The sequence below is a fragment of the Duganella aceris genome, from assembly GCF_011090165.1.
GTDB lineage: Bacteria > Pseudomonadota > Gammaproteobacteria > Burkholderiales > Burkholderiaceae_D > Rugamonas > Rugamonas aceris.
Window position 1 is genome coordinate 1 of record NZ_JAADJT010000013.1, and the last position, 57,671, is coordinate 57,671.

Here is a 57,671-nt window from a genome sequence, read left to right on the forward strand (position 1 = left end):
GATTATGATTGGCCATGAGAGCAGTGGGTTGGGTTTTGGGTTTGGTCGCACAAACACAATAACTCTTCCTTACTGCTCTCTTGCGTTTACAACAGGTTCATCCCGCTAATCCGCGATGAACCATTTTTTAGCCGCCTTAATGATGGCTGCGGCGCCGCGACGCGCGGCAGCCGGATCGCTTTGCGCCAGGAAGTAATGGAGCCTGTCGACATCCGCCAACGCTTCCGGATGCCAAATCAGCGCGGGCATTCGCTCCGATTCCCTGCGGCCAGGTCGGATAGCCAGGCATCGGCACGCTCCTGCGATACGCCCGGCATGCCATCGCGGTAGCTTTGTAGTCGTCGTCGGTCGAGTTCCAGCGACAACGCTTCCTTGCAAATCTCCGCCAGGTAATCGTCAAGCGACAAGCCTTTGCGGCTTGCTGCTTCGATGACCTCCGCTTCCAGCTCGTCGGATAAGGTGACGGTGATCATCGATGCCTCCTCAGATGCGGCGCACCACCACGCAGCCGATCGAGTAGCCGGCGCCGAAGGAGCAGATCACGCCCAGCTGGCCCGGGGCCATGTCGTCCGAATACTTGTGGAAGGCGATCACCGAGCCGGCCGACGAGGTGTTGGCATATTCGTCCAGGATCACCGGCGCTTCGCCCGGCTCGGCGTCGCGGCCCAGCACCATGCGGCTGATCAGCAGATTCATGTTCAGGTTGGCCTGGTGCAGCCAGTAGCGGCTCACCTGCGGCACTTCCAGCCCGGCGCCGGCGATGGTGGTCTTGATCATCTCGGCGGCCATCGGGCACACGTCCTTGAACACCTTGCGGCCCTGCTGGCGGAACAGCTTGTCCGGCTGGCCGACGCCGTTTTCATCGAAGCGGTTCAGGAAGCCGAAGTTGTTGCGGATGTTGTTGGAGAAGCTGGTCTTCAGCTTGGTCTCGACGATTTCCCAGCGGTGCGCGCCCTTGGCGCTGTCGGCCGCTTCGACGATGATCGCGGTGCAGGCGTCGCCGAAGATGAAGTGGCTGTCGCGGTCGCGCCAGTTCAGGTGGCCGCTGGTGATTTCCGGATTGAGCACCAGCACCGCGCGCGCCTGGCCGCTTTGCACCGCCGCCACCGCCTGCTGGATGCCGAAGGTGGCCGAGGAGCAGGCCACGTTCATGTCGAAGCCGTAGCCGTCGATGCCCAGCGCGCCCTGCACCTCGACCGCCATCGCCGGATAGCCGCGCTGCATGTTGGAGCAGGCCACCAGCACCATGTCGATGTCGGCGGCGGTGCGGCCGGCGCGGTCCATCGCCTGCTGCGCGGCGGCGACGCAAATCTCCGCCTGCAGCGACAGTTCTTCGTCGGCGCGCTCGGGAATGCGCGACACCATGCGCGCCGGATCGAGGATGCCGCTTTTTTCCATCACGTAGCGCGACTTGATGCCGGACGCTTTTTCGATGAAGGCCACGCTCGACAGCTCCAGCGCCGTGACCGTGCCTTCCGCGATGGCGGCGGCGTTGTCGGCGTTGAACTGTTCGGCGTAGGCGTTGAAGCACTCGACCAATTCTTCGTTGGAAATCGATTGCGCTGGCGTGTAGAGGCCGGTACCGCTGATGACGGCTTGTTTCATAGTTAAACTTTCGCGTTAGGCAATGGCTTGCGCCATAATGAGGCAAATTCTACACAATGCGTGTGCGTTAGGCGAAAATAAAAGCGGCGCCCCTGGGGCGCCGCCGATACGCTACAACAAATCCGCTTATTTCTTGGCCAAGTCTTTTTTCAACGCGGTGTCCACCTGCACCACCGTGGTCTCCGGCTTGGCCAGCTGCACCGGCAAGCCCTTCAGATGGTTCAGCGCCTGCGACAGCTGGAAGTCTTCGCCGCTGCCGTATTCCAGCGGCTTGCGGTTCTTCTCCATCGCCACGATGCGCAGCTGTTCCTCCAGCTCGTCGCGCTTGTTCTTGCTGGCCTCCTGGTCGCGGTCGTTGGACAGGTGCTTGGCCAGGTCGGCCTCGCGGGTGCGCAGCGCGTTCAGGCCGTCGCCGTCGGCGTTTTCATCGACCGGCACGTCCGGCGTGATGCCCTTGGCCTGGATCGAGCGGCCGTTCGGCGTGTAATAGCGCGCCGTGGTCAGCTTGACCGCCGTGTCGGCCGTCAACTGGCGGATGGTCTGTACCGAGCCTTTGCCGAAGGTCTGGGTGCCGATGATGTCGGCGCGCTTGTAATCCTGCAGCGCGCCGGCGACGATCTCCGACGCCGAGGCCGAACCGGTATTCACCAGCACCACCATCTTCACCTGCTTGACGGCGGCCGGCAGCCGCGCCAGCGCGTCGCTGTCGCTGCGCAGCGCGTAGTATTCGGGACGGCCGTAGAAGATCTGCTTCTGGTCCGGCAGCTGGCCGTTGGTCGAGACGATGGCCGCGTCCTTCGGCAGGAAGGCGGCGGCGACGCCGATCGCGCCCTGCAGCACGCCGCCCGGGTCGTTGCGCAGGTCCAGCACCAGGCCCTTGATGTTCGGGTCCTGTTTGTACAACTCAACGATTTTGGCCGCCATGTCGTCGACGGTCGGCTCCTGGAACTGCGAGATGCGCAGCCAGGCGTAGCCCGGCTCGACCAGCTTGCCCTTGACGCTCTTCTGGTGGATTTCCTCGCGGGTGATGTTGAACACCAGCGGCTCGGCCTCGCCCTTGCGCAGCACCGTCAAACTGACCTTGCTGTGCGGCTCGCCGCGCATCTTCTTGACCGATTCGTCCAGACTCATGCCCTTGACCGGCGAGTTGTCGAGCCGGCTGATCAGGTCGCCCGACTTGATGCCGGCGCGCCAGGCCGGGGAATCCTCGATCGGCGCCACGATCTTGATGTAGCCGTCCTCGCTCTGGCCGATCTCGATGCCGAGACCGACGAACTTGCCTTGCGATCCTTCGCGCAGTTCGGCGTAGGCTTTCTTGTCCAGATAGGCGGAGTGCGGATCGAGCGAGGCCACCATGCCGGAAATGGCTTCCGTCAGCAGCTTCTTGTCCTCGACCGGCTCGACATAGTCGGACTTGATCAGTCCGAACACATCGGCCAGCTGGCGCAGCTCTTCCAGCGGCAGCGGCGGCTCCACCGGCTTTTGCGCCATGGCGGAGAATTGCAGCGAGACCGCGATGCCGGCCACAACGCCGAGCCCGATCAATCCGGAGTTCTTTAGTTTCTTGCCCATGTTTCCACCTGTCGAAGCGATATTGCACTTAGCCGCTGCGGCCCCGCAGCTTGCATGAGTTGAGTATAAACCTGATTTCCGGCAAACGTAGTAGCCGTCACGAAATGATTTATACCTTTACGAGGTTTTACAACGGTCGCCGTTGACTTCCAAAGCGCACCATACCCCGCTTGGCGAAAGGCCAAGTTTGCTGTTTTGTATGAAGTGTATGCGCAATGTTCACCGCAGTAAGTAATTGTAAGAAGTCGGATCAGGGCCGATTCCGCATCCTAAACTGAACTCGTATTTCTCTCTACCCTGAAGTGGTTTTTCGCCTGCGCCCCAAGCGCAGGCTTTTTTTTATCCACCGGAGCAACCATGCGATTTTTATCATTTCCTTCTTCGTCCGTCCTGCGCCGCGCCGGCGCGGCGCTGGCCTTGTCCGCCTTGCTGGCGCCCGCGTTCGCGCTGCCCGTGATGGAGATGCGCGCCGAGGACTTCATGCCGATGGCGGCCGAGCTGAAAAAATCGCTGAACCTCAACACCAATCAGCAAACGCTGTGGCAGCAGGTCGAAAGCAAGACGCGCAACCTGCTGCGCGAGCGCAAGGCCCGCCGCGAGCGCCTGCAGGCGGCGACCCAGGCCGGCACCCAGGGCGCCAACGTCGAGCTGCGCGACCTGGCCAAGGCGGTCGACGAGGAAAGCGGGCTGGAGGCCAACGAGGAAAAACTGATGCGCGAATGGTGGCTGACGGTCAACGATGCGCTGGATGAAACCCAGCGCCGCACCGTGGTGCAGCTGGTCGGCGAGCAATTGCTGCGGGTGCAGGACAACGGCGGCGGCGCGCCGCGTCCGGAACGCAAGGAAGAGGGCGGCGAGCATCGCGGCGGCGGCCGCAAGGGCGGTGGCATGGGCGGCGGCGGCATGGGCGTCGGCGTCGGCGCGGGCGGCGCCAGCATCAACCTGCCGGGCGGTTAAGGTCGTCGTTCCCGCGCAGGCGGGAACCCATGCTGAGCGTCCGATCATACGTTCTATGGATTCCCGCCTGCGCGGGAATGACTGGCGGTTCGTGTATCGTAAAGTAAAAATCGGCCCCGGGCCCCTGCCGCGGGCGGGGCTGGGGCTACAATCGACGCTGCACGCCACCCGACCCACGAGGACCCGTCTTGAAACGAACGCTGCTGACCACCCTGGCCCTGAGCCTGATCACCGCCTACGCCGGCGCCGCCGACACCGCGCCGGGTTCCGGCATCGACGTCCAATACATCGACGCCGGCGTGCGTCCGCAGGACGATTTCTTCGTCCACCTGAACGGCGGCTGGCTGAAGGGCACCGAGATCCCGGCCGATAAATCCAGCTGGGGCACCTTCGCCAAATTGCGCGACGACGTGCTGCCCGAACTGCGCGGCATCATCGAGGCGGCCGACGCCGACAAGGCGCGCAAGCCCGGCAGCGACGCGCAGAAGATCGGCGACCTGTACGCCAGTTTCATGGACGAGCAAAAACTGGAGGCGCTGGGCTTCAAGCCGCTGACCGGCGAGCTCAGCAGCATCCGCGCGATCAAGGACAAGAAAGCCTTCCCGATGCTGATGGCGCACCTGGACAAGATCGGCGTCGCCACGCCGTACAGCCTGTCGGTGCGGCCGGACGCGCGCGAGTCGAGCAAGTACGCGGTCTACATCGGCCAGAGCGGCCTGGGCCTGCCGGACCGCGACTACTACCTGAAAAAAGACGATGCCAAGATGGCCGCCGCGCTGGCCAAGTATGAAGTGCTGGTCGCGAAGATCCTCGGCCTGGCCGGCGACAAGAACCCTGGCGCCAACGCCAAGGCCATCGTCGCGCTGGAAACCGCGCTGGCCGAGGCGCAATGGACCAAGGTGCAGAACCGCGATCCGGTCAAGCGCTACAACAAGACCCCGATCAACAAGCTGGCCGAGCTGGCGCCCGGTTACGACTGGGGCCACGCGCTGGCCGTGGCCGGCGTCGGCGCCAAGACCGACTATGTCATCGTCAGCCAGCCGAGCTACCTGAGCGGCTTCAACGCGGTGCTGGACAAGACCGACCTGGCGACCTGGAAAGCCTACTTCGAATGGCAGGTGCTGCGCAGCGCCTCGCCGTACCTGTCGAAGGCCTTCGCCGACGCCCATTTCGATTTCTACAGCACCGTGCTGACCGGGGTCGCGGTCAAGCCGCCGCGCTGGAAGCGGGCGGTGGCGCTGGAGGAGCGCGCGCTGGGCGAAGTGCTGGGCAAGCTGTACGTGGCACAGTATTTCCCGCCGGAGCGCAAGGCGCGCATGGACGAGCTGGTCAAAAACCTGCTGGTCGCCTACAAGGACAGCATCGACCAGCTTGACTGGATGAGCCCGGAAACCAAGAAGGAAGCGCAAGCCAAGCTGGCCAAGTTCACGCCGAAGATCGGCTACCCGAACAAGTGGCGCGACTACAGCGCGCTGGCGATCCTTAAAAACGATTTGGTCGGCAACGTGCTGCGCGCCGAGAATTTCGCCTACCAGCGCATGGTCAACAAACTGGGCAAGCCGATCGACCGCGAAGAGTGGGGCATGACGCCGCAGACCATCAACGCCTACTACAACTCGACGATGAACGAGATCGTGTTCCCGGCCGCGATCCTGCAACCGCCGTTCTTCGACGCCACCGCCGACGACGCGGTCAACTACGGCGCCATCGGGGCGGTGATCGGCCATGAAATCAGCCACGGCTTCGACGACGGCGGCAGCCAGTCCGACGGCGACGGCAACCTGCGCGACTGGTGGACCAAGCAGGACCGCATCAACTTCAAGGCCAAGACCGACGCGCTGGTCAAGCAATACAGCGGCTACAGCCCGCTCCAGGGCTACAACGTCAACGGCGAGCTGACCCTGGGCGAGAACATCGCCGACAACTCCGGCGCCGCGATCGCGTTCAAGGCCTACAAGCTGTCGCTGGGCGGCAAGCCGGCGCCGGTGATCGACGGCCTGAGCGGCGAGCAGCGCTTCTTCATGGGCTGGGGCCAGGTGTGGCGCAGCAAGACCCGCGACGAGCAGCAGATCCTGTTGATCAAGACCGACCCGCATTCGCCGGGCCAGTTCCGCACCAACGGCACGCTGGTCAACCAGCCGGGCTTCTACGATGCCTTCGGCGTCAAGCCGGGCGACAAGATGTATGTTGCGCCGGAACAGCGCGTGATCATCTGGTAAGCGTTTAATTTGCATAAAAAGGCCACTCGCTGTGGCCTTTTTGCTATTGTTCTGAATCTTGGCTATACCAATCGGAGAGATAGACTTGAAAAAAGCACATCTGTTGAGCGCCCTTATGCTGGCGCTGCTGGCGTCATTGGCGCAGGCGCAGCAAAAGTCGGGCGTGGACGTGGCCAACGTCGACGCCTCGGTGCGGCCGCAGGATGATTTCTTCGTCAATCTGAACGGCAAGTGGCTGGCCAGGACCGAGATCCCGTCGGACAAATCCAGCTGGGGCTCGTTCGAGAAACTCGACGACGACACCAAGCCGCAGCTGCGCGCCATCATCGAGGCGGCCGCCGCCGACGGCAACAAGACCGCCGGCTCGGACGCGCAGCGCATCGGCGATTTCTTCGCCAGCTACATGGACGAGGCCAGGCTGGAAACGCTGCGCCTGACGCCGCTGAAAGCCGAGCTGGAGCGCATCGCCGCGCTGGGCGACAAGAAGGACATCCCGGCGTTGATGGCGCACTACCAGCGCGTCGGCGTGACGACGCCGTTCGGCTTCGTCATCCATCAGGACAACAAGGATTCGACCAAATACGTGGCCGACCTGGTGCAGGACGGCCTGAGCCTGCCCGACCGCGACTACTACCTGAAGAAGTCGGACAAGAAGATGGCCGACACCCTGGCCAGGTACCAGCAGCACGTCGGCAAGATGCTGGCGCTGGCCGGCAACGCCAACGCGGCGGCCGACGCCAAGGCCATCGTCGCGCTGGAAACCGAGATCGCGAAAATCCAGTGGACCAAGGTGCAGTTGCGCGATCCGGTCAAGGCCTACAACAAGGTGGCGCTGGACCAGCTGCCCAAGCTGGCGCCCGGCTACGGCTGGACCGACTGGCTGAAGGAGACCGGCATCGCCGGCAAGGTCGACTACGTGATCGTCAGCCAGCCGAGCTTCATCAGCGGCGCCGACAAGCTGCTGGCCAGGACGCCGTTGAGCACCTGGAAGGCTTACTTCCAATGGCAGGTGATCCACGCCAACGCCGCCTACCTGGCCAAGGACTTCGCGCTGGAGAACTTCGCCTTCTACGGCACCGTGCTCAGCGATATCAAGGAACAGCAGCCGCGCTGGAAGCGCGCGGTCAACGCCACCGACGGCGCGCTGGGCGAGAGCCTGGGCAAGCTGTACGTCGCGCAGCACTTTCCGGCCGAGCGCAAGGCGCGCATGGAGGCGCTGGTGGCGAATCTGCTGGCCGCGTTCAAGCAGAGCATCGAGACGCTGGACTGGATGAGTCCGGAAACCAAGGTGCAGGCGCAAGCCAAGCTGGCCAAGTTCACCGTCAAGATCGGCTATCCGAACAAGTGGCGCGACTACTCGCGGCTGGTGGTGGCCAAGGATGATCTGGTCGGCAATATCCACCGCTCGCGCGAGTTCGAATACAACAAGGAAGTCAGCAAGCTGGGCAAGCCGATCGACCGCGACGAGTGGGGCATGACGCCGCAAACCGTCAACGCCTACTACAACCCCGAGCTCAACGAGATCGTGTTCCCGGCGGTGATCCTGCAGCCGCCGTTCTTCGACGCCGACGCCGACGACGCGGTCAACTACGGCGGCATCGGCGCCGTCATCGGCCACGAGATCAGCCACGGCTTCGACGACCAGGGCGCGCAATACGACGGCGACGGCAACCTGCGCGACTGGTGGACCAAGGCCGACCACAAGAACTTCGCCGCCAAGACCAGGATGCTGGTCAAGCAGTACAACGGCTACAGCCCGGTCAAGGGCTACCACGTCAACGGCGAGCTGACGCTGGGCGAGAACATCGCCGACAACAGCGGCGCCGCGATCGCCTACAAGGCCTATCTGATTTCGCTGGGCGGCAAGCCGGCGCCGGTGATCGACGGGCTGAGCGGCGAACAGCGCTTCTACATGGGCTTCGGCCAGGTGTGGCGCAGCAAGATCCGCGACGCGCAGCAAATCGTTTATCTCAAATCCGATCCGCATTCGCCCGACCAGTTCCGCGCCAACGGCACGGTGCGCAACCAGCCCGGCTTCTACAGCGCCTTCGGCGTCAAGCCGGGCGACAAGATGTATCTGGCGCCAAAAGACCGCGTTATCATGTGGTAAAGCCCACCACCTTGAGTGGGCATTTTATGTTTTTTAACGAAGAGGGAAATCTCGTGAAACGTCATCTGTTAAGTGCATTGACCCTGAGCCTGATCGCAGGCTTGGCGGGCGCAGCCGACAACACCAAAAGTGTTGCCCCGGCCAGCGCGAAAGTAGCCAGCGGCAAACTGGCGTCCGGTGTCGCCGTCGAATACATCGATCCCGCCGTGCGCGCGCAGGACGATCTGTTCACCCACATGAACGGAAAATGGCTGGCCACCACCGAGATCCCGGCCGACAAAGCCAGCTGGGGCGCGTTCGCCAAGCTGCGCGACGACATCCAGCCGCAGCTGCGCGCCATCATCGAAGGCGCCGCCTCGAACAAGGCCGGCGGCGCGGAAGCCCAGCGCATCGGCGACCTGTACGCCAGTTTCATGGACGAAGCCAGGCTGGAACAGCTGGGCCTGACCCCGCTGAAGGCGGAAATGGCGAAGATCGCGGCCGTCGGCGACAAGAAGCAGCTGCCGGCGCTGATCTCGCACCTGAACCAGATCGGCGTCAGCGCGCCGTACAACTACGGCGTCCACCAGGACAACAAGGATTCGACCAAGTATGTGGCCGACCTGTACCAGGATGGCCTGGGCCTGCCGGACCGCGACTACTACCTGAAGGCCGACGACGCCAAGATGGCCGACGCGCTGGCCAAGTATGAACTGCACGTCGGCAAGATGCTGACGCTGGCCGGCGACGCGCACGGCGCCGTCACCGCGCACGCCATCGTCGAGTTCGAAAAAGAACTGGCCAAGCTGCAATGGACCAAGGTCGAGCTGCGCGATCCGGTCAAGGCCTACAACAAGGTCGACATCGCCAAGCTGGGCGAGGTGGCGCCGGGCTACGACTGGAACGCCTACCTGGCCGACGCCGGCGTCGCGGGCAAGGTCAGCTACGTGATCGTCAGCCAGCCGAGCTACCTGAAGGGCATGACCGCGCTGCTGGACAGCACGCCGCTGGAAACGCTGAAGGCTTACTTCAACTGGCAGCTGCTGCGCGCCAACGCGCCTTACCTGAGCAAGGCTTTCGTCGATGAGAACTTCGCCTTCTACGGTACCGTGCTGAGCGGCGTGACCGAGCAGCGTCCACGCTGGAAGCGCGGCGTCTCCGTCACCGAAGGCGCGCTGGGCGAAGCGGTCGGCAAGCTGTACGTCGACGCGCACTTCCCGGCCGAGCGCAAGGCGCGCATGGAGGCGCTGGTGAAAAACCTGCTGGCTTCGTACAAGACCAGCATCGACAAGCTCGACTGGATGAGCCCGGTCACCAAAAAGCAGGCGCAAGCCAAGCTGGCCAAGTTCACCACCAAGATCGGCTATCCGAACAAGTGGCGCGACTATTCCAAGCTGGACGTCAGCAAGGATGACCTGGTCGGCAACGTGATGCGTTCGCGCCAGTTCGACTACAACAAGGAATTGAACAAGCTGGGCAAGCCGATCGACCGCGACGAGTGGGGCATGACGCCGCAAACCGTCAATGCCTACTACAACCCGGAGATGAACGAGATCGTGTTCCCGGCCTCGATCCTGCAGGCACCGTTCTTCAACGCCGACGCGGATGACGCGGTCAACTACGGCGCCATCGGCGGCGTGATCGGTCACGAGATCAGCCACGGCTTCGACGACCAGGGCGCGCAGTACGACGGCGACGGCAACCTGCGCGACTGGTGGACCGCGTCGGACCACAAGAACTTCGCGGCCAAGACCAAGATGCTGGTGGAGCAGTACAACCAGTTCAGTCCGCTGCCGGGCTACCACGTCAACGGCGAGCTGACGCTGGGCGAGAACATCGCCGACAACAGCGGCGTCGCGATCGCGTACAAGGCATATAAGCTGTCGCTGAACGGCAAGAAGGCGCCGGTGATCGACGGGCTGACGGGCGACCAGCGCTTCTACATGGGCTTCGCGCAGGTGTGGCGCATGAAGATGCGTGAAGCGGCGCAGATCCAGCAGATCAAGACCGACCCGCATTCGCCGGGCCAGTTCCGCGCCAACGGCACGATGCGCAACCAGCCGGGCTTCTACGACGCCTTCGGCGTCAAGCCGGGCGACAAGATGTACCTGGCGCCAAAAGACCGCGTGATCATGTGGTAACAAGGTAATCAGACCGAAAGGCCGCAGCGATGCGGCCTTTTTTACATTTCAGGGTAAACTATTGGCTTCGAATATCAAGAAGTTGAATCCCATGCGCCTGCGCCATACCGCGTTGATCGTCCTGCCGTTGCTCGTGAGCGCCTGCGGCGACTCGTCGTACACGCCCGCCAACCTGTACATGGCGGCCACGCCGGACTGCAAGACCTGGCAGGAAGGCTCCCGCTTCGAGCTGCCGCGCGGGATCAGCATCGCCACCACGCCGCCGGTCACGCTGCCGGACGGCGGCGCCGAATTCACCTTCGTCTACGTGCTGCCGCGCGGCGAGCGCGCCGCGTTCACCACCCGCGACTACAACGTCACCGCCCCCAAAGGCGCGGTGCTGGCCAAGGCCGAGCTGGTCACTTTCTACCAGCGCACCACCACCTCGCGTCCGGAAATCGTCGAAGCGATTCCCAAAGTGCCCGACATGCTGATCGCCGGCGCCACCGGCGAGGAAACCATCTGGCGCGTGCGGCTGCGCGTCAAGACCAAGCTGCCAGAGCGTTTCGACCTGCGGCCGCCACCGTTCAAGATCGCCGTCACCGAATACCCGATGCGCACCTTCACCTACCGCTACTTCCCAGAGCGCAAAGCTTTCGGTCTGTGCAGCTAAACGGCGGCAGCTGAGCGGATTTCCGCATAAGCGGCGCTGGCCGCATGCGGATTTCCGCCCGAATTCCGGCGCCGAAATTCCGCACCTCCTTTAAAATCAAGAACTTGATCCGCGCCGCAGGCTTGGCACGGAAGCTGCAATGTCTCCACCAACTACAACCATAATGGAGACACGCAATGCCCAAATTCCGTCTGTTAACCCTGACCGCCGCCACCCTGATCGCCGCCACCGGCGCGCAAGCGCAGGAAGTGGTCCGACTCGGCAACCTCAAATTCGCCCACTACGGCGCCGTCTCGTACATCAAGGAAATCGCGCCGAAATGCGGCATCAAGGTTGAAGAACACGTCTTCGCCAAGGGCCCGGACGTGATGCAGGCCATCCTGGCCGGCGAGCTCGACGTCGGCGCCACCGCGTCTGAAGCCGCCATCTCCGGCCGCGCCAACGGCGCTCCGATCTACGTCGTGGCCGGCTTCGCCAAGGGCGGCGCCCGCCTGGTCGCCCGCCCTGACGGCAACATCAAGTCGGTCAAGGATTTGAAGGGCAAGAAAGTCGGCGTCACGCGCGGCGGCATCCACGAGGTGCTGCTGGCGGCCGAACTGGCGCAGGCCGGCCTGAGCTGGTCCGACCAGCCGGGCAAGGACGTGCAGCTGGTGTTCCTGGCCTTCGCCGACCTGAACCAGGCGCTGCTGGGCAAGAACATCGACGCCATCATGCAGAGCGAGCCGCAATCGTCGCAGGCGATCAACAAGGGCTTCGGCGTCGAAGTGATGAAGCCGTACGACACCCCGATCGGCGCGCCGGTGCGCACCATGGTGATGAGCGAGAAGTTCTACAAGGAACGCCGCGCCACCGCCGCCAAGTTCATGACCTGCTTCGTGCAGGCGACCAAACTGTTCATCGACAACCAGCCGGTGGCCGAGAAATACGTGCGTGAAGTGATCTTCAAGAACCAGATCACCAAGGACGATTTCGAAGACGCAATCAGCAACTCGCCATACACCTACGACATCAGCACCGAACACATCCAGGTCACCACCGACGTCATGCTCAAGACCGGCGTCGGCAAGATGCGCACCCCGCCGGTGGCCAAGGACTGGGTCAAGACCGACCTGCTGGACGCGGCCAAGAAAAGCCTGAACATTCAATAAGCGGAGACGGATCATGAGCAAAATCAACTGGCGGGAAGCCGCCACCGGCACCATCGTGCCCATCGTCATCGTCGCCTTGTGGCAGGCCAGCGCCATGCTCGGCTGGGTCAACCCGCAAGTGTTGCCGTCGCCGGTGGCGGTGGTGCAGAAGTGGTTCGAGTACCTGACCCCGCTGACCGCCTACGATCCGGCTACCAGCTCCTGGCTGAGCTGGGCCATCTCCGGGGAACTGCTGGGCGACACCGTCAGCAGCATGTACCGCGTGGTGGTCGGCTTCGCCATCGGCGCCGGGCTGGCGCTGCCGCTGGGCCTGATGATGGGCGCCAGCAAGCGCATGTATGCGTGGTTCAATCCGCTGATGCAGGTGCTGCGCCCGATCCCGCCGATCGCCTACATTCCGCTGGCGATCCTGTGGTTTGGACTCGGCAATGCGCCGGCGCTGTTCCTGATCGCGCTGGGCGCGTTCTTCCCGGTGCTGGTCAACACCATCGCCGGCGTGCGCCAGGTTGACGGCATCTACATCCGCGCCGCGCGCAACCTCGGCGTCAGCCAGCGCACCATGTTCGTCCGCGTGATGCTGCCGGCCGCCGTGCCCTACATCCTTTCCGGCGTGCGGATCGGCATCGGCACCGCCTTCATCGTCGTCATCGTCTCCGAGATGATCGCGGTCAGCAACGGCCTCGGCTTCCGCATCCTCGAAGCGCGCGAATACTTCTGGTCCGACAAGATCATCGCCGGCATGATCAGCATCGGCCTGCTGGGCCTGATCATCGACGTCGGCATGAACAAACTGAACAATCATTTGCTGCGCTGGCACCGCGGCCTGGAGAACTAAGATGAACGCAAGCCATATCCAAGTCCAAGGCGTCAACAAGGTCTTCAAGACCGCCGAACGCGACGTGGTCGCGCTGCAGGACATCAACCTCGACATCCCGCAAGGCCAGTTCGTCTGCCTGCTCGGCCCCTCCGGCTGCGGCAAGTCGACGCTGCTGAACGCGATCGCCGGCTTCGCGCTGCCGTCGTCCGGCGCCATCACCGCCGACGGCAAGCTGGTCACCGGCCCCGGCCCGGAACGCGGCATGGTGTTCCAGGAATACGCGCTGTTCCCGTGGATGACGGTGGAAAAGAACATCGCCTTCGGCCTGGAGATCAAGGGCATGGCGCAAGCCGAGATCGACTCCAAGGTCGACCAGCTGCTGGCCATGCTGTCGCTGAGCGACTTCAAGAACCGCTTCCCGAAAGACCTGTCCGGCGGCATGCGCCAGCGCGTCGCCATCGCGCGCGTGCTGGCCCTGGATTCGCCGATCATGCTGATGGACGAACCGTTCGGCGCACTCGACGCGCTGACCCGGCGCAACCTGCAGGACGAACTGCTGCGCATCTGGGCCGAGCTGAAGAAGACCATCATCTTCGTCACCCACAGCATCGAGGAAGCGATCTACCTGGCCGATCGCATCGTGGTGATGACCTACCGCCCCGGCACCGTCAAGCGCGACATCCTGGTCGAACTGCCGCGCCTGCGCGATCCGGCGGCCGCCGAGTTCAACGCGCTCAAGCGCGAACTGGGCCAGCTGGTGATGGAGGAGCAGCAGCGCCACCACCACGACGAAATGCGGCTGGCGGCGGTCGACTAGGCGGGGTGCAGTAGAATCCGGCTATGCGCGCCAAAAAATCCCTGCTCCTGCTGTTAGCACTGCTTTGCGCGCTGGCGATGATCGCCGGGTCGTGGCTGGCCGGCAGCTGGCGCGCACGGGCGGAATTGCAGCAGCAGGGCCTGCGCCAGCTTCAGCTGATGGCGCCCGACCTGCAATCGCTGTTGCAGAAATATGAAACGCTGCCGTTCGTGCTGGGCTTCCAGCCGGACCTGATCGAAGCGCTGGCGCGGCCGTCCGACCGCGCCGCGATCACCCGCCTCAACAGCACGCTGCAAACGATCCAGCAACAGGCCAAGGTCGGCGCGATCTACGTGATGGACCGCGACGGCCTGACCCTCGGCGCCAGCAACTGGGACCAGCCGCTGGGCTTCGTCGGCAAAAACTTTTCCTACCGCCCGTACTTCGACGCCGCGCTGCACGGCAGGGCGGGGCGCTTCTATGGCATCGGTACCAGCACCAGCGAGGCCGGTTACTTCATCGCCCAGCCGGTGTACCGCAACGGCAGCGCCGGCGGTCCGGTCACCGGGGTGGTGGTGGTCAAAATCAGCCTGGCCGAGTTCGAACGCACCTGGAGCAGCAGCGACGACGCCATCGTGCTGGCCGACCGCAGCGGCGTGATCTTCCTCAGCAATCGTCCCGGCTGGATCTACCGCAGCCTGGGCCCGCTGGACGCCGACACCGAACGGCAGCTGGCGCATACCCAGCAATACATGGGCCAAAGGATCACGCCGCTGTCGGGGCAGCCGGACCTGTACGCGACCCAGCCGGTGGGCCAGCTGGGCTGGCAGCTGATGCTGTTCCCGCGTCAGACCCGGGTGCTGCGCGCCGGCCTGCAATGGGCGTCGGCGGCGACGCTGCTGCTGGCCTGCGTCGCGCTGTCGGGCTGGGCGGTGCACCAGCGGCGGCGGCGGCTGGAGGAACGCAGCGCCTCGCGCGCCGCGCTGCAACAGGCCGCCGCCGAGCTGGACGACAAAATCGTCGAGCGCACCCGGCAACTACGAACCACCAACCAGCATCTGGAAAACAAGTACGCCAAGCTGCAGGAGACCGAGCACCTGTTGCGCTCGACGCAAAACGAGCTGGTCCAGGCCGGCAAGCTGGCGATGCTGGGGCAGATGGCGACCGGCATCACGCACGAGCTGAACCAGCCGCTGGCCGCGATCCGCGCCTTTGCCGACAACGCCCGCATCTTCCTGGAGCGCGGGCAGGGCGAGCAGGTGGCCGGCAACCTCGGCCACATCAGCGAGGCCAGCGCGCGCATGGGAGCCATCATCGGCCAGCTCAAGGGTTTCGCGCGCAAGGATGAGACGATGGCGGCGGTGGACCTGGCGGCGTCGGTGCGCGCCTCGGCGTTCCTGCTGGAGAGCGAGTTCCGCCGCCACGATGTGCGGCTGGAGATCGACGCGGCCGACGGCCTGAAGGTCACCGGCGACAGCGTGCGCATCGAGCAGGTGCTGATCAACCTGCTGCGCAACGCCTTGGATGCGGTCGAGTCCGGCGAGCGGCGCGAAGTCGCGATCCGCCTGGCGCGCGACGGCGATCATGCGCTGGTCGGCATCAGCGACAGCGGCGCCGGCATACCGGAGCAGGTGGCCGCGCATCTGTTCGAACCGTTTTTCACCACCAAGCCGTCCGGCAAGGGACTGGGCCTGGGGCTGGCGATTTCATCGTCGATCGTGCAGGCCATGAACGGCCAGCTGACGGCGCACAATCAGGCCGGCGGCGGCGCGCGCTTCGAACTGCGGCTGCCACTACAACAAGGAGCATGACGTGCAGGCGATACTGATCGAAGACGAAGCCGCGCTGCGCCTGGCCGCCAGCCAGACGCTGGAACTGGGCGGCTTCAGCGTGCAGGCCTGCGCCGACGCCGAGGCCGCGCTGGCGCTGCTGCGCGCCGATTATCCCGGGGTGGTGGTGACCGACGTGCGGCTGCCGGGGCGCTCCGGGCTGGAGCTGCTGGCGCACGTGGCGGCGCTCGACAGCGAGTTGCCGGTCATCGTAGTCACCGGCCATGGCGATGTCGACATGGCGGTGAGCGCGATGCGCGCCGGCGCCTACGACTTCATCGAGAAGCCGTTCGCCAGCGGGCGCTTGCTGGAATCGGTGCGGCGCGCGCAGGAGCGGCGCCGGCTGGTGCTGGAAAACCGCCAGCTGCGCGCCGCCCGCGCGCAGCATCCGGACATGCCGGACCTGGTCGGCAGCTCGGCCGCCATCGAGCAGCTCAAGCTCACGATCCGCAATATCGCGCCGGCCGGCGTCGATGTGCTGATCAACGGCCAGACCGGGACCGGCAAGGAGGTGGTGGCGCGGCTCCTGCATGCGGCCAGCGGACGCAAGGGGAACTTTGTCGCCATCAATTGCGGCGCCTTGCCGGAGTCGGTGTTTGAGAGTGAAATCTTCGGCCACGAGGCGGGGGCGTTCACCGGCGCGCAGAAGCGCCGCATCGGCAAGCTGGAGTTCGCGCAGGGCGGCACCGTGTTCCTCGATGAGATCGAAAGCATGCCGATGGCGTTGCAGGTCAAGTTGCTGCGGGTGTTGCAGGAGCGGCGGCTGGAACGGCTGGGCGCGAACGAGTCGGTGGCGCTGGAGTGCACCATCGTCGCGGCCACCAAGGCGGATTTGCTGGAGTTGAGCGCGCAGGGGCGGTTCCGCGAGGATTTGTATTACCGCATCGGCGTGGTCAGCATCGCGCTGCCGCGCCTGGTCGACCGGCGCGACGATATCCCGTTGCTGCTGGCCCACTTCAGCGCCGACGCGGCGGCGCGCTACCGCCGGCCGTTGCCGGAGTGGAGCGCGCAGCAGATGGCGGCGTGGCAGGCGGCGGACTGGCCCGGCAACGTGCGTGAACTGCGCAACTTCGCCGACCGGCTGGTGCTGGGCATCGCCGGCGCCGGCATCGCAGCCGGCGCCGCGCCGCAGGTGGCCGGCGCCGGGGCGCGGCCGCTGCCGCAACAGGTCGACCAGCACGAGCGCGAGCTGATCGTCCAGGCGCTGGCCGCCGTCGACGGCAACGTCGCGCTGGCGGCCGACAACCTGATGGTCCCGCGCAAAACCCTGTACGACAAGCTGAAGAAATACCAGATCGGCACCGGCCGCAAATAGCGCAGGCGTAAAAAAACCGGCCACGCAGACCGGTTTTCCCTATCGCGCCGAGCCCGGCCCGGGCGCTTACTTGGCCGGTGCGGCTTCCGCAGGCGCGGCGGCGGCGGGCGCCGGCGCGGCAGGCACTTCCGGTTCCTTGAACTTGGCGCCGGCATGGTTTGCCATGTGCACCACGGCGCGCGCCACTTCGACATCGTCCAGATCCGGATTGCCGCCCTTGGCCGGCATCGCGCGGATACCCTCGATGGCGTGCTTGATGATGGTGTCGTAGCCCTGCGCGATACGCGCCGACCAGGCGCCGGCGTCGCCGAACTTCGGCGCACCGGCCACGCCCGCGCCATGGCAGGCGGCGCAGGTGGAGGTGTAGATGGCCTCGCCGGACTGCAGCACTTTCGGCGCGTTGGCGTCTTTCAGGGTGAAGCCGGTGTCGGCGACGGGAGCGATGCGGGCCGCGATTTCTTCCGGCGCCTGGCTGTTGGAGCCGCGTCCGGTCAGCTTGTCCGCAGTGACGTACTGGACCAGCAGGATGATACCGAGGACAGTCACGGCAAAGAAGCCGATGACTGCTGCAACGAGTTGCTTAGGCGTTCTAATGGCGGATTCGTGTTCGTTGTGTGCGTCGCTCATGATTTCCTTAACAGACAAATTTCAGCCGGGTGGCGTGCAAATATTGATCAAGCAGCTGCCGTGTAAAACCTTCACCAAACGGGCGATTATAGACCCAAAAATGCCATCATGGAAACGTCAAGGTGCTCAAAACGACACTTTTGCGTGTGCAAAGTTAATAAAAAAGTTACAACCCGCCACCAAACCGCCTACCTCTTTATTGTTAATGACAAGGCACATTTTCTTTGTCAGAATGAAAGTGGCTTAATTGTTATTACACAATGCGCCGTCTGTTTCTGAGTTGCCCGTAGCGTTTAGACCGTCTTTGCAGTGCTCACTGTTTCCGACTTTCGTCATACCGTTCTTGAGGGGTTCACTATGGATATCCTGGCGGCGCTTGCGGCTTCACGCTCGCTGAAACTGACCTTGGTGCTGGGGGCGATGGCCGTCCTGGCCGGCTGCGGCAAGAAGGACGAGGCCGCCGAACATGGCGGCGGCGGCCCGCCCGCCGTCTCGGTGGCGCCCGCCGTCAAGCGCGACGTGCAGGAGTTCGACGAATTCACCGCCCGCCTGGAAGCGCCCGACACCGTCGACATCCGCTCGCGCGTGGCCGGCACGCTGATGCAGGTGCACTTCCGCGAAGGCCAGCTGGTCAAGAAGGGCGATCCGCTGTTCACCATCGACCCGCGCCCCTTCGCCGCCGAGGCCGCGCGCGCCGAGGCGCAGCTGGCGTCGGCCCGCACCACCGGCGAACTGAACAAGATCGAGCTGGCGCGCGGCGAAAAACTGGTCGCGGTGCGCGGCGTCAGCCAGCAGGAGCTGGACCAGTTGCGCGCCGCGCTGGCCACCTCGCAGTCCAGCGTCAAGGCCTTCGAGGCGGCGCTGGTGCAGGCCAGGCTGAACCTGGAGTTCACCCGCATCACCGCCCCGGTCAGCGGCCGCACCTCGCGCGCCAACGTCACGGCCGGCAACCTGGTCAACGTCGGCGATCCGATCCTGACCACCGTGGTGTCGGCCGACAAGATCTACGCCTACTTCGACGCCAGCGAAGCCATCTACCTGAAATACATGCGCGCCGCGCGCGACGGCACCCGTCCCTCGTCGCGCGACACGCCGAGCGCGGTGCGGATCGGCCTGGCCAACGAGGAAGGCTTCCCGCACGAAGGCAAGATGGACTTCGTCGACAACCGCCTCAACCCGGCCACCGCCTCGATGCGCGGCCGCGCCGTGTTCGACAACAAGGACGGCCTGTACACGCCGGGCCTGTTCGCCCGCCTGCAGCTGGTCGGCAGCGGCAACTACAGCGCCACGCTGGTGGCCGACCGCGCCATCACCACCGACCAGACGCGCAAGGTGGTGCTGGTGGTCGGCAAGAACAACATCGTCGAGCAGCGCGAGATCAAGCCCGGCGCGCTGATCGACGGCATGCGCGTGGTGAGCGGCATCAACCCCGGCGAACTGGTGATCGTCGACGGCCTGCTGCGCGCCTTCCCGGGCGCGCCGGTGACGCCGCAGGTGCTCAAGACCGACGAGCACGGCAAGCCATTGCCGCCGGCGCCGCCGCCGGCCACCGCGGCCAAGGGCTGAGGAGCATCGCATGGACATCTCGCGCTTTTTCATCGACCGCCCGCGCTTCGCGACGGTGCTGTCGATCTTCATTTTCATGGTCGGCCTGCTGGCGATATTCCAGCTGCCGATCTCCGAATATCCCGAAGTGGCGCCGCCGCAGGTGGTGGTGCGCGCCCAGTTCCCCGGCGCCAATCCACGGGTGATCTCGGAAACCGTGGCCGCGCCGCTGGAGGAGCAGATCAACGGCCTGGAAGGCATGTTGTACTTCGAAAGCCAGGCCACCGCCGACGGCAGCATGACGCTGACCGTGACCTTCAAGATCGGCACCGTGCCGGAGCAGGCCGAGACGGCGGTGCAGAACCGCATCAACCGCGCGCTGCCGCGCCTGCCCGACATCGTGCGCCAGATCGGCGTCACCACCGAGAAGCAGTCGCCCAACCTGACCATGGTGGTGCACATGGTCTCGCCCGACAACAGCCACGACGCGCTGTATCTGCGCAACTACGCCAGCCTGAACGTGCGCGACGACCTGCTGCGCATTCCCGGCATGGGCTCGGTGCTGCTGTTCGGCTCCGGCGACTACGCGATGCGGATCTGGATCAACCCGCGCCAGCTGGCCTCGCGCAACATGACCGCCGGCGACGTGGTGACCGCGATCCGCGAGCAGAACGCGCAGGTCGCGGCCGGCGTGGTCGGCTCGCCGCCGTCGCCCACCGACACCGACTTCCAGCTGCAGGTCAACGCCCAGGGCCGGCTGATCAAGGAGGAGGACTTCGCCAACATCATCATCCGCAGCGATCCGAAGACCGGCGCGCTGGTGCGGGTCAAGGACATCGGCCGGGTCGAGATCAGCGCCAACTCGTACTCGCTGCGCAGCCTGCTCAACAACAAGGAGGCGGCGGCGATCGGTATCTTCCAGTCGCCCGGCTCGAACGCGCTGAAGCTGTCGAACGACGTGCGCGCCACGATGGAGAACGCCAAGAAGAACTTCCCGAAAGGGGTCGACTACGACATCGTCTACGATCCGACCCGCTTTGTGCAGACCTCGATCGAGAAGGTGGTGCACACGCTGATCGAGGCGGTGCTGCTGGTGGTGCTGGTGGTGATCATCTTCCTGCAAACCTGGCGCGCCTCGGTGATCCCGCTGCTGGCGGTGCCGGTGTCGATCGTCGGCACCTTCGCCATGCTGCTGTTGCTGGGCTACTCGATCAACACGCTGACCCTGTTCGGGCTGGTGTTGGCGATCGGTATCGTGGTCGACGACGCCATCGTGGTGGTGGAGAACGTCGAGCGCAACATCGCCGACGGCCTGACGCCGCACGACGCCACGGTGCGCGCGATGCGCGAGGTCAGCGGCCCGATCATCGCCATCGCGCTGGTGCTGTGCGCGGTGTTCATCCCGCTGACCTTCGTGCCGGGGCTGTCGGGCCAGTTCTACAAGCAGTTCGCCGCCACCATCGCGATCTCGACCGTGATCTCGGCGTTCAACTCGCTGACCCTGTCGCCGGCGCTGGCGGCGCTGCTGCTGCGCCCGCACGACGCGCCCAAGGACAAGGTCATGCTGGTGATGGACAAGCTGTTCGGCAAGTTCTTCCACTGGTTTAACTGCTGGTTCCAGCGCCGCAGCGAGGCCTACGGACGCGGCGTCACCGGCCTGCTGCACCGCAAGACGCTGGCGCTGGTGGTGTACGGCGTGCTGCTGTTGCTGACCGGGCTGCTGTTCAAGAGCATCCCGAGCGGCTTCGTGCCGGCGCCGGACAAGCAATACCTGATCGGCATCGCCCAGCTGCCGGCCGGCTCCTCGCTGGACCGCACCGAGAAGGTGATCCGCAACATGAGCGACATCGCGCTCAAGGTGCCGGGCATCGTCGACTCGATCGCCTTCCCCGGGCTGTCGATCGCCGGCTTCTCGTCGGCGCCGAACGAAGGCATCGTGTTCTTCGGCCTGGCGCCGTTCGAGAAGCGCACCTCGGGCGACTTGTCCAAGGACGCCATCCTCGGCAAGGTCAACGGCGCGATCCAGGCGATCCAGGGCGCGCGCATGTTCGTCGTGCCGCCGCCCGCCGTGGACGGCCTGGGCAACGCCGGCGGCTTCAAGCTGCAGGTGCAGGACCGCGGCGGGCAGGGCGAGCAGGCGCTGTACGGCGCGGTCTGGGGCAGCATCCTCGGGCCGATCTACGGCAATCCGAAGTCGGGCATCGGCACGCCGTATTCCAACTACGACATCAACGTGCCGCAGCTGTTCGCCGACGTCGACCGCACCAAGGCCAAGCAGATGGGCCTGCCGCTGCAGGAAATCTACGACACGCTGCAGATCAACCTCGGCTCGCTGTACGTCAACGACTTCACCCGCTTCGGCAAGACCTACCAGGTGGTGGTGCAGGCCGACGCGCCGTTCCGCGCCCAGGCCGACAGCATCACCAACCTGGAGACGCGCAACTCGGCCGGGCAGATGGTGCCGCTGGGCTCGGTGTTGCAGGTGAATCCGACCTTCGGCCCGACCCGCGTCACGCGCTACAACGGCTTCCCGTCGGCCGACATCAACGGCGCGGCCAAGCCCGGCTTCTCCAGCGGCCAGGCCGAGGCCGAGATCGAACGCATGGTCAAGCAGCTGCCGCGCGGCATGTCTTACGAGTGGACCGACCTGACCTACCAGGACCGCTTGACGCGCGACATCACGCTGCCCGGCCTGAACATCAAGATCCCGACCCTGGGCGCGGTGCTGTTCCTGTCGGTGGTGCTGGTGGTGCTGGTGCTGACCGCGCAGTATGAAAGCTGGAGCCTGCCGCTGGCCATCATCCTGATCGTGCCGATGTGTATCCTGTCGGCGCTGTTCGGGGTGTGGCTGTCGCACTTCCCGCCGTTCGCGCAGGGCGGCGACCTGAACCTGTTCACCCAGGTGGCGTTGGTGGTGCTGGTCGGGTTGGCGTGCAAGAACGCGATCCTGATCGTCGAATTCGCCAAGGACCTGGAAGAGCAGGGCAAGCCGATGCTGGACGCGGTGATCACCGCCTGCCGCCTGCGGTTGCGGCCGATCCTGATGACCTCGATCGCCTTCTGCGCCGGGGTGATCCCGCTGATCCTCGGCAGCGGCGCCGGCAGCGAGATGCGGCGCGCGATGGGGATCGCGGTGTTTTCCGGCATGGTCGGAGTGACCTTGTTCGGCATCTTCCTGACGCCGGTGTTCTACTCGCTGCTGCGCAAGAGCACCGAGAAACGCCGCGCCCACGCGCTCGAACTGCGCCACGAGATCGACGCGGCGGCCCATCCATTCCACGCCGGCATCGACGATGCCGACCCGCCGCGCAAGAAGGGGGACGTATGAGCCAGCTCCGCAAGTATCTCCTGCCGGCGCTCGCCGTGACGCTGGCGCTGGCCGGCTGTTCCAGCGCGCCGCCGGTCAAGCTGTACCAGCCGGAGCTCAGCGGCGGCTTCAGCAACGCGCCGGCCGATGCGTCGGCCGCCGACGCGCCGGTCGGCCAATTCTGGACCGCCTTCCACGATCCGCTGCTCGATTCGCTGGTGGCGCGCGCGCTCAAGGCCAACACCGACGTGCGCAGCGCCGCCGCCAGCCTGCGCGAGGTGCGCGCGCTGAACCGCTACGCCGACGCCAACATGCTGCCCAACATCGGCCTCAACGCCGGCGCCTCGCGGGTGCGCGGCACCAACGACCTCGGCGTGCAGAGCACCAACAACAACTACGCGGTCGGCTTCGACGTCTCCTGGGAGGCCGACCTGTTCGGCCGCCTCGGCGACGCCCGCCGCGCCGCGCAGGCCGACGTGCTGGCCGGCGCGGCCGGGGTGCGGGCGGCGCAGGTCAGCGTCAGCGCCGAGGTGGCGCGCAACTATTTCGACCTGCGCGGCTTGCAGGAGCAGTTGCGGGTCGCGGTGGATTCGCTGCAGACGCAGAACTCGGCGCTGGAGCTGGTGGACGCGCGCCTCGAATTCGGCCGCGGCACCGCGCTTGACTCGGAACGCGCCCGCGCGTTGGTGAGCTCAACGGCGGCCAACATCCCGGCGCTGGAGGCGGCGCTGATCCGCACCCGCTACCGGCTGGCGGTGCTGTGCGGGCTGCAGCCGACCGCGCTGGACGCGGAGCTGGGACCGGTGCAACCGCTGCCGGGCCTGAAATCGGTGGCGCTGTCCGGCATCGGCTCGCCGGCCGATCTGCTGCGGCGCCGGCCCGACATCCAGCGCGCCGAAGCGCAGGCGGCGTCGGCGGCGGCGCAGGTCGGCGTCGCCCGCAGCGCGCTGTTCCCGCAGCTGACCTTGGGCGGCACGCTGGGGCAGAACGCGCTGCACTTCAGCGACCTGGGCAAGGGCGCGTCGTATGTGTACAACCTCGGCGCGCAGCTGACCTGGAATCTGATCGACTTCGGCCGCATCCGCGCCCAGATCGCCGCCGCCGACGCCCGCAACGACGGCGTGATGATCAACTACGAACGCGCGGTGCTGGGCGCGCTGGAGGAAACCGAAGGCGCGCTGGCGACCTACACCCGGACCCAGCGGCAGACCGAGCTGCTGTTCGAATCGGCGCGCTCGTCGGAGCAGGCCGCCGTGATCGCGCGCGAGCGCTTCGCGGTCGGCTCGACCGACTTCCTGACGGTGCTGGACGCCGAACGCGAGCTGCTGTCCGCGCGCGACCGCCTGGCGCAAGCCCAGGCCGGCGCCGCCACCTCGCTGGTGGCGGTCTACAAAGCCCTGGCCGGCGGCTGGGAGGTGCCGGCGGAGTAGGCGACGGCGCGTGCGGACATCTGAACGGGGGCACAACGCGCGCGGGTGGTAGAATCTGCGGCATTCCCCCCTTTTCATGAGCGATGCCGCACCGATGCAAGCGACTGATAACGTAACGCTGGACAACTGTGCGGATGAGCCCATCCATATTCCGGGCAGTATCCAGCCGCATGGTGCCCTGTTGGCTTTCGACATCGACGGCGCCTTGCAGGCGTGGAGCGACAACGCGCCGCAGCTGCTGGACCTGACGCTGGCGCTGGGGGCGCCGTTGGCGTCGCTGCCGCTGCCGGCCGAAGTGCACGCCATCGCCGCCGAATGCCGCGACCTGATCGAGGACGGCGAGGCGCCCGCGATCGCGCTGGAAGTGGCGATCGGCACGCACCAGTTCGATTGCATCGTGCATGCCTACGCGGCCCGCATCATCATCGAGTTCGAGCTGCGCGAGGTGCCGAGCGACGCGGTGGCGGCGTTCGCGCTGAAGGCGCACGCGGCGATCGACCGCTTCAAGCGGCAAAAATCCATCGATAGCCTGCTGCAACTGGCGACCGAACAGGTGCGCGCCATCACCGGCTTTGACCGCGTGATGGCCTACCGTTTCCACCAGGACGACAGCGGCGACGTCACCGCCGAGTCGCTCCGCGACGAGCTCGAACCCTACCTCGGCCGCCGCTACCCGGCCAGCGACATCCCGGCCCAGGCGCGCCGGCTGTACATCATCAACACGCTGCGCCTGATCGCCGACATCAATTACCGGCCGTCGCCGCTGGTGGGCCGCGCCGGCGCCGCGCCGCTCGACCTGAGCCACAGCGTGCTGCGCAGCGTCTCGCCGGTGCACATTGAATACTTGCAGAACATGGGCGTGGGCGCGTCGATGAGCGTGTCGATCGTGGTCAACGGCCGACTGTGGGGCTTGCTGGCCTGTCACCACATGACGGCGCTGCAGGTGCCGTATTCGATCCGCATGGCGGCCGACGTCATGGCCCAGGTGATCGCCTCCATCGTGCAGTCGATCGAGGCGCGCGAGCGGGCGCTGATGGCGGAGCAGTCGGCCGCCGTGCGCACCCGCGTCATGGAAACCCTGCTGCACCACGACGAGCCGGCGCGCGCGCTGCTGCAACATGCGCCGGCGCTGTGCCTGTCGCTGCAGGCCGAGGCGCTGGTGGTGGCCCAGTACGGCAAGCTGATGGTGCACGGCGACATCGATCTGGCGCTGGCCGAACGCATGGTGGCTTCGCTGCCGCAAAGCGGCGACGAGATCATCGAACGCAGCGCGCTCGGCGACTGGCCGGAGGAGCTGCGCGACGCGCTGGCGCCATGGGCCGGGATGCTGGCGTTGCGCTTCGATCCGTCGACCTCCGGCTGGCTGCTGGCGCTGCGGCGCGAGCAGATCAACACCATCCGCTGGGCCGGTCGGCCGGACAAGATCGTCCGCGTCGGTCCGCTGGGACCGCGCCTGACGCCGCGCGGTTCGTTCGACGAGTGGCGCGAGACCGTGCGCGGCCGCGCCGTGCCGTGGGACGCCACCGCGCGCCTGGCGGCCGGCCAGCTGCTCGGCGAGATGCACCGCGCCAGCGTGGCGCGCCACGTCGAGACCGACCGCGCCCGCTCGCAGCTGCTGGCGATGCTGGGGCACGACCTGCGCGGCCCGCTGCATTCGATCAATATGGCGGCCACGGTGTTGCAGCACGGCGGCGCGGCCGGCACCATGAGCACCCGCATCCAGGCGTCCAGCGGGCGCATGGAGCGGCTGATCAGCCAGGTGCTGGACATGAGCCGCCTCAACGGCGGCCTCAGCCTCGGCCTGGAGAAAAACCTGGTCGACCTGGTGCCGGCCCTGCAGGACTTGCTGGACGAGTCGCGCATCGCCAGCCCCGGCCTGCGCATCGTCGCCGACCTGCCGCCGGCGCTGCCGCTGATGATGGACAGCGATCGCATGATGCAAGTCGTCAGCAACCTGGTCAGCAACGCCCGCCATCACGGCGCGCAGGGCGAGGCCATCGAGGTGACGCTGGCCGAGCGCGGCGACACGGTGGTGCTGGAGGTGCGCAACGTGGCGCCGCCGATCGGTGCCGAGATGGTGGCCAACCTGTACAGCCCGCTCAAGCATACTTCGGTGGGCAATGTGCACAACCGCGGCGGTCTGGGCCTGGGCTTGTATATCGCGCAACAGATCGTGCACCAGCACGGCGGCGAGATCGCCTACCGCTACGAGGAACCGCAGGTGGTGTTCGCGGTCAGCCTGCCGCGCAACTGAGCGTGGCCAACTCCACAACAATGTGGAGTTTCGGTGAAGAATCGCGGCAGTTTCGCGTCCGCCGCTTGCCGCGCGCGAGGGGCCGTGGCTAAATGGCCTGATGGTTAAAATCGGTATCACCGCGCGGCTGTTCCTTTCACTGCTGATCGTCAGCGTGCTGACGGCGGTGGGTGTCGGGCTGGGCACGCGCTGGAGCTTCCAGCGCGGCTTCCAGGGCTATCTGAACGAGGTCGAGGCGCGCCGCATGGAGGCGATGGCCTTCGAGTTCGCGCAGGCCTACGTCGAGCACGGCAACAACTGGGCCTTCATCCGCGGCAACCGCGCCGCGTGGGAGCGCTATACCGGCGCCATCGGCCGCGAGCGCGCCACGTCGGCGCGTCCCGGCGGCGATTCCATCTACTATGCGGTGGCGGACAAGGCGCCGCGCCGGCTCGGCCTGTACGACATGCAAGGCCATCACCTGGCCGGCAATCTGCAGGACGGCCCGGACTTGCGTCACCAGCCGATCGTGGTCGACGGCGTCGCGGTCGGTACGCTGGCCGGCGCGCCGTTGCGCGGCTTGCAGGAAGAGGCGGAGCAGGGCTTTCAACTACAGCAGCAGCGTGACAGCCTGGGCATCGGCCTGGCGACACTGGTGCTGGCCGCGCTGGCGGCGATGCTGCTGGCGCGCAGCTTCGTGGCGCCGACGCGGCGCCTGATCGCGGCCGCCGCCAAGGTCGCGGCCGGCGATTACGGGGTGCGCGTGCCGCACGGTCATCGCGACGAGCTGGGCACGCTGGCGCGCAATTTCAACATCATGGCCGCGACGCTGGAGAGCAACGAGGCGTTGCGCCGGCACTTCATGGCCGATATCTCGCACGAATTGCGCACGCCGCTGTCGGTGCTGCAGGCGCAGCTGGAGGCGATGGAGGACGGCATCGAGCCGACCGACGCCAACAGTCTGAGCTTGCTGATGGACGAGGTGGCGACCCTGAGCCGGCTGGTCGAGGATATGCGCCAGATCACCTTGTCCGAGGTGGGCGCTTTCGATTACCGGCGCGAGGCGCTGGACCTGGCGGCCTTGCTGGCCAGCGAGGCCCACAAATGGCGCGAGCCGCTGGCGCAGGCCGGCATCGCGTTGCGGCTCGACAGCCCGGCGGCGCTGACGGTGGAGGGCGACACGGTGCGTCTGCGCCAGCTGTTGCGCAATCTGTTCAACAATGTGCTGCGTCACGCCGAGGGCGCGAGCGCGCTGGAGGTGCGCTTGCAGGCGCGCGGACGGCAGGTCGAGTTGCGCATCGCCGACAACGGCGCCGGCGTGGCCGACGCGGCCTTGCCGCTGCTGTTCGACCGCTTCTGGCGCGGCGACCGCGCGCGCAGCCGCGCCACCGGCGGCAGCGGCCTCGGCCTGGCGATCTGCCGCAGCATCGCCGAAGCGCACGGCGGCGTCATCAGCGCCAGCCACGGCAAGCAAAGCGCCAATCATCGCGCCGACCACGACGCGTCCGACCGCGCCGGCGCCGCCGCCAGCCATGGCGCGCTCGGTCGCGCGGGCCAGGGCGCTGACGATGGCGCCATCGTCAGCGCGGTCGGCGCCGTCGGCCATGGCGCCGTTGCCGCCGTCCGCAACGTCGGCGCGGGCACGGAGCGCGCCGCGCCACGCGGCCTGACGGTGCTGATCACGCTGCCGCTGCCGGGAGCCGACGCGTGAACGCGCCGCACATCCTGGTGGTGGAGGACGAGCAACGCCTGGCGCGGCTGCTGGTCAGCTACCTGAAGGCGGCCGGCTACCGCGCCAGCGCGCAGCACGACGGCCTGTCGGTGCAGTCCACCGTGGCCGCCGGCGACGTCGACCTGATCCTGCTCGACTGGATGTTGCCCGGCATGGACGGCCTGACCCTGTGCCGCGCGCTGCGCGCCGGCGGCGACATCCCGATCATCATGATGACCGCCCGCGCCCAGGAAGAGGACCGTCTCGACGGCCTCGACAGCGGCGCCGACGATTACATCTGCAAGCCCTTCAGCCCGCGCGAAGTGGTGGCCCGGGTGCGCGCGGTGCTGCGCCGCCGCCCGGCTGGTACGCCGCAGCCCGGCTTGCAGATCGACGAGCAGGGCTTGCGCGCCTTCGTCCACGGCAAGGAGCTGGCGTTGACGCCGGTGGAGTTCCGCCTGCTGAAGATTCTGCGCGACGCGCCCGGCAAGGCCCTGTCGCGCGACGACTTGCGCACCTGGGTGTACGAGGACCGGCGCATCGTGCACGACCGCACGATCGATACGCATGTGAAGAACCTGCGCCGGAAACTGGAAGAGGCTGGCCTGGCTGAAGCGATTTCAGCCGTCTACGGGGTCGGCTACCGCTGGGAGGCGCGCAGCGCGCGGCAACCCTGAGCAGTCAAACAAGGAGAGAGAAATGTCCGACGACACACAATCGCCGTCAAGGCGGAGCATTATCAAAAGCATGGTGTTCATCCCCATCGGCGTGGCCGGCGCGGCCGGCGCGGTACGCGCGTTGCAGCCGGCGTCCGCCAGCGCGGCCGACGCCGCTGCAGCCGAAGGCAAGCCGGAGGCATACACCCCGGCCTTCTTCAACGCCGCCGAATGGCGCTTCCTCGGCGCCGCCGTCGACCGCCTGATTCCGCACGACGAACACGGCCCCGGCGCGATTGAACTGGGCGTGCTGGAGTTCCTCGACCGCCACATGCAGACGCCGTACGCGTCGGGCGACATCTGGTACATGCAGGGGCCGTTCGTCAGCGCCGCGCCGGAGTTCGGCTACCAGGGCAAGCTGGGGTTGCGCGACATCATCCGCGTCGGCATCAAGAACCTGGACGCCTACTGCGTCAGCCAGCCCGGCGGCAAGGCCTTCGCCGAGCTGGACCCCAAGAAGCAGGAAGAACTGCTGAAGGCGGCCGAGGGCGGCAAGCTGAAGCTGGAAGACATTTCGGCCAAGCTGTTCTTCACCAACTTGCTGAACGAGGTGCGCAACGGCTACTTCGCCGACCCCAAGCACGGCGGCAACAAGGGCATGGGCTCGTGGAAGATGATCGGCTATCCCGGCATGCGCGCCGATTACCTGGACTGGGTACAAGTCCGCGACAAACCGTATCCGATCGGCCCCGTCGATCTGGCCGGACGCAGAGGATAAAACAATGACTATCGTAAAAAACAAAGTGGACGCCGTGATTGTCGGCATGGGCTGGACCGGCGCCATCATGGCCAAGGAATTGACCGACGCCGGCCTCAACGTGGTGTGCCTGGAACGCGGCCCGGACCGCGACACGCAACCCGATTTCTCCTACCCGCGCGTGGTCGACGAGCTGGAAGGCTCGGTGCACCGCAAATACCTGCAGGCGCTGTCGAAGGAAACCGTGACCATCCGCCACGGCAGCGGCGACACCGCCGTGCCGTATCGCCAGATGGGTTCGTTCAAGCCGGGCACCGGCGTCGGCGGCGCCGGCAGCCACTGGTCCGGCTGCCATTTCCGCGCACTGCCGGAAGACTTCAAGGTGCGCAGCAATGTCGAGCAACGCTACGGCAAGAAGTTCATCCCGGAAGGCATGACGATCCAGGATTTCCCGGTCACCTATGAGGAACTGGAACCGCACTTCGACCATTTCGAATACGTGTGCGGCACCTCCGGCAAGGCCGGCGTGCTCAACGGCAAAGTGGTCGAGGGCGGCAACCCGTTCGAAGGCTCGCGCTCGCGCGAATTCGCGCTGGGACCGAATCCGAACTATCTCGGCGGCGAGTTGTTCTACAAGGCGGCGCGCGAGATGGGCTACCACCCGTATCCGATCCCGGCCTCGAACGCCTCCGCGCCGTACACCAACCCGTACGGCTGCCAGATGGGACCGTGCAATTTCTGCGGCTTCTGCAGCGACTACGGCTGCCTGAACTATTCCAAGGCCAGCCCCAACGCCTGCATCCTGCCGGTGCTGCGCGGCCGCAAGGGCTTCGAGCTGCGCACGCTGGCGCAGGTGCTGAAGGTCAACCTGACCGCCGACAAGAAGAAAGCCACCGGCGTCACCTACCTCGACGCGCAAGGACGCGAGACCGAGCAGCCGGCCGACATCGTGCTGCTGTGCGCGTTCTCGCTGTTCAATGTGCACCTGCTGCTGCTGTCCGGCATCGGCGTGCCGTATGACCCGGTCAGCAACACCGGCACCATCGGCCGCAACTATTCGTACCAGAACCTGAACCGCGTCTCGCTGTTCTTCGACGAGACCGTGCACGCCAACCAGTTCATGGGCATCGGCGGCGGCGGCACCACCATCGACGACCTGAACGGCAACCGCAACGACAGCGCCAAGACCGGCTTCATCGGCGGCGGCATCGTCTGGGCGCGCCAGCCGGGCGGCGGTCCGGTGCGCGGCATCGCCACGCCGCCGGGCGTGCCGAACTGGGGCAGCGACTGGAAGAAGGGCGTCAAGCAAGCGTTCCGCCATTCGTTCTACTACGAGGTGCAGGGCTCGTGCATGGCCTACCAGGACGCCTACCTGAGCCTGGATCCGACCTACCAAGACGCCTTCGGCCGTCCGCTGCTGCGCATGACCTTCGACTGGCACGACAACGAGATCAAGGCCTCGCAATACCTGGTCGAGAAGGCCAGCGACATGTGCAAGGTGCTGTCGCCGCTGGCGATCAAGGGCGACGCCAAGAAGAACGGCGACCACTACAACGTGACGCAGTATCAGTCGACCCATACCTGCGGCGGCGCCATCATGGGCACCGATCCGAAGACCTCGGCGTTGAACCGCTACCTGCAATCGTGGGACGTGTCGAACGTGTTCGCGCCAGGCGCCAACGCCTTCCCGCAGAACAACGGCTACAACCCGACCGGCATGGTGGGCGCGCTGACCTACTGGACCGCCAAGGCCATCCGCGAGCTGTATTTGAAGAACCCCGGCCCGCTGGTCCAGGCTTAAGGAGCGCACATGAACAAAGCTAAAAAAGGATTGTTGATCGTCGCCGGCCTGGCCGCGCTGGGCGTGACGCTGGCCTATACCTACGCGGCGCAAGCCACCGCCACGCGCGACATCGGCCCCGGCGAACTGGGCCTGGCCGCGCCGAGCGCGCAGCTGATCGAGCAGGGCCGCTACATCGCCACCGCCTCCGACTGCATCGCCTGCCACACGGCGGGCGGTCCCGACGCTAAGCCGTTCGCCGGCGGCCTGTCGATGGCGACCCCGGTCGGCGCGCTGTACAGCTCGAACATCACGCCGGACAAGGCGACCGGCATCGGCAACTACAGCCTGAACGACTTCGACCGCGCGGTGCGGCACGGCATCCGCAAGAACGGCGACACGCTGTATCCGGCGATGCCGTACCCGTCCTACGCCAAGATCACCGACCAGGATCTGCGCGCGCTGTACGCCTACTTCATGCACGGCGTGGCGCCGGTGGCGCAGGCCGATCGCGGCAGCGACATCAAGTGGCCGCTGTCGCTGAACTGGCCGCTGGCGATCTGGCGCAAGACCTACGCGCCGCCGGTCGAGCCGCTGGTGCTGAGCAAGTACCAGAGCGAAGCGCTGGCGCGCGGCGCCTACCTGGTGCAGGGCCTCGGCCACTGCGGCGCCTGCCATACGCCGCGTGCGGCCACCATGCAGGAGCTGGCGCAGGATGAGTCGCATCCGGCCTTCCTGGCCGGCGGCGCGGTGATCGACGGCTGGCTGGCGGTCAATCTGCGCGGCGATCCGGCGGGCGGTTTGGGCCGATGGTCGGAGCAGGACATCGTCGATACGCTGAGCAAGGCGCGCAATGCGCATTCGGCGGTGGTCGGCAGTCCGATGGCCGACGTGGTCAAGCACAGCACCCAGGAGATGACGCCGGACGACCTGAAGGCCATGGCGGCCTACCTGAAGTCGCTGACGCCGGGCGCGGCCGAGAAGTCGCGCTACGCGGCCAGCGACGTCACCGCCAAGGCGCTGAAGGCCGGGCATGAGGAGGGGCGCGGCGCGCAGCTGTATCTCGACAATTGCGCCGCCTGCCATCGCAGCGACGCGCATTCCAACGGCCCGGTGTTCCCGGCGCTGGCGGGCAATCCGAGTGTGCTGTCGGATGATCCGACTTCGCTGATCCGCCTGGTGCTGGAAGGCAGCTCGCTGCCGTCGACCAAGGCGGCGCCGTCCAACCTCGGCATGCCGGGCTTCGCCTGGCGCCTGTCGGACGAGGAAGCGGCGCAGCTGGTGACCTTCGTGCGCCAGAGCTGGGGCAACCAGGCCTCGGCGGCGGACGCCGGCCAGGTGGCCAGGATCCGCAAGCTGGTGCCGGCGGAGAAGCATTAAGCGGTGCCCGGAGGCGCCCGGTGTCAGCCGAGCGCCTCCGCCAGCAGGTCGGTGAAGGCTTTGATCTTCGCCGAGCCGCGCCTGCTGGCGGCGTACACCGCGTAGATGCCCACATCCATCTCCCCCGGATTGGCCTGATAGCGGTCCAGCACCGGCAGCAGCGTGCCGGCCTCCAGATCCTGTTGCACCAGCCAGCCCGGCAGCAGCGCCAGGCCGAGGCCGCCCAGCGCGGCCTGACGCAACATCTCCGAATTGTTCACTTGCAGCGTGCCGCGCACTTCGATTTCCCGCGCCTGTTCGGCGTCGCGCAGCCGCCAGCTGTGGCGCGCCGCGCCGTAGGAAAACAGCAGGCAGTTGTGCCCGACCAGTTGCTCCGGCGTTTGCGGCGCGCCGTGCCGCGCCAGATACGCGGGGCTGGCGCAGATGTGGCGCCGGTGGTCGGCCAGCTTGCGCGCGATCAGGTTGGGTTGCTGCTCCGGGCTGCCGATGCGGATGGCGACGTCGATCGCTTCATCGACCATATTGCTCAGCGCGTCGCTGAGGCGCAGGTCCAGCGATAGCTTGGGATAGCGCCGCGCCAGCTCCGGCAGTAGCGGCGCGATGTAGCGGATCGCCAGCGTAACCGGCGCGCTGATGCGCAGCACGCCGCCCGGCTCGGTATTGCCGCCGGACGCGGCGTCGTCGGCTTCGTCCAGCGAGGCCAGGATTTGCGTCGCGTGCTCGAGGTAGCCGCGTCCGCTGTCGGTCAGCGTGACGCTGCGCGTCGAGCGGTTCAGCAGCGGCGTGCCGAGGCGCAGCTCCAGCGCGTCGACCAGGCGCGTCACCGACGAGGTGGCCATGCCCAACTGGCGCGCAGCGGCGGAAAAGCCGCCGTTGCTGGCGACCAGGCTAAACGCTTTCAGTTCGGCGAATCTGTCCATGTTTTGCGTCCTGCGCAAAGGTGAATGCGAATCTGCTTATATTATCAGCGTAAGAAGGCGGGATTATAGTGATTTCATACCCAATCCCAGGAGGCTGTATGCATATCACCCCGCTCCCCGCCGGTTTCGGCGTCTCCATCGATGGCCTGGACTTGCGCCGGGCCGACCCCGCCGTCACCGAACAGCTGCGCGCCGCGCTGCTGGAACACGGCCTGCTGGTCATTCGCGACCAGTCGCTGACGCCGCAGGAACAGGTCGCCGCGACCCGGCTGTTCGGCAGCCTGGAGACCTTCCCGACCATGCGCGGCCAGATCGACGGCATGCCGGAAATCTTTCGCGTCGCCAGCCGGCCGGAGGATGGCCACGTCGAGGTCGGCCGCTACTGGCACTCGGACGGTTCCTTCCGTGAAGATCCGACGCCGATCAGTTTCTGGTACTCGGTGGCGCGGTCGGAGCAGGGCGGCGACACGCTGTTCACCGATCTGCAACGGGCCTGGTCCGAGCTGGAGCCGGAGATCCAGCAGGAATTCGCCGGCCTGAACACGGCGCACCGCAACGGCGTGGTACACCCGCTGATGCTCAGGCACCCGATGACCGGCGTCCCGGCGCTGTACCTGAACCTGGGCCTGACCGCCGGCGTGCTGGGCCATTCGCCGCAGCATTCGCAGGCGCTGATGCAGGCGGTGGAGCGGCACTATTCGCGGCCGGGCGCGACTTACCGCCATCAGTGGCTGGCCGGCGACGTCGTGGTGGCCGACAATCTGCACGTCGCCCACAAGGCCACCCCGATCAGTCCAGGCCAGCGCCGCATCCTCAACCGCACCACGGTGCGCGCCGATGGCGTGGTCTGGGGCGCGGCCGCATAGCGGAAATGTTATTTCCTGTACGCACGATTGAGTTAGGTGACTTGCATGGCTTGTATTTAGGCTAAACTTCTTGCTTCTTAAGTTACCTTGGCCCGGACCATGCCTCTACAATCGTCGATGGATGACAGCGGTTTCCGCCGCATTTTGTTGCGCAACATCACTTTGCCGCTGGCCGCCGGGGTGGTCAGCGCGGGCGTGTTCGTGGTTTTGCTTGCTTATTTGATCACGACCATGAACTGGGTCGAGCACAGCGAACGGGTGATCGGCAGCGCCAACGAGATCGGCAAGCAGATGGTCGACATGGAAACCGGCATGCGCGGCTATATGCTGGCCGGCGATGAAAACTTCCTGGAACCGTATGTGCTGGCCAAGCCGAAAGTGGTGTCCGGCATCAATTCGCTGGCCAAGCTGGTCGAGGACAGCCCGCTGCAGGTCGGCCGGCTGCGCAATATCCTGGCCCAGCAACAGCAGTGGGACCAGTACGCGCAGGACATGATCAAGCTGCGCGGCGCCGGCGGCGACGTCACCGGTCCGGTCAAGACCGGGCGCGGCAAGACCCAGTTCGACGAGATCCGCCGCCAGCTCGACGCCTTCGTCAACTACGAAAACCGCATCCGCCAGGAGCGCACCGCCGACGCCCGCAGCGTCACCATCTGGGTGGCGGTGATCTATCTGGTGCTGACGCTGGGCGTGGGCGCGATCCTGGCCTGGTTCGGCCGGCGCGAGCTGCTGGGCCTGTCCGGCATCTTTAACAAGGTGCTGCGCCAACACACCGAACACGCCGAGATCCTGGCGCAGCAAGCCTGGCTGCGCACCGGCCAGAGCGAGCTGGCGCAGCAGGGCATCGGCCAGATGGCGCTGCCGCGCCTGTCGTCGTCGCTGCTGCAATTCATGGCGCGCTACATGGACGTGGTGGTCGGCGCGCTGTACCTGCGCAATCCCGACGGCAGCTTCACCCGCGTCGCCTCCTACGGCTTCAGCGCCGAATGGGAGCAGCGCGACCAGCAGCTCAAGCCGTCCGAAAGCCTGGTGGCCCAGGCCGCGCTGGAGAAGCGCGTGATCCGCCTCGACCGCGTGCCGGCCGATTTCATCCAGGTCGCCTCCGGCCTCGGCGCCGGTTCGCCGGTCAGCGTGATCCTGTCGCCGGTCGACAACGACGGCGAGATCAACGGCGTGATCGAACTGGGCCTGCTGCGCCCGATCGCGCAGCGCGACGTTGAGTTCCTGACGCTGGTGAAGGGCAACATCGGCAACGCCATCGACGCCAGCGGCTCGCGCCAGCGCTTGCAGGAAGTGCTGGCCGAGACCCAGCAGCTCAACGAGGAACTCCAGGTGCAGCAGGAGGAACTGCGCACCGCCAACGAGGAACTGGAGGAACAGTCGCGGGTGCTGGAGGAATCCCAGGCCAGCCTGGAGAACCAGAAGGCCGAACTGGAGCAGACCAACGAACAGCTGGCCGAACAGGGCAACGCGCTGGACCAGAAGAACGCCGCGCTGGGCAAGGCGCAGCAGGACCTGGAGGAACGCGCCGACCAGCTGGAGCGCGCCAGCCAATACAAATCGCAATTCCTGGCGAATATGTCGCACGAGCTGCGCACCCCGCTCAACAGCTCGCTGATCCTGGCCAAGCTGCTGTCGGAAAACGCGCCCGGCAACCTGAACGACGAGCAGGTGCGCTTCGCCAACACCATCTACGCCGCCGGCAACGACCTGCTGAACCTGATCAACGACATCCTCGACATCTCCAAGGTCGAGGCGGGCAAGCTGGACCTGGTGCCGGAGCAGCTGTCGCTGCGCCACGTGGTCGAAGGCATGGCGATGGTGTTCGAGCCGCTGGCGATGCAAAAGAAGCTGGCCTTCAGTGTCGAGATCGCCGACGACCTGGCGCCGCACATGGTCAGCGACCGCCAGCGCCTGGAGCAGATCCTCAAGAACCTGCTGTCGAACGCGCTCAAGTTCACCAGCAACGGCCGGATCGTGCTGACCGCGCACGCCGCCGGCACCGGCGGCGTCAGCTTCTCGGTGCAGGACACCGGCATCGGCATCCGGCCGGAAGACCAGCAGGGCATCTTCAACGCCTTCCAGCAAGCCGACGGCACCACCAGCCGCAAGTACGGCGGCACCGGCCTGGGCCTGTCGATCTCGCGCGACCTGGCGCAGTTGCTGGGCGGCGCCATCAGCCTGAGCAGCGAACCGGGCAAGGGCAGCTGCTTCACGCTGACCCTGCCGCTGGCGTGGACCGCGCCGGCGCCCGGCCCGCGCGAGGCCGGCACCAGCGCGCCCGCCTACACCCCGGCCGGCGGCGGCGCGCCGTTCAGCCCCTTGCACGCGCTGCCGACGCCCAACCCGGCGCCGGTCCCGGTCCCGGCGCCGACCTCGCCGCGCGTGCGCGCCTTCTCCGACGACCGCGACCTGGTCGGCACCGACGCCGGTCCGGCCACCCGGCTGGTGCTGGTGGTCGAGGACGACGCCGCCTTCGCCCGCATCCTGTACGAGCTGGCGCATGAAAAACAATACCGCTGCCTGGTCGCGTTCGACGCCGACGAAGGGCTGGCGCTGGCGCGCGAATACCGTCCCCACGCGGTGCTGCTCGACATCCGCCTGCCGGACCGCTCCGGCCTGTCGGTGCTGCAATTGCTGAAGGACGACGCCTCCACCCGCCACATCCCGGTGCACGTGCTGTCCGGCACCGACAACGGCGAGGCCGCGCTGCACCTGGGCGCGATCGGCTTCGCGCTGAAGCCGACTACGCGCGAACAGCTGATGGAAGTGTTCCGCCGCATCGAGGGCAAGCTGACGCAGAAGATCAAGCGCGTGCTGCTGGTCGAGGACGACGACCGCCAGCGCGACAGCGTGGTGCAGCTGATCTCCGACAACGACGTCGAGATCGTCGCGGTCGGCAGCGGCGAGGAGGCGCTGACGCTGCTGCGCACCACCATCTACGATTGCATGATCATCGACCTGAAGCTGCCTGACATGCAGGGCAACGAGCTGCTGCAACGCATGGCCGGCGAATCGCTGGCGGCGTTCCCGCCGGTGATCGTCTACACCGGCCGCAACCTGTCGCGCGCCGAAGAGGCCGACCTGCACAAGTATTCGCGCTCGATCATCATCAAGGGCGCGCGTTCGCCGGAGCGCCTGCTGGACGAAGTGACGCTGTTCCTGCACAAGGTCGAAGCCGACCTGTCGAGCGAACGCCAGAAGATGCTGAAGACGGTGCGCTCGCGCGACCGCGTGTTCGAAGGCCGCCGCATCCTGCTGGTGGACGACGACGTGCGCAACATCTTCGCGCTGACCAGCGCGCTGGAGCAGAAGGGCGTGCTGGTGGAGGTGGGCCGCAACGGCTTCGAGGCGCTGGAAAAACTCGACAGCGTGGCCGACATCGACCTGGTGCTGATGGACGTGATGATGCCGGGCATGGACGGCCTGGAGGCGACCCGCCGCATCCGCGCCGACCCGCGCTTCCCGCGCCTGCCGATCATCGCCATCACCGCCAAGGCGATGAAGGACGACCAGGAACAATGCCTGGCCGCCGGCGCCAGCGACTACCTGGCCAAGCCGATCGATCTGTCGCGCCTGTACTCGCTGCTGCGGGTGTGGATGCCGAACGGTGAACGGAGCTAGCATGCAGAACAGCGACACCGATATCGAGCTGAAGATGCTGGTCGAGGCCATCTACCTGAAGTACAGCTACGATTTCCGCGACTACACCGGCGCCTCGCAAAAGCGCCGCGTGCTGCACGCGCTGCACGAGATGGAGTGCGACAGCATTTCGGGCCTGCAGGCGCGCATCATGCACGAGCCGGCCGCCTTCAGCCAGCTGCTGCAGTATCTGACGATTCCGGTGACGTCGATGTTCCGCGATCCGACCTATTTCAAGGCGCTGCGCGAGCAGGTGATGCCGGTGCTGCGCACCTACCCGTCGCTGAAGATCTGGATCGCCGGTTGCAGCACCGGCGAGGAAGTGGTGTCGATGGCGATCCTGCTGCGCGAGGAGGGCCTGCTGGAACGCAGCATGATCTACGCCACCGACATCAACCCGCAATCGCTGGAGAAGGCGCGCAAGGGCGTGTTCCCGCTGGACGCGATGCGCGAGTACACCGAGAACTACCAGCTGGCCGGCGGCACCCGCAGTTTTTCCGACTACTACACGGCGGCCTACAACGCCGCGCTGTTCGACAGCTCGCTGTGCGACAACGTCACCTTCGCCGACCACAGTCTGGCCACCGACGCGGTGTTCGCCGAGACGCATCTGATCAGCTGCCGCAACGTGATGATCTACTTCAAGAAGAAGCTGCAGGAGCGCGCCTTCGGCCTGTTCCACGAATCGCTGTGCCATCGCGGCTTCCTCGGCCTGGGCAGCAAGGAGAGCATCGACTTTTCCGCCTACGCGCCCAGCTTCGAGCCGGTGATGAAGCGCGAACGCCTGTTCCGCAAGCGCTGACCATGAACCGCGAACAGATCAGGGCGGCGCTGACCGGCCGCAGCATCGAGGCGGTGGTGATCGGCGCGTCCGCCGGCGGCGTCGGCGCGCTGCTGAAACTGCTGCCCGGTTTGCCGGCCGGCTACGGCCGCCCGGTGGTGGCGCTGCTGCACCTGCCGGAGAACCGCCGCAGCCAGCTGGCCGACGTGTTCCAGCAGCGGATGCAGATGCCGGTGCGCGAAGCGGCCGACAAGGAGCCGGTATCGTCCGGAACGCTGTATTTCGCCGGTTCCGGCTACCATTTGTCTGTCGAGCAGGACCGCAGTTTTTCGCTCAGCTGCGAGGCGCCGCTGCACTTCGCCCGGCCGTCGATCGACTACCTGATGGAATCGGCGGCCGACGCCTACGGCCCCCGGCTGCTGGGCATCCTGTTGACCGGCGCCAACAACGACGGCGCGGCCGGCATGGCGGCGATCGGCGCGGCCGGCGGGCTGACCGTGGTGCAGGATCCGCAGGAGGCGGAGGTGGCCACCATGCCGAACGAGGCGATCAAGCTGCGCGCGCCCGACCTGGTCCTGCCGCTGGATGACATACATACATTGCTGTTGATGTTGGAGAATATTTAATGCACGTCGCGTCCCCCACCAAACTGCTGATCGTCGACGATCTGCCGGAAAACCTGCAAGCGCTCAACGCCGTGATCCGCGGCGACGGGCGCCAGGTGTTCGCGGCCGGTTCCGGCGAGGAGGCGCTGGCCTTGCTGCTGCAACACGACTTCGCCATGGCCTTCCTCGACGTGCAGATGCCGGGCATGGACGGCTTCGAGCTGGCCGAGCTGATGCGCGGCACCGAGAAGACGCGGCAGATTCCGATCGTGTTCGTCACGGCGGCCGGCAAGGAGCTGAATTACTCGTTCAAGGGCTACGAGGCGGGCGCGGTCGACGTGCTGTACAAGCCGCTCGACGCGCGCGCGGTCAAGGGCAAGGTGCAGGTGTTCGTGGCGCTGTACGAGCAGCGCGAGGCGACCCGGCGCCAGGTCGAGGCGCTGGAGCTGGCGCGCCAGCAGCAGGAGGCCACGCTGGCCGAGCTGAACGCGGCGCAGGTGCAGTTGCAGCGCGCGCTGACGATGCGCGACGAATTCATGTCGATGGTGTCGCACGAGATGCGCACGCCGCTCAACACGCTGTACCTGGAAACCCAGCTGCGCAAGATGCAGTTGGAGCGCGGCAACATGGCGGCCTTCGGCGCCGAGCAGTTGCAGCGCATGGTGGCGCGCGACGACCGCCAGATCCAGAGCATCATCCGGCTGATCGACGACATGCTGGACGTGTCGCGCATCCGCAGCGGCAAGCTGTCGCTGCGGCCGGGCTGGGTCGAGCTGTCCGGCCTGCTGCGGCGGCTGGTGCACGATTTGACGCCGCAGGCGATCACCGCCGGCTGCACGTTGACGCTGGAGGCGGCAACGCCGGTCAGCGGCTGGTGGGACGAGTTCCGCATCGAACAGATCGTGGTCAACCTGCTGACCAACGCGCTGCGCTACGGCGGCCAGCAGCCGGTCGAGGTGGCGCTGGTGGTGGAGCAGGAGTGGGCCCGCATCGAGGTGCGCGACCATGGTCCGGGCATCGCCCCGGAGCAGCAGGAGAAGATCTTCGAGCCGTACGAGCGCGGGGTCGGCAACGAGGTGCCGTCGGGGCTGGGGCTGGGTTTGTACATCTCGCGTGAATTGGCCGAAGTGCACGAGGGCAGCCTGACGCTGCGCAGCGCGCCGGGCGCGGGCTCGACCTTCATCCTGGCGTTGCCGCGCCGCGACGCGCCGCCGTTGTAGCGCAACTTAGCGCGAGCGGGCCTCTTCGCGGCGCTGGATGATCCAGGCCTTCAGGTCTTCGAAATTGACGTTGCCGCGCTGGGCAGTGTCGATGTGGTCGAAATTCTTGTCGATGAAGCCCAGGCCGGCCTTGCGCGCCTCGTCGCGGTTGAGCGCGCCGTTGCCGTCGGTGTCGGCCTCGTCGAAGCGCCTCTTGAGTTTTTGCATCGCCTGGTAGCGCAGCAGGATCGGGCCGGACGAGGCGTCGCGTAGCGGACGCCGCAACGCCGGCGGGACGTCGGCGTCGGGATTGGCGGGCGCGGAACGGATCGATGCCGGCGTGGCCGCTTCAGGCTGCGGCGTTTGCGCGCCGGCGTTGCTGATGGCCATGAGCATGGCCATGGCGGCGGCCAGGATTGCTAAAAACTTCATGTTTTGTCTCCCCCGCATCGCTCTTGAGCCCGATGCACGGCTTTATGCGCCTACTTTGATCCTATTGGGGGAATTAATCAAATCCATTCGCTGCGGATGGCGCCTTGTGTCGCCCGGAAACGTCATCCGGCCATGGAACCTTTCTATTTCCGCCAAAAGCCCGCGTGGGCCAGGCGCGCCTCGTCCTCGCGCAGCGGTCCGACCACCTCGGTCGGACGCTGGCCGCGCGCGAACACCTCGCGGCAGGGCAGCGACAGCGTCGGGTTTTCCGGGTCGCTGCCGGTCAGCCGCAGCAGGCTGGCCTCGGACATCGCATACACCACCCGCCCCACGCCGCTCCAATACGTGCCGCCGGCGCACATGGCGCACGGCTCGGCGTTGGCGTACAGCGTGGCGCCGGCCAGCTGTTCCGGGCTGTAACGCTGCGACGCCTGGCGCAGCGCGTTCATTTCCGCGTGCGCGGTGCGGTCGCTGCTGGAGGCGTTCATCGCCTCGGCCAGCACGGCGCCGTCGGCCGCCACCACCATCGCGGCGAACGGATGGTGGCCCTCGTCGCGCGAGCGCTGCGCCAGGGCCAGCACGCGGGTCAGGAATTCATGGTCTTGCTGCGTTGCGGTATTCATCGGATGACTCCATAGTGCAGGTTCTGTTGCTTCAGGTAGGCGCGGTAGGCCAGCGACATGCGGTCGCAGGCCACCGACACTTCGGCGCCCGGGGTCAGCGGCAGGCGCGCCGGGTGCTGGCTTTCCAGGATCGGCTGGTCTTGCAGGAAGATGGTGTCCTGGAAGGCGCGCAGCGCGTCGTCGCTGGCGTTGAAATCGTCCAGCGCCAGGATGATGCGCACGCGGGTGCTGGTCTCCGTCAACGGTTGCAGCAGCAGCGCGATCGCTTCGCGCAGCGCGCCCGGCGCCTGCTTGGTCAGGATCGCGGTCAGCGGCCGCACCACGCGGTAGGTGTAGTCGATGTCGCCGCCGGCGGTGGCGGCCTGGCTGGCCTGCGGTTGCCACGCGCGGCATCGACTGGCCCGGACGCCGGCGCCGTATTCGGCGTCGTCGAAGTTCTCGACCATGTAATCGGGGATGGCGGCGTGCTGCTGCTCGCCGAGGATGCCTTCGTGGACGAAGGCGAAGTGCGCCATGTCGAGGAAGTTCTCGACGATGCGCGGCGCGCTGCTTTGCACGTCGTAGTGGCCGCACCAGACTTTGCGCAGCGCCGGGTCGGCGAATTCGGGGAAGCGCGGCGGCGCGTTGTCGCCGGGCGTGCCGAGGCAGACCCACGCCAGTTCGTACAGCTCCTGCACCTGGTAGCTCGCCACCCGCGCCTTCAGATGCGCCTCGCCCAGCGCCGGCAGCGCGGGGATGTGCTGGCAGCGGCCGTCGCCGCCGAAGCGCCAGCCGTGATAGGCGCAGCGCAGCGTGTCGTCGCGCAGCACGCCCAGCGAGAGCCGCGTGCCCCGGTGCGGGCAGCGGTCCTCCCACGCGTGCAGCGCGCCGCCGCTGTCGCGCCACAGCACGACGCGGGTATCCAGCAGGTCGGTGGCGAGCAGCGCGCCGGCGGCGATGTGCGACGCCGGCGCGACCGGATGCCAGTCGTTGAACAGGACCGGATCCATGCTTACTTCGGAATCGTGCCTTCCACGCCCTGCACGTAGAAGTTCATCGACAGCAGGTCCTTCAGCGGCACGGCGACGCCGGCGGCGTACTTGACGGTACCCGCCTGGTCCTTGATCGGACCGGTGAACGGCGCGAAGCTGCCGGCGGTCAGCGCCGCCTTCTTGTCTTCAAACGCCTTGACCGCGTCGGCAGGCACCACCGCGTTCACCTTCGACATCTTGACCATGCCTTCCTTCAGGCCGCCGCGATAGTCGCCGGTCTTCCAGGTGCCGGCGATCACCGCCTTGGCGGTCTCGCTGTAGTAGCCGGACCAGTCGTTGGTGGCCGCCGTCAAGTGCGCCTTGGGCGCGAAGCGCGACATGTCCGAATCCCAGCCGAAGGCGTACACGCCTTTTTCCTGCGCCACCTGCAGCGTCGCCGGCGAGTCGGTGTTCTGCGCCATCACGTCGGCGCCTTGCGCCACCAGCGTCTCGGCGGCCTGGCGTTCCTTGGCCGGGTCGTACCACGAGTTCACCCAGATCACCTTGGTCTTGATCTTCGGGTTCACGCTTTGCGCGCCCAGCGTGTAGGCGTTGATGTTGCGGATCACCTCGGGCACCGGGAAGGAGCCGATGAAGCCCAGCGTGTTGGACTTGGTCATCTTGCCGGCCAGGATGCCGTTCAGGTAGGCGCCTTCATACAGACGCGATTCGTAGGTGCCCAGGTTCTTGCCGGTCTTGAAGCCGGTGGCGTGCAGGAAGGTCACGCCGGGCGTGCTCTTGGCGACCTTCTCGGTCGGGTTCATGTAGCCGAACGAGGTGGTGAAAATCAGCTTGTTGCCCTCGGCGACCAGCTTGCGGATCACGCGTTCGGCGTCCGCGCCTTCCGGCACGTTTTCGACGTAGGTGGTCTTGACCTTGGCGCCGAGTTCCTTCTCCATCGCCAGGCGGCCCTGGTCGTGGGCGTAGGTCCAGCCGGCGTCGCCGACCGGGCCGACGTAGACGAAGCCGATCTTCAGCGGATCCGCCGCGAACGAAGGCGATGCGGCGAGGACGGCGGCCAGTGCGGACAGGGCCAGTACTTTGCGACGATTCATCATACGGTTATTCCTTTAAGGGTAGGCGGGGAGGTTAGAAGTGGTATTCGGCGCGCACCATCGGCGTTCTCGCCGTCGCGCCAGGGTTGGTGTGGTCGGAGTTGCCGAACTTGTTTTTCCAGTACTGGTATTCGATGCCGATCTTGAAGGTGTTCTTCGGCGTGCCGATCTTTTCGCTGATGTCGTACATGATCTGCATGTCGATGTTGGTCTCCGGCGCGGTGCCGCCGCCGAATTCGTTGTCGCCCTTGGCGGTGATGAAGTTGGCGTAGCCTTCGAACGACAGCGGAATGCCGATGTTGAACGGGATGCCCCAGGCGCCGGTCAGCATGGCGTGGGTCTTGTACGAGTAACGCGGCGTGGCCTGGTTGGTGAAGGTGTTGTACGGCGCGTTCGATTCCCAGATCGCCAGCACGCTGACATCGAGGAAGCCCGGCACGTCCAGCATCCAGGTCGGGCCGGCCACCACCATGCGCTTCTTGGAGTTGTAGCCGGCGTCGGTCTTGCTGTTGAAATCGAAGCCGACAGTGACGCCCATGCCGCGCACCGGGCCGTAGGCGAAGTTGTTGCCGGTGACCTTGCCCAGGTCCAGCGTATTCCGGTACAGCACATAGGCTTCGTGCGCGCCGCTGTTGGAGCCGGCCGCCGACGGATCCAGGTCGGACGACATCAGCAGGTCGGCGCTGAAGAAGTTCTTGCCGTACTTGTAGCCGGAGACGTGGCTCAGGTTGACGATGTTCTTGGTGATGTCGTTGTCGTTGAACGGCTCGGCGAACTTGGTGCCGTAGCGGTAGCTGAGCGAAGTGTCGCTCCAGTCGGCGGCCTGCGCGGCGCAGGCGCAGCAGGCGAGAACGGCGAGGGCGGCGGTATTGCGTACAAGATGCGACATAAGCGAACTCCAGTCAGTTGGTAAGCGGTATGAAAGAACTTCTTTTGTATCCAATCTGCTTGATCGATTGGATTCAATTCCCTCAACATCTCTAGCAATTACCGGGCCACATTTCAAAAGCCGGACAAAGCTTCAGCCAGGTTAACTTTCTTGTCCTGCTCGCCCAGACGCAGCCGGCCTTCGATCTCCAGCAGGTGGTGTTCGATCAGATGCGTGGCCTCGTTCACCTTGCCGGTTTCGATCAGCGTCGCCAGGTCCTGGTGCTCGTCGTTCTCGCACATGGCGGAACCGGGCGTCTCATACAGCGCGATGATCAGCGAGCAGCGCGACACCAGCTCCGACATGAAGCGCAGCAGCACGTGGTTGCCGGCCAGCTGCGCCAGCAGCAGGTGGAACTCGCCGCCCAGGCGTATCCAGCCGGCGCGGTCGCCGGTGCGGCGCGCCTCGTCCTCGGCCTCCAGCGCGGCGCGGATCTGCCGCAGCGAAGCGGGGCTGGCGTTGCGGATCACCAGCGGCACGATCTCGCGTTCCAGCGCGCGCCGCGCGGCGAAGATATCGCGCGCCTCCTCGGGCGTGGGCGAGGCGATGACCGCGCCGCGATTGGGCCGCAGCTCGATGATGTGATCGTGCGCGAGCCGCTGCAGCGCCTTGCGCACGGTGGTGCGGCTGACCTGATACAGCTCGCAGAAATCGGCCTCGCCCAGGTGGGTGCCGGGCGGCAGGCGGTGGCTCATGACGGCGTTGACCACGGCGCGGTAGATGCGCAGGTCGACGGCGGTGGTGCCGCGTTTCAGCGGGGCGCCGGGCAGCGCGGCGGGTTCCGCTTTGCTAGTGGATTTGCGCTTGCCTTGTGGGCGCGCAGGACCAGTGGATGGCATTGTTCGGGTTCTCCAGTTGAGTGGTGCTGTCTACTCTAAGCAGGAAGTGTGCTAACGCTTGTACACAATGATTGTGTACGAAACCACTTTGTTTTGTCCTCATAATCGGGCGATCCGCACGTGTTTGGTGAGCGTTCGTGTCATCTTTGGTGCGTGGTGGCGCCCAAAACGGCGCGTCTCCCATCGCGTGGTAGTGGCACATAACTTGCGTGTGTTTTGCTATCCAATTTGTATACGATTAAGGATTGCATCGATGAACCAACCTCGCTTGCAGATGCTCGGTGTCTCCAAGATCTATCCGTCGGTGGTGGCCAACGCCGGCGTCAACCTGACCGTCATGCCCGGCGAAATCCACGCGGTGCTGGGCGAGAACGGCGCCGGCAAGAGCACGCTGATGAAGATCATCTACGGCGTGGTCAAGCCGGACGAGGGCCAGGTGATGTGGGAAGGGAAGCAGGTCCATATCAACTCGCCGCACGACGCGCGCAAGCTGGGCATCGGCATGGTGTTCCAGCACTTCGCGCTGTTCGAGACGCTGACCGTGGCCGAGAACATCGCGCTGGCGATGGACGAGAAGATCTCGCCGGCCGAACTGGCGCCGCGCATCCGCAAGGTGTCGGAGCAATACGGCCTGCCGCTCGATCCGCAGCGGCTGGTGCACAGCATGTCGGTCGGCGAGCGGCAGCGGGTCGAGATCGTGCGCTGCCTGCTGCAGTCGCCGCGCCTGCTGATCATGGACGAACCCACGTCGGTGCTGACGCCGGACGCGGTGCTGAAATTGTTCGAGTCGCTGCGGCGGCTGGCGTCCGAAGGCGTCAGCATCCTGTATATCAGCCACAAGCTCGACGAGATCCAGTCGCTGTGCGACAAGGCCACGGTGCTGCGCGGCGGGCGCGTCTCCGGCACCGCCAATCCGAAACAGGAAAGCGCCAAGTCGCTGGCGGAACTGATGATCGGCCGCGAACTGCCGGTGTGCGTGCACCGGCCGCGGGCGCCGGGCGACGTGCTGCTGTCGCTCGACAAGCTGAACGTGCAAAGCGACGATCCCTTCGGCACGCGGCTGAAGGACATCAGCCTGGCGCTGCGCAGCGGCGAGATCGTCGGCATCGCCGGCATCTCCGGCAACGGCCAGCAGGAGCTGTTGAAGGCCATCTCCGGCGAACGCCAGCTGGCGGCGCGCGAAGGCGCGGTCACGCTGTTCCAGCGCGACGTCGGCGCGCTGAACGCGGCGCAGCGGCGCCAGCTGGGCCTCGGCTTCGTGCCGGAGGAGCGGCTCGGGCGCGGCGCGGTGCCGGACCTGTCGCTGGCGGACAACGCGCTGCTGACCGGCTATCTGCCGGCCGCCAACACCGGCATGGTCGGCAACGGCCTGATACGGCGCGGCGCGGTGCGCGCGTTCGCACGCAAGGTGATCGAGCGTTTCAACGTCAAGTGCGGCGGCGAGCAGTCGGCCGCGGCCTCGCTCTCCGGCGGCAATCTGCAGAAATTCATCGTCGGCCGCGAGATCGCGCTGGCGCCGAAGGTGATGATCTTCGCGCAGCCGACGTGGGGTGTCGACATCGGCGCCGCGATGCAGATCCGCCAGGCCATCATCGACATGCGCGACCAGGGCGTGGCGGTGCTGGTGCTGTCGGAGGAGCTGGACGAATTGTTCATGATGAGCGACCGCATCGCCGTGCTGGCGGACGGGCGCCTGTCGAACGCGGTGCCGGCGGCCGGCACCAGCATCAACCAGATCGGCGTGTGGATGAGCGGCGATTTCGACCACCAAGGAGCAGAACATGTCGCGGCTTGAACGACGTCCCGAACCCTCGCGCCGCATGATGCTGGCGTCGCCGCTGATCGCGGCGCTGGCCATGCTGCTGACCGGCTCCGTGCTGTTCTTCTTTCTGGGCCAGGAGCCGCTGCACGCGTTCCACGTCTACTTCATCAAGCCGTGGACCACGCTGTACGGCGTCGGCGAGCTGCTGCTGAAGGCGACGCCGCTGATCCTGTGCGGCGTCGGCCTGGCGATCGGCTTCCGCGCCAACGTCAACAACATCGGCGCCGACGGCCAGCTGACCGTCGGCGCGATCGCCGGCGGCGCCGTCGCCTTGTACTTCGACGAGGTGCAGGCGTGGTGGGTGCTGCCCTTGATGCTGCTGGCCGGCGCCATCGGCGGCATGCTGTGGGCGGCGATCCCGGCGCTGCTGCGCACGCGCTTCAACACCAGCGAGATCCTGGTCAGCCTGATGCTGGTGTATGTGGCGTATCACCTGCTCAGCTATCTGGTGCACGGGCCGATGCGCGATCCGGCCGGCTTCAACTTCCCGCAATCGAAGATGTTCAGCGAGTCGGCCACCTTGCCGCTGCTGGTGGAGAACCTGCGCGTCAACGCCGCCTTCCCCTTGTCGCTGCTGGTGGCGCTGGCGGCGTGGTTCTTTTGCAAGCACACCTTCGCCGGCTACCGCATGCAGGTCAGCGGCATGGCGCCGGCGGCCGCGCTGTACGCCGGCTTCAGCGAGCCGCGCAATGTGTGGCTGGCCTTCATGGTCAGCGGCGCGCTGGCCGGCATCGCCGGCGTCGGCGAAGTGGCCGGGCCGCTGGGGCAGATGCAGCCGTCGGTGTCGACCGGCTACGGCTTCGCCGCCATCATCGTCGCCTATGTCGGGCGGCTGCATCCGCTGGGCGTGGTGCTGTCGGCGGTGCTGATGTCGCTGCTGTACATCGGCGGCGAGACCGCGCAGATCGAGTTGCAGGTGCCGTCGGCGATCACCGGCATGTTCCAGGGGCTGCTGCTGTTCTACCTGCTGGCCGCCGATTTGTTTATCCACTACCGCCTGAAGCCGCGCAAGCGCGCCATCCCCGTAGGAGCAAGCGCATGATGACCACTGAATTGTTGATCGCCTTCCTCGCCAGCACCGCCGGCGCCGCGACGCCGCTGGTGGTGGCTTCGATGGGCGAGCTGGTGACCGAGCGCTCCGGCGTGCTCAATCTCGGCATGGAGGGCATGATGCTGGTCGGCGCGGTGGTCGGCTTCGGCGTCACGCTGGGCACCGGGCAGATGTGGCTGGGGCTGATCGCGGCGATGGCGGCCGGCATGCTGATGTCGCTGATCTTCGGCTTCCTGGTGCTGACGCTGCAGACCAACCAGGTCGCCACCGGCCTGGCGCTGACCTTGTTCGGCATCGGCGTCTCGGCCTTCATGGGGCGCGGCTTCGTCGGCCAGACGGTGGAGCGCATGCCGCAACTGAGCTTCCCGCTGCTGTCGGAGATTCCGTTCGTCGGGCCGCTGCTGTTCCGCTTCGATGCGATGGTGTACGCGTCGGTGCTGCTGGTGGTGGCGATCGGCTGGATGCTGGCGCGCACCCGATTGGGACTGGTGATCCGCGCGGTCGGCGAGTCGCCGCACAGCGCGCATGCGATCGGCTTCCCGGTGATCGGACTGCGTTACGGCACGGTGCTGTTCGGCGGCGCGCTGGCGGGCCTGGGCGGCGCCTATCTGTCGCTGGCGCTGACGCCGATGTGGGTCGAGGGCATGACGGCGGGACGCGGCTGGATCGCGCTGGCGCAGGTGGTGTTCGCGACGTGGAAGCCGCGCGGGGTGCTGGTCGGCGCCTATCTGTTCGGCGGCGTGACGGTGTTGCAGTTCCACGGCCAGGGCATGGGGCTGGCGATTCCGTCGGAGTTCCTGTCGATGCTGCCGTATGTCGCCACGATCGTGGTGTTGGTGATAATCTGTCGCAATCCGCAGACGATCTTGTTGAACAAACCGATGTCGCTGGGGCAGAATTTCAAACCTGATTGACGACATGAGCTACACGGTAACGCTGGAAAACAAGGGGTGGAGTTTCGAGGCCGAAGCGCCGGCGACCGTGCTGGAGTCGGCCGAGCAGGCCGGCATCCGCCTGCCCAGTTCCTGCCGCAACGGCACCTGCCGCACCTGCATCTGCATGATGCGCGGCGGCACGGTGCGCTACAAGATCGAATGGCCCGGCCTGAGCCTGGACGAAAAGCGCGAAGGCTACATCCTGCCCTGCGTGGCCATCGCCGAATCCGACCTGCTTATTCTGGCCCCCGCCGCCGGTATGCGCCCGGCCCCACCCCGTACTGACGCTTGAAGGCCCGGTTGAACGCCGCCTCCGACTGATAGCCCACCGATTCCGCCACGTCGCCGGCCTGCTTGCCGGTGTCGAGCAAACGCGCCGCGCGCGTCATCCGCAGTTGCGTCAGCACCGCAGCCGGCGTCGCGCCGGCCGCCTTGGTGAACAGCCGCGCGAACGTGGCGCGCGACATATGGCAGGCCTGCGCCAGATCCTCCAGCGTCCACGGCCGCTGCGGCGCGGACAGCATGCCCAGCAGGGCCGCTTGCAGGCGGCGCTCCGCCATCACCGCGAACAATCCCGGCACCGTCATCGACTGCTCCAGCCAGCAGCGGATCAGCAGCGCGAACAGCGCCGACGCCAGTTGCCGCACGATCGCCTCCGACCCCGCGCGCGGCGTCTCCGCCTCCATCTGCAATATGTCGATCAGGTTGCGCAGGCCGGTGGCGTCGGCGCGGCCGGCGCTGCGCACCACCAGCATCGGCGGCAGCGCGGTCAGCAGGCTGTCGTCGGTGTCGAAGCGGAACTCGCCGCACAGGATGTCGGTCGGCGGGCCGTCGCCATCGTTGCCTTTCAGTTCCAGCAGGCCGCCTGGCAAGTCGCGCATCGACGAGGCGGCGGCCGGATCGCCAAGGTACAGCCGGTGCGCGGCGCCGTGCGGAAAGACCACGATGTCGCCCGCTTGCAGCGCCTGCCCGCCGACCTGCGCCTCGCCGCGCACGATCAGGTGATACGGCGCGACGCCGCTGGCGGTGCCCGGATGGTCGAGCACCCACGGCGCGCCGAAGTGGCAGCGCACGTCCAGCGCGGTGCGCATCGGGTACAGGGTGAGCAGTTGGCTGAGTGCGTCCATAGTTGCTGATTCGAGTTTTGAGACTAATGAGCAAATTATAGAGCATATCCGGCATTAGCAATTACAGGTCGCCGGCCTAAACTGTGTTCCATACCAACCGACTTTGAAAGGAAACATCATGACCCGCTTGTTCACCCAACCTGTTGCGGAAGCCACCGGCCACACCGCCCAATTGTTCAGCGCCATCAAGGGCGCGCTCGGCAAAGTGCCCAACGCCTACGCCACCATCGGCAGCAACAGCCCGGTGGCGCTGGAGGCGGCGCTGAACCTGGACGGCGCGCTGCGCAAATCCAGCCTGAGCGCCAAGGAAATCGAAGTGGTGAAGCTGGCCGTCAGCCAGGAAGCCGAATGTCAGTATTGCCTGGCCGCGCACTCGCTGATGGGCGGCAAGGCCGGCCTGAGCGCCGATGCGATCCAGGCGGTGCGTCACGGCGGCGGCAGCGGCGACGCCCGCATCGATGCGCTGGCCACCTTCGTCCACACCGTCGTGACCACCAGCGGCGACGTGCCGGCCGATGTCGTGATCGCCGTCAAGCAAGCCGGCTACAGCGATGCGCAGATTATCGATGTCCTGCTGGCGGTGGCCAGCATCACCTTCACCAATCTGTTCAACCGCGTCAACGTGACGACCCTGGACTTCCCGCCGGCCGCCTGAGCTAGTCGCGCTTGCGGAGGCGCTGCAACAGCGCCTCCGTGGTATCGCTGAGCGGCACGCCGTGGCGCCGCAGCAGCTGGATGTTGAGCACCATGTTTTCCAGCACCAGCTTGGCCGCCACGGCCAGCAGCGTCAGGTGCTTGTCCTCGTCGCTGAAGCTTTCCATCGCCTCCGCCATCTCGCACAGATGGTTGGAGATCAGCCCGCGCAAATCATGTTCGTCGAAGGGCAGGTCGGCGAAGTCGATCGGATCCTCCTTCTCCACTTCCTGCATCAGCAATTCCAGTTCCTGCGGCGTGATCGTCATGCGTGGCTCCATTGGTTGACGCATTTTCATTTTAGGCTAATCGGCATAGAATCTGGAAGATGGCGCTCTTGATATTTACCCAGCAATTAGGCCGCTTCATGACCGTGCCGCAGGTGGAAACCCGGGCCGGCGATCTGCGCTGCGCGCTCGACGCCGCGTTCGCCGAGCATCCGCGCCTGCGCGGCTATGTGCTCGACGAGCAAGGCCATCTGCGCGAGAACGTGGTGATCTTCATCGACGGCCAGCGCAGCCGCGAGCGGCAAATATTGAACGATGCGCTCGCGCCCGATTCCAAGGTCTATATTCTGCAAGCTCTTTCAGGAGGCTGATATGTCCGACCGCGCCTACATCGCGACCCGCAAAGGATTGTTCGAAGTCTACCGCACGCACGAAGCCTGGCTGCTCGATCAACAGCATTTCCTCGGCGATCCGGTGTCGATCGTGTTGCCGGACCGCCGCGACGGCACGCTGTACGCGGCGCTGCATCTGGGCCATTTCGGTGCCAAGCTGCACCGGCGCGACCCCGGCGGCATGGACTGGGTCGAGGTGGCGGCGCCGGCCTTTCCGCCCAAGCCGGAGGGCAGCGCCGATCCGGTCGACTGGACGGTGCGCATGATCTGGTGCCTGGCGGCCGGCGGGCCGGACCAGCCCGGCGTGCTGTGGGCCGGCACCCTGCCGGGCGGCTTGTTCCGCTCCAACGATCGCGGCGACAGCTGGCGACTGGTGGATGCCTTGTGGAACGTGCCGGAGCGCGCGCAGTGGATGGGCGGCGGCTACGACGTGCCGGGCGTGCATAGCATCTGCGTCGATCCGCGCGACAGCGATTCGGTGCTGGTCGGCGTCTCCTGCGGCGGCGCCTGGCTGACCGAGGATGGCGGCGCCAGCTGGTCGTTGCGCGCGCGCGGCATGCTCGCGACCTATATGCCGCCCGAACTGGCCGGCGAGGAGGCGGTGCAGGATCCGCACCGCATCGTGCGCTGTCCGGGCGAGCCGGATAAATTGTGGTGCCAGCATCACAACGGCATCTGGCGCAGCGTCGACAACGGCGCCCACTGGACCGAGATCAGGCCGGCGGCGCCGGTGTCCAACTTCGGCTTCGCGGTGGCGGTGCATCCGCGCGACGGCGAGACGGCGTGGTTCGTGCCGGCCGAGGCGGACAGCAAGCGCATTCCGCCGCACGCGGCGCTGGCGGTGACGCGCACCAGCAACGGTGGTGAAACCTTCTGCGCCTGGCGCGGCGGCTTGCCGCAACAGCATTGTTACGACCTGGTCTACCGCCACGGCCTGGCGGTCAGCGACGACGGCCAGGTGTTGCTGATGGGCTCGACCACCGGCGGCGCCTGGCTGTCGGAGGACGGCGGCGGCCAGTGGCAAACCATCTCGACCACCCTGCCGCCGATTTATTCGGTGGCGTTCGCTTAGTTCGTACAATATCCGCGCGGCTGCCGCGTCTACACCAGGGAATCCATTCTTATTCCCTGGAGCAGAGCTCATGAGTTATCCATCCGTCATCGCCGAGTCCGCCGTCAACAACCTCGACGGGCTGTCCACGCCCAGCGCGCCGCGCAGCCGCAACGGCCGCTTCCGCAATCCGGTCAAGATGCATCAGATGGGATTCCTCAAGAGCCTGGGCATCATGTTGCGTTTCGCTTTCGACAAGCCGAAAGACACTGTGCCGACCCAGGCCATCCCGGTTCACGCGATCACGCAGCAGCAATTATTGGATGCTCCGGATCGCAGCCTGTTCCGCCTCGGGCATTCGACGGTGTTGCTGAAGTTGAACGGCCACTTCTGGTTGACCGATCCGGTGTTTTCCGAGCGCGCGTCGCCGGTGCAGTGGGCCGGTCCGCAACGCTTCCACCAGCCGCCGATCGGCATCGAGGAACTGCCGCCGATCAAGGGCGTGATCCTGTCGCACGACCATTACGACCACCTCGATTACGCGGCGGTGATGAAACTGGCCGGCAAGGTCGAGCATTTCATCACGCCGACCGGCGTCGGCGACCGCCTGATCGGCTGGGGCATCCCGGCGGCCAAGGTGCGCCAGCTGGGCTGGTGGCAGAGTACGCAGGTGGCCGGGGTCAAGCTGGTGGCGACGCCGGCGCAGCATTTCTCCGGCCGCACCATCAGCGACCGCAACAAGACGCTGTGGGCCTCGTTCGTGATCGAGGACCGCGACGTTCGGGTATTTTTCAGTGGCGATAGCGGCTACTTCGATGGTTTCAAGGAGATCGGCAACAAGTATGGCCCGTTCGACCTGACCATGGTCGAGACCGGCGCCTACGATCCGCAATGGCCGGACGTGCACATGCAGCCGGAGGAATCCTTGCAGGCGCACATCGATTTGCGCGGCAAGGTGCTGCTGCCGATACACAACGGGACCTTTGACTTGTCGCTGCACGCCTGGCACGACCCGTTCGACCGCATCGCGCAACTGGCCGCCGAGCGCCGCCTGCCGCTCGCCACGCCGGAAATCGGCAAGCCGCTGGATATCCGCGCGCCGCTGGCGACGGATCACTGGTGGGAAACGGTGGTGGCGCGGGAAAAAGCCGCCGCCTAGGCGACCACGTTGATCAACTTGCCAATGGTCTGACCCAGCGTATTCACCTGCGGCTTGGGCTGGCTCAGCTCGGGCGGCAGGATTTGCTCGGCGCGCGACGGCTTCTCGATGGCGTTGCTCAGGTTGACGGCGGGCGCCGCTTGCAGGGGCGGCTGCGCCGCCTTGTCGCTCTCGCGCTGGGTATCGTTCAATTTTTGCTTGTCCGCCACCAGCTGCGAACGGCTGGCGTCGAGCCGGCTGGCGTCCTGGCTGACGCGCACCTGATCCTGCTGCACTTGCCTTTCGGCGAGCGCAACCGATGCCTGCAGCGCATTGACGGACGAGATCGAGGTCACGGTGAATTCCCGGCACTAAATTTTGGACACAGCGAGACAGGATCGCTTCAGATAACGATCTATTGCAGATTAGGCCATAAAAACAAAAAAGGCAAGGCTGACTAAGCCTTGCCTGTGAGGAGGGCGGTTTGCGGCTTAGAAGCGGTACAGCACCGATGCTTCCCAGGTGCGGCCGAACAGCGGACGCGCGTTGATCGGGCCGGTGCCGCCGGTGGTCAGGCGGGAGTTGCCTTCGGTCAGGCCGAGCTCGTTGTTGAGGTTGGTGCCGGCCAGGCGCACTTCGATTTTTTCACCCAGCGAGAACAGCACGCCGGCATCCACGGTGCGATACGACGGCAAGTATTGCTGATTCGCCTGGTCGGCCCAGCGTTCGCCGATCGAGGTGTAGGTGCCGTAGATCTTGGCCGAGTTGCCGTCGCCGAAAGGAATCCGGTAGGTCGGCGTGAAGCGGAATTGCAGCTTCGGCTGGCGCTGCACGGTCTTGCCTTCGGTGCTCGGATTGTCGCGGTACTCGGACTTCTGATAATCGCCGGTCAGCGACAGTTGCAGGTTCTCGATCGGACGCACGGCGATCTCGAACTCCACGCCGTTGCCCTTGGAGCCGCTGATCGAATGCAGTTCCTGTCCGTTGGAGAGGATCTGGGTGAACGCGATGCCGTCGAATTCCGTGTGGAAGGCGTTGATATACGCGCTGTAGAGCTGCGTTGCGGTCTTGAAGCCGACTTCGTACTGGTTCACCTTCGGCGTCGGCAGCACGTTGCGGTCATTGGCGGTGGCCTGGTTGCCGGCGCCGCGGATATCGTCGAACGAGACGAAGGTGTGGCCGCTGTTGGCGCGGACGAACACCGCCGTGTCCTTGCCCAGCTTGTAGTTGCCGCCGATGGTGAAGGAGTTGGCGCTGTCGGTGCGGCGCAGGTAGGTGTTGGAGCCGTCCGGCATCGAGGTGCCGTTGTTGTACACGGTCAGCGGATTGTTGTCGGTGTCGGCCGACATCAGGTTGGAGATGGTGCCGCTGATTTTCTGACGCTCGCGGCGCACGCCGGCGTCCACCTTGATCAGGTCGTTGACTTTCCACTCGTCCGAGATGAAGAAGGCGGTGTTGCTGCCGTCATACGACGCGACCGGCGCATAGTTGACGTTGCCGTCGGTGCCGTTCTTCGACACGATGACGCCGTTGTTCAGCGTTACGTTGATCAGGCTGGCTTGCGGCACGGCCGTCATCAGGTGGCTGTTGCCGAGGTACCAGACGTCGTGCGAGGTGTAGTCGGCGAAGTAGCCGCCGACGGTGACGGTGTTGTTCTTGCCCACTTCCTTGCTGACGCGCAGTTCGTCGGTGAAGGATTTCAGTTGCTTCTCCACCGACCACAGGCCGGCCTGCACCACCTGCTGGTTGCCGTCGACCGCGCCGCCGTGCACATAGGTGGCGACGCCCGCCGTGGCCAGCTTGCCGCCGGCGGCCGCGACCGTGGCGGGGTTGCTGTTGGCCGAGGCGATGGCGGCGTTGATGTACGAGCTCATCGACAGCGGATTGTTACCGGTGAACATGGCGATGGTGTTCAGGTCGCCGTCGAAGCGGTTGAACTTGTTCGACACGCTCCAGTCGCCGATCTTCTGGTCGAAGTTGGCGCCGAACACGGTGGCTTTCAGGCCGCGGCCGTCGCCGAGGTCTTTATTCAGCGTCTTGCCCGGCGCCGCTTCGATGGTGAAGTTGCGCATTTCGCCGCTCATCAGGGTGCCGGTCAGCGGATCGAAGCCGGGGAAGGCGCTGATGGTGCGGCCGCCGTTGCTGGAGATCAGCGGCACGCCGGTGTAGAAGGCGTTCTTGTCGTCGGTGCTGCGCGCGTACAGGGTCAGCTTGCCCTGGTCCAGGTTGCGGGTCAGCGTGGCGGTGATCTGGTGGCCGTCGTCGGCCGGGAAGCCGGCGTCGCGCACACCGTCGGTCTTGCGGTAGAAGCCGCCGACCGAGCCGTACCAGCCGTCGCTGATCTTGCCGCCGTAGTACATGTCGACGCGGCGCAGGCTGCCGGTGCCGGTGGTGAAGCGCACCGAGCCTTCCGGCGTGTCGCTGCCTTCCTTCAGCAGGAAGTTCATGGTCGCGCCGGGCTGGCCGTTCGAATAAATGGTCGACGGGCCGCCGCGCAGCACTTCGACGCGCTCGACCGTGTCATCCAGGCGGAACGCCGACGAACCTTCAAAGAACGACAGCGTCGGCGGCGGATAGATCGGATTGCCCATCATCTGCACCGAGACGAACGGCGAATCGCTGCCCGACGGGAAGCCGCGCACCTCGATGTTGGCGCCGGACTGGCCGCCGGTCGATTCCGCGTACACGCCCGGCACCAGTTTCATGATGTCGGCGGTGCTGCTCGGCGAGGCTTGCTTGAGCTGTTCTTCGCTGGCGGTGGTGATCGAGAAGGCCGAATCGACCTTGCGCACGCCGCGCGCCGACGCGGTGCCGGTGACCACCACTTGCGCGATTTCCTTGCTGACTTCGGTGGACGGGGCGGCGGCGGCCGGGGGCGCCGCCTGCTCCTGGGCGACGGCGGACTGGTTCAGCAACGTCAGGACTGCGGCCGCGACGGCGGACAACAGGAAAGGATTCTGGCTTTTCATCGTGTCTGTGCTTTCTTATTAGGGGTAAATCGTCTCCTGGACGGCACTTGCTAGGCTCGCAGTTCCATCCCCGTCTTCAACAATCTGGTGAAGAATGCTCATTGAAACAAGAAATGATATCGATGTCAATTGAAATGTTATCGATGTCATTTTTCGCGACAAATTTAAATTATCTGTCATAATGCGATCCGAAACCTTGATGTTAACCCTGTGAACCCCCGATGCCCGCGAATAAGACTGTAGCCCGCAAAAGCGAAACAGCACTGACGATGGAAGACCTGGCCAAGCTGGCCGGCGTCTCCAAGATCACGGTATCGCGCGCCTTGCGCGACAGTCCGCTGGTGACGGTGGAAACGCGCGAGAAAATCCGCGCGCTGGCCGAGCAGCAGGGTTATCGCTTGAACGTCAGCGCGCGCAACCTGCGCATGGGCCGCAGTTATTCGGTGGCGGTTGTGGTGGAAATGACACCGGTGCGCGGCCGGCCGATGTCGGATCCGTATCCGCTGGAGCTGTTGGGCGGCATCACGCAGGAATTGACCACCGCCGGCTACAGCGTGGTGCTGACATCGAAGCAGTTGATGAACACCGCGCCGGTGCAGGGCGCCGACGGCCTGATCCTGCTGGGCCAGGGCTCGCACGGCGAGGCGGTGCGCACCTTGCAGCAGACCGGCATGCCGCTGGTGGTGTGGGGCGCGCCGGAACCGGGGACCGACTACATCGTGGTCGGCTCCGACAACAGGAAGGGCGGCGTCAGCGCCGCCGAACGCTTCATCGCGCAGGGCCGGCAGAAGCTGGTGTTC

49 protein-coding genes (1 of these 49 running past the window's edge) are annotated in these 57,671 nt (G+C 66.0%); 33 read left to right on the top strand and 16 right to left on the bottom strand.

Annotation, left to right across the window (positions count from 1 at the left end; translation table 11 throughout):
- Positions 1-105: 105 nt before the first annotated feature.
- From GW587_RS24755 to GW587_RS24770, 4 genes are all read right to left on the bottom strand, one after another.
- A complete protein-coding gene (locus GW587_RS24755; RefSeq protein ID WP_166107576.1) occupies positions 106-249 on the bottom strand; it encodes a hypothetical protein in 144 nt (47 codons plus the stop codon).
- Positions 237-473 (bottom strand): hypothetical protein, encoded by a 237-nt coding sequence (locus tag GW587_RS24760; RefSeq protein WP_166107577.1) that lies wholly within the window; start codon positions 471-473, stop codon positions 237-239. Before GW587_RS24760 ends, GW587_RS24755 begins: the two co-directional genes overlap by 13 nt.
- Before the next feature lie 10 nt (positions 474-483).
- A complete protein-coding gene (locus GW587_RS24765) occupies positions 484-1,605 on the bottom strand; it encodes a beta-ketoacyl-ACP synthase III (RefSeq protein WP_166107578.1) in 1,122 nt (373 codons plus the stop codon).
- Positions 1,606-1,731: 126 nt separating this feature from the next.
- Positions 1,732-3,177 carry a S41 family peptidase gene (locus GW587_RS24770; protein ID WP_166107579.1) on the bottom strand — a complete coding sequence of 482 codons (1,446 nt, stop codon included), beginning with the start codon at positions 3,175-3,177 and terminating at the stop codon, positions 1,732-1,734.
- A gap of 357 nt (positions 3,178-3,534) precedes the next feature.
- On the opposite strand from GW587_RS24770, the gene GW587_RS24775 reads away from it, so the two are divergent.
- The 10 genes from GW587_RS24775 (at position 3,535) to GW587_RS24820 (ending at position 17,140) form a co-directional block, all read left to right on the top strand.
- Entirely contained in the window at positions 3,535-4,134 is a 600-nt protein-coding gene (locus GW587_RS24775; RefSeq protein ID WP_166107580.1) for a hypothetical protein, read from the top strand.
- 188 nt (positions 4,135-4,322) lie between these two features.
- Positions 4,323-6,353, top strand: a complete 2,031-nt coding sequence (locus GW587_RS24780; protein ID WP_229259647.1) for a M13 family metallopeptidase — start codon at positions 4,323-4,325, stop codon at positions 6,351-6,353.
- 115 nt (positions 6,354-6,468) lie between these two features.
- Positions 6,469-8,463: a M13 family metallopeptidase gene (locus tag GW587_RS24785; protein ID WP_166107755.1), complete on the top strand. Its 1,995-nt coding sequence runs from the start codon at positions 6,469-6,471 to the stop codon at positions 8,461-8,463.
- A gap of 26 nt (positions 8,464-8,489) precedes the next feature.
- Entirely contained in the window at positions 8,490-10,583 is a 2,094-nt protein-coding gene (locus GW587_RS24790) for a M13 family metallopeptidase (RefSeq protein ID WP_207393634.1), read from the top strand.
- A gap of 91 nt (positions 10,584-10,674) precedes the next feature.
- Positions 10,675-11,235, top strand: coding sequence for a hypothetical protein (locus GW587_RS24795; protein ID WP_166107582.1), 561 nt, complete (start codon positions 10,675-10,677; stop codon positions 11,233-11,235).
- Positions 11,236-11,411: 176 nt separating this feature from the next.
- Positions 11,412-12,383, top strand: coding sequence for an ABC transporter substrate-binding protein (locus GW587_RS24800; RefSeq protein WP_166107583.1), 972 nt, complete (start codon positions 11,412-11,414; stop codon positions 12,381-12,383).
- Positions 12,384-12,396: 13 nt separating this feature from the next.
- Positions 12,397-13,218: an ABC transporter permease gene (locus GW587_RS24805; protein WP_166107584.1), complete on the top strand. Its 822-nt coding sequence runs from the start codon at positions 12,397-12,399 to the stop codon at positions 13,216-13,218.
- A gap of 1 nt (position 13,219) precedes the next feature.
- Positions 13,220-14,017: an ABC transporter ATP-binding protein gene (locus GW587_RS24810; RefSeq protein WP_166107585.1), complete on the top strand. Its 798-nt coding sequence runs from the start codon at positions 13,220-13,222 to the stop codon at positions 14,015-14,017.
- A gap of 23 nt (positions 14,018-14,040) precedes the next feature.
- The gene (locus tag GW587_RS24815; RefSeq protein WP_166107586.1) at positions 14,041-15,807 is read left to right on the top strand and encodes a sensor histidine kinase; all 1,767 of its coding nucleotides are present in this window, start codon (positions 14,041-14,043) and stop codon (positions 15,805-15,807) included.
- A gap of 1 nt (position 15,808) precedes the next feature.
- On the top strand, positions 15,809-17,140 hold the full coding sequence (locus GW587_RS24820; RefSeq protein ID WP_166107587.1) for a sigma-54-dependent transcriptional regulator: 1,332 nt from the start codon (positions 15,809-15,811) through the stop codon (positions 17,138-17,140).
- Between the two features lie 66 nt (positions 17,141-17,206).
- Here the strand turns inward: GW587_RS24820 and GW587_RS24825 are convergent, their stop codons facing one another.
- Positions 17,207-17,767, bottom strand: coding sequence for a c-type cytochrome (locus GW587_RS24825; protein WP_166107588.1), 561 nt, complete (start codon positions 17,765-17,767; stop codon positions 17,207-17,209).
- Positions 17,768-18,124: 357 nt separating this feature from the next.
- Here GW587_RS24825 and GW587_RS24830 point away from each other — a divergent pair, with 357 nt between their 5' ends.
- From GW587_RS24830 to GW587_RS24870, 9 genes are all read left to right on the top strand, one after another.
- Entirely contained in the window at positions 18,125-19,333 is a 1,209-nt protein-coding gene (locus tag GW587_RS24830) for an efflux RND transporter periplasmic adaptor subunit (protein ID WP_166107589.1), read from the top strand.
- Positions 19,334-19,343: 10 nt separating this feature from the next.
- The gene (locus GW587_RS24835) at positions 19,344-22,640 is read left to right on the top strand and encodes an efflux RND transporter permease subunit (RefSeq protein WP_166107590.1); all 3,297 of its coding nucleotides are present in this window, start codon (positions 19,344-19,346) and stop codon (positions 22,638-22,640) included.
- On the top strand, positions 22,637-24,049 hold the full coding sequence (locus tag GW587_RS24840) for an efflux transporter outer membrane subunit (protein ID WP_166107591.1): 1,413 nt from the start codon (positions 22,637-22,639) through the stop codon (positions 24,047-24,049). Before GW587_RS24835 ends, GW587_RS24840 begins: the two co-directional genes overlap by 4 nt.
- A gap of 94 nt (positions 24,050-24,143) precedes the next feature.
- Positions 24,144-26,303 carry an ATP-binding protein gene (locus GW587_RS24845; RefSeq protein WP_166107592.1) on the top strand — a complete coding sequence of 720 codons (2,160 nt, stop codon included), beginning with the start codon at positions 24,144-24,146 and terminating at the stop codon, positions 26,301-26,303.
- Between the two features lie 100 nt (positions 26,304-26,403).
- The gene (locus tag GW587_RS24850) at positions 26,404-27,993 is read left to right on the top strand and encodes an ATP-binding protein (protein WP_166107593.1); all 1,590 of its coding nucleotides are present in this window, start codon (positions 26,404-26,406) and stop codon (positions 27,991-27,993) included.
- The gene (locus GW587_RS24855; RefSeq protein WP_166107594.1) at positions 27,990-28,670 is read left to right on the top strand and encodes a response regulator; all 681 of its coding nucleotides are present in this window, start codon (positions 27,990-27,992) and stop codon (positions 28,668-28,670) included. Before GW587_RS24850 ends, GW587_RS24855 begins: the two co-directional genes overlap by 4 nt.
- A 22-nt stretch (positions 28,671-28,692) precedes the next feature.
- Positions 28,693-29,427 (top strand): gluconate 2-dehydrogenase subunit 3 family protein, encoded by a 735-nt coding sequence (locus GW587_RS24860; protein ID WP_166107595.1) that lies wholly within the window; start codon positions 28,693-28,695, stop codon positions 29,425-29,427.
- A gap of 4 nt (positions 29,428-29,431) precedes the next feature.
- Positions 29,432-31,207: a GMC family oxidoreductase gene (locus GW587_RS24865; protein WP_166107596.1), complete on the top strand. Its 1,776-nt coding sequence runs from the start codon at positions 29,432-29,434 to the stop codon at positions 31,205-31,207.
- A 9-nt stretch (positions 31,208-31,216) separates the two neighbouring features.
- On the top strand, positions 31,217-32,566 hold the full coding sequence (locus tag GW587_RS24870) for a cytochrome c (RefSeq protein ID WP_166107597.1): 1,350 nt from the start codon (positions 31,217-31,219) through the stop codon (positions 32,564-32,566).
- 23 nt (positions 32,567-32,589) lie between these two features.
- Here the strand turns inward: GW587_RS24870 and GW587_RS24875 are convergent, their stop codons facing one another.
- A complete protein-coding gene (locus GW587_RS24875) occupies positions 32,590-33,486 on the bottom strand; it encodes a LysR family transcriptional regulator (protein WP_166107598.1) in 897 nt (298 codons plus the stop codon).
- A gap of 98 nt (positions 33,487-33,584) precedes the next feature.
- Here GW587_RS24875 and GW587_RS24880 point away from each other — a divergent pair, with 98 nt between their 5' ends.
- The 5 genes from GW587_RS24880 (at position 33,585) to GW587_RS24900 (ending at position 40,600) form a co-directional block, all read left to right on the top strand.
- The gene (locus GW587_RS24880) at positions 33,585-34,352 is read left to right on the top strand and encodes a TauD/TfdA dioxygenase family protein (RefSeq protein ID WP_166107599.1); all 768 of its coding nucleotides are present in this window, start codon (positions 33,585-33,587) and stop codon (positions 34,350-34,352) included.
- Positions 34,353-34,451: 99 nt separating this feature from the next.
- Positions 34,452-37,976, top strand: a complete 3,525-nt coding sequence (locus GW587_RS24885) for a response regulator (protein WP_166107600.1) — start codon at positions 34,452-34,454, stop codon at positions 37,974-37,976.
- 1 nt (position 37,977) lies between these two features.
- The gene (locus GW587_RS24890; RefSeq protein WP_166107601.1) at positions 37,978-38,796 is read left to right on the top strand and encodes a CheR family methyltransferase; all 819 of its coding nucleotides are present in this window, start codon (positions 37,978-37,980) and stop codon (positions 38,794-38,796) included.
- A gap of 2 nt (positions 38,797-38,798) precedes the next feature.
- On the top strand, positions 38,799-39,401 hold the full coding sequence (locus tag GW587_RS24895; RefSeq protein ID WP_166107602.1) for a chemotaxis protein CheB: 603 nt from the start codon (positions 38,799-38,801) through the stop codon (positions 39,399-39,401).
- Positions 39,401-40,600 (top strand): hybrid sensor histidine kinase/response regulator, encoded by a 1,200-nt coding sequence (locus tag GW587_RS24900; protein WP_166107603.1) that lies wholly within the window; start codon positions 39,401-39,403, stop codon positions 40,598-40,600. The genes GW587_RS24895 and GW587_RS24900 overlap by 1 nt, the downstream gene beginning before the upstream one ends.
- Positions 40,601-40,606: 6 nt before the next feature.
- Here the strand turns inward: GW587_RS24900 and GW587_RS24905 are convergent, their stop codons facing one another.
- From GW587_RS24905 to GW587_RS24930, 6 genes are all read right to left on the bottom strand, one after another.
- Positions 40,607-41,011, bottom strand: a complete 405-nt coding sequence (locus GW587_RS24905) for an EF-hand domain-containing protein (RefSeq protein WP_166107604.1) — start codon at positions 41,009-41,011, stop codon at positions 40,607-40,609.
- 143 nt (positions 41,012-41,154) lie between these two features.
- On the bottom strand, positions 41,155-41,634 hold the full coding sequence (locus tag GW587_RS24910; RefSeq protein WP_166107605.1) for a nucleoside deaminase: 480 nt from the start codon (positions 41,632-41,634) through the stop codon (positions 41,155-41,157).
- Positions 41,631-42,623, bottom strand: a complete 993-nt coding sequence (locus GW587_RS24915) for an aromatic ring-hydroxylating dioxygenase subunit alpha (RefSeq protein WP_166107606.1) — start codon at positions 42,621-42,623, stop codon at positions 41,631-41,633. The genes GW587_RS24910 and GW587_RS24915 overlap by 4 nt, the downstream gene beginning before the upstream one ends.
- 2 nt (positions 42,624-42,625) lie before the next feature.
- Entirely contained in the window at positions 42,626-43,702 is a 1,077-nt protein-coding gene (locus tag GW587_RS24920) for a BMP family ABC transporter substrate-binding protein (RefSeq protein ID WP_207393635.1), read from the bottom strand.
- Positions 43,703-43,733: 31 nt separating this feature from the next.
- Positions 43,734-44,588 (bottom strand): outer envelope protein, encoded by an 855-nt coding sequence (locus tag GW587_RS24925; RefSeq protein WP_166107607.1) that lies wholly within the window; start codon positions 44,586-44,588, stop codon positions 43,734-43,736.
- Between the two features lie 113 nt (positions 44,589-44,701).
- Positions 44,702-45,466 (bottom strand): GntR family transcriptional regulator, encoded by a 765-nt coding sequence (locus GW587_RS24930; protein ID WP_166107608.1) that lies wholly within the window; start codon positions 45,464-45,466, stop codon positions 44,702-44,704.
- Positions 45,467-45,719: 253 nt separating this feature from the next.
- Here GW587_RS24930 and GW587_RS24935 point away from each other — a divergent pair, with 253 nt between their 5' ends.
- From GW587_RS24935 to GW587_RS24950, 4 genes are read left to right on the top strand one after another with little or no spacing between them, the layout of a single operon-like run.
- Positions 45,720-47,261 (top strand): ABC transporter ATP-binding protein, encoded by a 1,542-nt coding sequence (locus GW587_RS24935; protein ID WP_166107609.1) that lies wholly within the window; start codon positions 45,720-45,722, stop codon positions 47,259-47,261.
- On the top strand, positions 47,248-48,330 hold the full coding sequence (locus GW587_RS24940) for an ABC transporter permease (RefSeq protein WP_166107610.1): 1,083 nt from the start codon (positions 47,248-47,250) through the stop codon (positions 48,328-48,330). The genes GW587_RS24935 and GW587_RS24940 overlap by 14 nt, the downstream gene beginning before the upstream one ends.
- A complete protein-coding gene (locus tag GW587_RS24945; RefSeq protein ID WP_166107611.1) occupies positions 48,327-49,253 on the top strand; it encodes an ABC transporter permease in 927 nt (308 codons plus the stop codon). The genes GW587_RS24940 and GW587_RS24945 overlap by 4 nt, the downstream gene beginning before the upstream one ends.
- 4 nt (positions 49,254-49,257) lie before the next feature.
- Positions 49,258-49,566, top strand: coding sequence for a 2Fe-2S iron-sulfur cluster-binding protein (locus GW587_RS24950; protein WP_166107612.1), 309 nt, complete (start codon positions 49,258-49,260; stop codon positions 49,564-49,566).
- Here the strand turns inward: GW587_RS24950 and GW587_RS24955 are convergent.
- Positions 49,511-50,401, bottom strand: a complete 891-nt coding sequence (locus GW587_RS24955) for an AraC family transcriptional regulator (RefSeq protein ID WP_166107613.1) — start codon at positions 50,399-50,401, stop codon at positions 49,511-49,513. The genes GW587_RS24950 and GW587_RS24955 overlap by 56 nt on opposite strands.
- Before the next feature lie 118 nt (positions 50,402-50,519).
- On the opposite strand from GW587_RS24955, the gene GW587_RS24960 reads away from it, so the two are divergent.
- Entirely contained in the window at positions 50,520-51,056 is a 537-nt protein-coding gene (locus GW587_RS24960) for a carboxymuconolactone decarboxylase family protein (RefSeq protein ID WP_166107614.1), read from the top strand.
- Between the two features lies 1 nt (position 51,057).
- On the opposite strand, the gene GW587_RS24965 is transcribed toward GW587_RS24960, so the two are convergent.
- Positions 51,058-51,363 (bottom strand): hypothetical protein, encoded by a 306-nt coding sequence (locus GW587_RS24965; protein ID WP_166107615.1) that lies wholly within the window; start codon positions 51,361-51,363, stop codon positions 51,058-51,060.
- A 59-nt stretch (positions 51,364-51,422) separates the two neighbouring features.
- On the opposite strand from GW587_RS24965, the gene GW587_RS24970 reads away from it, so the two are divergent.
- The 3 genes from GW587_RS24970 (at position 51,423) to GW587_RS24980 (ending at position 53,923) form a co-directional block, all read left to right on the top strand.
- Complete coding sequence (locus GW587_RS24970; protein ID WP_166107616.1) at positions 51,423-51,692, top strand: MoaD/ThiS family protein; 270 nt, start codon at positions 51,423-51,425, stop codon at positions 51,690-51,692.
- Position 51,693: 1 nt separating this feature from the next.
- Positions 51,694-52,785 carry a WD40/YVTN/BNR-like repeat-containing protein gene (locus GW587_RS24975; protein WP_166107617.1) on the top strand — a complete coding sequence of 364 codons (1,092 nt, stop codon included), beginning with the start codon at positions 51,694-51,696 and terminating at the stop codon, positions 52,783-52,785.
- A 70-nt stretch (positions 52,786-52,855) separates the two neighbouring features.
- A complete protein-coding gene (locus GW587_RS24980; protein ID WP_166107618.1) occupies positions 52,856-53,923 on the top strand; it encodes an MBL fold metallo-hydrolase in 1,068 nt (355 codons plus the stop codon).
- Here GW587_RS24980 and GW587_RS24985 read toward each other — a convergent pair.
- On the bottom strand, positions 53,920-54,258 hold the full coding sequence (locus GW587_RS24985) for a hypothetical protein (protein ID WP_166107619.1): 339 nt from the start codon (positions 54,256-54,258) through the stop codon (positions 53,920-53,922). The genes GW587_RS24980 and GW587_RS24985 overlap by 4 nt on opposite strands.
- Before the next feature lie 135 nt (positions 54,259-54,393).
- The gene (locus GW587_RS24990; RefSeq protein ID WP_166107620.1) at positions 54,394-56,871 is read right to left on the bottom strand and encodes a TonB-dependent receptor; all 2,478 of its coding nucleotides are present in this window, start codon (positions 56,869-56,871) and stop codon (positions 54,394-54,396) included.
- Between the two features lie 269 nt (positions 56,872-57,140).
- Between GW587_RS24990 and GW587_RS24995 the strand changes: the two genes are divergently transcribed.
- A protein-coding gene (locus GW587_RS24995) for a LacI family DNA-binding transcriptional regulator (RefSeq protein ID WP_229259649.1) crosses the window boundary here: on the top strand, positions 57,141-57,671 show its 5' portion. Its footprint extends 429 nt past the window's final position; only the first 531 of its 960 coding nucleotides appear in the window; the start codon lies at positions 57,141-57,143; its stop codon lies beyond the right edge, outside the window.

Excerpts from the sequence above, each read along its gene's own strand:
- GW587_RS24755 (WP_166107576.1), bottom strand. The coding sequence starts at position 249 with ATGCCCGCGCTGATTTGGCATCCGGAAGCGTTGGCGGATGTCGACAGG.
- GW587_RS24760 (WP_166107577.1), bottom strand. The coding sequence starts at position 473 with ATGATCACCGTCACCTTATCCGACGAGCTGGAAGCGGAGGTCATCGAA.
- GW587_RS24765 (WP_166107578.1), bottom strand. The coding sequence starts at position 1,605 with ATGAAACAAGCCGTCATCAGCGGTACCGGCCTCTACACGCCAGCGCAA.
- GW587_RS24770 (WP_166107579.1), bottom strand. The coding sequence starts at position 3,177 with ATGGGCAAGAAACTAAAGAACTCCGGATTGATCGGGCTCGGCGTTGTG.
- GW587_RS24775 (WP_166107580.1), top strand. The coding sequence starts at position 3,535 with ATGCGATTTTTATCATTTCCTTCTTCGTCCGTCCTGCGCCGCGCCGGC.
- GW587_RS24785 (WP_166107755.1), top strand. The coding sequence starts at position 6,469 with ATGCTGGCGCTGCTGGCGTCATTGGCGCAGGCGCAGCAAAAGTCGGGC.
- GW587_RS24790 (WP_207393634.1), top strand. The coding sequence starts at position 8,490 with ATGTTTTTTAACGAAGAGGGAAATCTCGTGAAACGTCATCTGTTAAGT.
- GW587_RS24795 (WP_166107582.1), top strand. The coding sequence starts at position 10,675 with ATGCGCCTGCGCCATACCGCGTTGATCGTCCTGCCGTTGCTCGTGAGC.
- GW587_RS24800 (WP_166107583.1), top strand. The coding sequence starts at position 11,412 with ATGCCCAAATTCCGTCTGTTAACCCTGACCGCCGCCACCCTGATCGCC.
- GW587_RS24805 (WP_166107584.1), top strand. The coding sequence starts at position 12,397 with ATGAGCAAAATCAACTGGCGGGAAGCCGCCACCGGCACCATCGTGCCC.
- GW587_RS24810 (WP_166107585.1), top strand. The coding sequence starts at position 13,220 with ATGAACGCAAGCCATATCCAAGTCCAAGGCGTCAACAAGGTCTTCAAG.
- GW587_RS24815 (WP_166107586.1), top strand. The coding sequence starts at position 14,041 with ATGCGCGCCAAAAAATCCCTGCTCCTGCTGTTAGCACTGCTTTGCGCG.
- GW587_RS24825 (WP_166107588.1), bottom strand. The coding sequence starts at position 17,767 with ATGAGCGACGCACACAACGAACACGAATCCGCCATTAGAACGCCTAAG.
- GW587_RS24830 (WP_166107589.1), top strand. The coding sequence starts at position 18,125 with ATGGATATCCTGGCGGCGCTTGCGGCTTCACGCTCGCTGAAACTGACC.
- GW587_RS24835 (WP_166107590.1), top strand. The coding sequence starts at position 19,344 with ATGGACATCTCGCGCTTTTTCATCGACCGCCCGCGCTTCGCGACGGTG.
- GW587_RS24840 (WP_166107591.1), top strand. The coding sequence starts at position 22,637 with ATGAGCCAGCTCCGCAAGTATCTCCTGCCGGCGCTCGCCGTGACGCTG.
- GW587_RS24845 (WP_166107592.1), top strand. The coding sequence starts at position 24,144 with ATGCAAGCGACTGATAACGTAACGCTGGACAACTGTGCGGATGAGCCC.
- GW587_RS24850 (WP_166107593.1), top strand. The coding sequence starts at position 26,404 with ATGGTTAAAATCGGTATCACCGCGCGGCTGTTCCTTTCACTGCTGATC.
- GW587_RS24860 (WP_166107595.1), top strand. The coding sequence starts at position 28,693 with ATGTCCGACGACACACAATCGCCGTCAAGGCGGAGCATTATCAAAAGC.
- GW587_RS24865 (WP_166107596.1), top strand. The coding sequence starts at position 29,432 with ATGACTATCGTAAAAAACAAAGTGGACGCCGTGATTGTCGGCATGGGC.
- GW587_RS24870 (WP_166107597.1), top strand. The coding sequence starts at position 31,217 with ATGAACAAAGCTAAAAAAGGATTGTTGATCGTCGCCGGCCTGGCCGCG.
- GW587_RS24875 (WP_166107598.1), bottom strand. The coding sequence starts at position 33,486 with ATGGACAGATTCGCCGAACTGAAAGCGTTTAGCCTGGTCGCCAGCAAC.
- GW587_RS24880 (WP_166107599.1), top strand. The coding sequence starts at position 33,585 with ATGCATATCACCCCGCTCCCCGCCGGTTTCGGCGTCTCCATCGATGGC.
- GW587_RS24885 (WP_166107600.1), top strand. The coding sequence starts at position 34,452 with ATGCCTCTACAATCGTCGATGGATGACAGCGGTTTCCGCCGCATTTTG.
- GW587_RS24890 (WP_166107601.1), top strand. The coding sequence starts at position 37,978 with ATGCAGAACAGCGACACCGATATCGAGCTGAAGATGCTGGTCGAGGCC.
- GW587_RS24895 (WP_166107602.1), top strand. The coding sequence starts at position 38,799 with ATGAACCGCGAACAGATCAGGGCGGCGCTGACCGGCCGCAGCATCGAG.
- GW587_RS24900 (WP_166107603.1), top strand. The coding sequence starts at position 39,401 with ATGCACGTCGCGTCCCCCACCAAACTGCTGATCGTCGACGATCTGCCG.
- GW587_RS24905 (WP_166107604.1), bottom strand. The coding sequence starts at position 41,011 with ATGAAGTTTTTAGCAATCCTGGCCGCCGCCATGGCCATGCTCATGGCC.
- GW587_RS24910 (WP_166107605.1), bottom strand. The coding sequence starts at position 41,634 with ATGAATACCGCAACGCAGCAAGACCATGAATTCCTGACCCGCGTGCTG.
- GW587_RS24915 (WP_166107606.1), bottom strand. The coding sequence starts at position 42,623 with ATGGATCCGGTCCTGTTCAACGACTGGCATCCGGTCGCGCCGGCGTCG.
- GW587_RS24920 (WP_207393635.1), bottom strand. The coding sequence starts at position 43,702 with ATGATGAATCGTCGCAAAGTACTGGCCCTGTCCGCACTGGCCGCCGTC.
- GW587_RS24925 (WP_166107607.1), bottom strand. The coding sequence starts at position 44,588 with ATGTCGCATCTTGTACGCAATACCGCCGCCCTCGCCGTTCTCGCCTGC.
- GW587_RS24930 (WP_166107608.1), bottom strand. The coding sequence starts at position 45,466 with ATGCCATCCACTGGTCCTGCGCGCCCACAAGGCAAGCGCAAATCCACT.
- GW587_RS24935 (WP_166107609.1), top strand. The coding sequence starts at position 45,720 with ATGAACCAACCTCGCTTGCAGATGCTCGGTGTCTCCAAGATCTATCCG.
- GW587_RS24940 (WP_166107610.1), top strand. The coding sequence starts at position 47,248 with ATGTCGCGGCTTGAACGACGTCCCGAACCCTCGCGCCGCATGATGCTG.
- GW587_RS24945 (WP_166107611.1), top strand. The coding sequence starts at position 48,327 with ATGATGACCACTGAATTGTTGATCGCCTTCCTCGCCAGCACCGCCGGC.
- GW587_RS24950 (WP_166107612.1), top strand. The coding sequence starts at position 49,258 with ATGAGCTACACGGTAACGCTGGAAAACAAGGGGTGGAGTTTCGAGGCC.
- GW587_RS24955 (WP_166107613.1), bottom strand. The coding sequence starts at position 50,401 with ATGGACGCACTCAGCCAACTGCTCACCCTGTACCCGATGCGCACCGCG.
- GW587_RS24960 (WP_166107614.1), top strand. The coding sequence starts at position 50,520 with ATGACCCGCTTGTTCACCCAACCTGTTGCGGAAGCCACCGGCCACACC.
- GW587_RS24965 (WP_166107615.1), bottom strand. The coding sequence starts at position 51,363 with ATGACGATCACGCCGCAGGAACTGGAATTGCTGATGCAGGAAGTGGAG.
- GW587_RS24970 (WP_166107616.1), top strand. The coding sequence starts at position 51,423 with ATGGCGCTCTTGATATTTACCCAGCAATTAGGCCGCTTCATGACCGTG.
- GW587_RS24975 (WP_166107617.1), top strand. The coding sequence starts at position 51,694 with ATGTCCGACCGCGCCTACATCGCGACCCGCAAAGGATTGTTCGAAGTC.
- GW587_RS24980 (WP_166107618.1), top strand. The coding sequence starts at position 52,856 with ATGAGTTATCCATCCGTCATCGCCGAGTCCGCCGTCAACAACCTCGAC.
- GW587_RS24990 (WP_166107620.1), bottom strand. The coding sequence starts at position 56,871 with ATGAAAAGCCAGAATCCTTTCCTGTTGTCCGCCGTCGCGGCCGCAGTC.